52 protein-coding genes (2 of these 52 cut by a window edge) are annotated in these 57,671 nt (G+C 47.2%); 18 read left to right on the forward strand and 34 right to left on the reverse strand.

Annotated features, from left to right (window positions below):
* Positions 1 to 422 carry the 5' portion of an XTP/dITP diphosphatase gene (locus ACE3MZ_RS18310; RefSeq protein WP_411343547.1) on the reverse strand. Its footprint begins 211 nt before the window's first position, so only the first 422 of its 633 coding nucleotides appear in the window; the start codon lies at positions 420 to 422; its stop codon lies beyond the left edge, outside the window.
* Entirely contained in the window at positions 419 to 1,177 is a 759-nt protein-coding gene (gene rph, locus ACE3MZ_RS18315) for a ribonuclease PH (protein ID WP_411343548.1), read from the reverse strand. The genes ACE3MZ_RS18310 and rph overlap by 4 nt, the downstream gene beginning before the upstream one ends.
* Before the next feature lie 487 nt (positions 1,178 to 1,664).
* On the opposite strand from rph, the gene ACE3MZ_RS18320 reads away from it, so the two are divergent.
* Positions 1,665 to 2,264 (forward strand): phosphatidylglycerophosphatase A, encoded by a 600-nt coding sequence (locus ACE3MZ_RS18320; protein ID WP_411346844.1) that lies wholly within the window; start codon positions 1,665 to 1,667, stop codon positions 2,262 to 2,264.
* Between the two features lie 192 nt (positions 2,265 to 2,456).
* Here ACE3MZ_RS18320 and ACE3MZ_RS18325 read toward each other — a convergent pair whose 3' ends face one another.
* Positions 2,457 to 3,119 (reverse strand): hypothetical protein, encoded by a 663-nt coding sequence (locus ACE3MZ_RS18325; protein ID WP_411343549.1) that lies wholly within the window; start codon positions 3,117 to 3,119, stop codon positions 2,457 to 2,459.
* Between the two features lie 274 nt (positions 3,120 to 3,393).
* On the opposite strand from ACE3MZ_RS18325, the gene ACE3MZ_RS18330 reads away from it, so the two are divergent.
* Together ACE3MZ_RS18330 and ACE3MZ_RS18335 are read left to right on the forward strand one after the other, a co-directional pair.
* Positions 3,394 to 3,822: a hypothetical protein gene (locus ACE3MZ_RS18330; protein WP_411343550.1), complete on the forward strand. Its 429-nt coding sequence runs from the start codon at positions 3,394 to 3,396 to the stop codon at positions 3,820 to 3,822.
* Between the two features lie 2 nt (positions 3,823 to 3,824).
* Positions 3,825 to 4,517: a DUF2306 domain-containing protein gene (locus ACE3MZ_RS18335; RefSeq protein ID WP_411346845.1), complete on the forward strand. Its 693-nt coding sequence runs from the start codon at positions 3,825 to 3,827 to the stop codon at positions 4,515 to 4,517.
* 87 nt (positions 4,518 to 4,604) lie between these two features.
* Here the strand turns inward: ACE3MZ_RS18335 and ACE3MZ_RS18340 are convergent, their stop codons facing one another.
* Both ACE3MZ_RS18340 and ACE3MZ_RS18345 read right to left on the reverse strand, forming a co-directional pair.
* Positions 4,605 to 5,630, reverse strand: a complete 1,026-nt coding sequence (locus ACE3MZ_RS18340; protein ID WP_411343551.1) for an MBL fold metallo-hydrolase — start codon at positions 5,628 to 5,630, stop codon at positions 4,605 to 4,607.
* A gap of 198 nt (positions 5,631 to 5,828) precedes the next feature.
* Positions 5,829 to 6,260 (reverse strand): hypothetical protein, encoded by a 432-nt coding sequence (locus ACE3MZ_RS18345; protein ID WP_411343552.1) that lies wholly within the window; start codon positions 6,258 to 6,260, stop codon positions 5,829 to 5,831.
* An 810-nt stretch (positions 6,261 to 7,070) separates the two neighbouring features.
* On the opposite strand from ACE3MZ_RS18345, the gene ACE3MZ_RS18350 reads away from it, so the two are divergent.
* Entirely contained in the window at positions 7,071 to 7,823 is a 753-nt protein-coding gene (locus ACE3MZ_RS18350) for a DeoR/GlpR family DNA-binding transcription regulator (RefSeq protein ID WP_411343553.1), read from the forward strand.
* Positions 7,824 to 8,231: 408 nt separating this feature from the next.
* On the opposite strand, the gene fba is transcribed toward ACE3MZ_RS18350, so the two are convergent.
* The 6 genes from fba to iolA all read right to left on the reverse strand — a co-directional run bounded on the left by fba (position 8,232) and on the right by iolA (position 15,506).
* Positions 8,232 to 9,101 carry a class II fructose-1,6-bisphosphate aldolase gene (fba, locus tag ACE3MZ_RS18355; protein ID WP_411343554.1) on the reverse strand — a complete coding sequence of 290 codons (870 nt, stop codon included), beginning with the start codon at positions 9,099 to 9,101 and terminating at the stop codon, positions 8,232 to 8,234.
* Between the two features lie 33 nt (positions 9,102 to 9,134).
* A complete protein-coding gene (locus tag ACE3MZ_RS18360; protein ID WP_411343555.1) occupies positions 9,135 to 10,001 on the reverse strand; it encodes a sugar phosphate isomerase/epimerase family protein in 867 nt (288 codons plus the stop codon).
* 54 nt (positions 10,002 to 10,055) lie between these two features.
* Complete coding sequence (gene iolD / locus ACE3MZ_RS18365; RefSeq protein WP_411343556.1) at positions 10,056 to 11,969, reverse strand: 3D-(3,5/4)-trihydroxycyclohexane-1,2-dione acylhydrolase (decyclizing); 1,914 nt, start codon at positions 11,967 to 11,969, stop codon at positions 10,056 to 10,058.
* A 37-nt stretch (positions 11,970 to 12,006) separates the two neighbouring features.
* On the reverse strand, positions 12,007 to 12,987 hold the full coding sequence (gene iolC / locus ACE3MZ_RS18370) for a 5-dehydro-2-deoxygluconokinase (RefSeq protein WP_411343557.1): 981 nt from the start codon (positions 12,985 to 12,987) through the stop codon (positions 12,007 to 12,009).
* A gap of 19 nt (positions 12,988 to 13,006) precedes the next feature.
* Positions 13,007 to 13,828, reverse strand: a complete 822-nt coding sequence (gene iolB / locus ACE3MZ_RS18375) for a 5-deoxy-glucuronate isomerase (RefSeq protein WP_411343558.1) — start codon at positions 13,826 to 13,828, stop codon at positions 13,007 to 13,009.
* Positions 13,829 to 14,030: 202 nt separating this feature from the next.
* Positions 14,031 to 15,506, reverse strand: a complete 1,476-nt coding sequence (gene iolA, locus ACE3MZ_RS18380; RefSeq protein WP_411346846.1) for a methylmalonate-semialdehyde dehydrogenase — start codon at positions 15,504 to 15,506, stop codon at positions 14,031 to 14,033.
* A gap of 336 nt (positions 15,507 to 15,842) precedes the next feature.
* Between iolA and ACE3MZ_RS18385 the strand changes: the two genes are divergently transcribed.
* On the forward strand, positions 15,843 to 16,595 hold the full coding sequence (locus ACE3MZ_RS18385) for a DeoR/GlpR family DNA-binding transcription regulator (protein WP_411343559.1): 753 nt from the start codon (positions 15,843 to 15,845) through the stop codon (positions 16,593 to 16,595).
* Between the two features lie 48 nt (positions 16,596 to 16,643).
* Positions 16,644 to 17,033 carry a tautomerase family protein gene (locus ACE3MZ_RS18390; protein ID WP_411343560.1) on the forward strand — a complete coding sequence of 130 codons (390 nt, stop codon included), beginning with the start codon at positions 16,644 to 16,646 and terminating at the stop codon, positions 17,031 to 17,033.
* 307 nt (positions 17,034 to 17,340) lie between these two features.
* Here the strand turns inward: ACE3MZ_RS18390 and iolI are convergent, their stop codons facing one another.
* The 7 genes from iolI to ACE3MZ_RS18425 form a co-directional block, all read right to left on the reverse strand.
* Entirely contained in the window at positions 17,341 to 18,192 is an 852-nt protein-coding gene (gene iolI, locus ACE3MZ_RS18395; RefSeq protein ID WP_411343561.1) for a 2-keto-myo-inositol isomerase, read from the reverse strand.
* Between the two features lie 126 nt (positions 18,193 to 18,318).
* Positions 18,319 to 19,356: a Gfo/Idh/MocA family protein gene (locus tag ACE3MZ_RS18400; RefSeq protein WP_411343562.1), complete on the reverse strand. Its 1,038-nt coding sequence runs from the start codon at positions 19,354 to 19,356 to the stop codon at positions 18,319 to 18,321.
* Between the two features lie 60 nt (positions 19,357 to 19,416).
* Entirely contained in the window at positions 19,417 to 20,853 is a 1,437-nt protein-coding gene (locus ACE3MZ_RS18405; protein ID WP_411343563.1) for a sugar porter family MFS transporter, read from the reverse strand.
* Positions 20,843 to 21,769 (reverse strand): myo-inosose-2 dehydratase, encoded by a 927-nt coding sequence (gene iolE / locus ACE3MZ_RS18410; RefSeq protein WP_411343564.1) that lies wholly within the window; start codon positions 21,767 to 21,769, stop codon positions 20,843 to 20,845. Before iolE ends, ACE3MZ_RS18405 begins: the two co-directional genes overlap by 11 nt.
* A 345-nt stretch (positions 21,770 to 22,114) precedes the next feature.
* Positions 22,115 to 23,392, reverse strand: coding sequence for an MFS transporter (locus ACE3MZ_RS18415; RefSeq protein WP_411343565.1), 1,278 nt, complete (start codon positions 23,390 to 23,392; stop codon positions 22,115 to 22,117).
* A gap of 311 nt (positions 23,393 to 23,703) precedes the next feature.
* Entirely contained in the window at positions 23,704 to 25,074 is a 1,371-nt protein-coding gene (locus ACE3MZ_RS18420) for an Nramp family divalent metal transporter (RefSeq protein WP_411343566.1), read from the reverse strand.
* A 539-nt stretch (positions 25,075 to 25,613) separates the two neighbouring features.
* On the reverse strand, positions 25,614 to 26,738 hold the full coding sequence (locus tag ACE3MZ_RS18425; protein ID WP_411343567.1) for an NAD(P)/FAD-dependent oxidoreductase: 1,125 nt from the start codon (positions 26,736 to 26,738) through the stop codon (positions 25,614 to 25,616).
* 183 nt (positions 26,739 to 26,921) lie between these two features.
* Here ACE3MZ_RS18425 and psiE point away from each other — a divergent pair, with 183 nt between their 5' ends.
* Positions 26,922 to 27,350, forward strand: coding sequence for a phosphate-starvation-inducible protein PsiE (gene psiE, locus ACE3MZ_RS18430; protein ID WP_411343568.1), 429 nt, complete (start codon positions 26,922 to 26,924; stop codon positions 27,348 to 27,350).
* 79 nt (positions 27,351 to 27,429) lie between these two features.
* On the opposite strand, the gene ACE3MZ_RS18435 is transcribed toward psiE, so the two are convergent.
* Complete coding sequence (locus tag ACE3MZ_RS18435) at positions 27,430 to 28,317, reverse strand: fumarylacetoacetate hydrolase family protein (protein ID WP_411343569.1); 888 nt, start codon at positions 28,315 to 28,317, stop codon at positions 27,430 to 27,432.
* 294 nt (positions 28,318 to 28,611) lie between these two features.
* Here ACE3MZ_RS18435 and ACE3MZ_RS18440 point away from each other — a divergent pair, with 294 nt between their 5' ends.
* Together ACE3MZ_RS18440 and ACE3MZ_RS18445 are read left to right on the forward strand one after the other, a co-directional pair.
* Positions 28,612 to 29,250 (forward strand): stalk domain-containing protein, encoded by a 639-nt coding sequence (locus ACE3MZ_RS18440; protein WP_411343570.1) that lies wholly within the window; start codon positions 28,612 to 28,614, stop codon positions 29,248 to 29,250.
* Positions 29,251 to 29,450: 200 nt separating this feature from the next.
* Complete coding sequence (locus tag ACE3MZ_RS18445) at positions 29,451 to 30,809, forward strand: dipeptidase (RefSeq protein ID WP_411343571.1); 1,359 nt, start codon at positions 29,451 to 29,453, stop codon at positions 30,807 to 30,809.
* 95 nt (positions 30,810 to 30,904) lie between these two features.
* Here ACE3MZ_RS18445 and ACE3MZ_RS18450 read toward each other — a convergent pair whose 3' ends face one another.
* The 4 genes from ACE3MZ_RS18450 to ACE3MZ_RS18465 all read right to left on the reverse strand — a co-directional run bounded on the left by ACE3MZ_RS18450 (position 30,905) and on the right by ACE3MZ_RS18465 (position 36,712).
* A complete protein-coding gene (locus tag ACE3MZ_RS18450) occupies positions 30,905 to 32,677 on the reverse strand; it encodes an oleate hydratase (RefSeq protein WP_411343572.1) in 1,773 nt (590 codons plus the stop codon).
* A 246-nt stretch (positions 32,678 to 32,923) separates the two neighbouring features.
* The gene (locus ACE3MZ_RS18455) at positions 32,924 to 34,156 is read right to left on the reverse strand and encodes a MalY/PatB family protein (protein WP_411343573.1); all 1,233 of its coding nucleotides are present in this window, start codon (positions 34,154 to 34,156) and stop codon (positions 32,924 to 32,926) included.
* 749 nt (positions 34,157 to 34,905) lie between these two features.
* Positions 34,906 to 35,544 (reverse strand): beta-phosphoglucomutase, encoded by a 639-nt coding sequence (pgmB, locus tag ACE3MZ_RS18460; RefSeq protein WP_411343574.1) that lies wholly within the window; start codon positions 35,542 to 35,544, stop codon positions 34,906 to 34,908.
* A 256-nt stretch (positions 35,545 to 35,800) separates the two neighbouring features.
* On the reverse strand, positions 35,801 to 36,712 hold the full coding sequence (locus ACE3MZ_RS18465) for an IucA/IucC family C-terminal-domain containing protein (RefSeq protein WP_411343575.1): 912 nt from the start codon (positions 36,710 to 36,712) through the stop codon (positions 35,801 to 35,803).
* Positions 36,713 to 36,932: 220 nt separating this feature from the next.
* On the opposite strand from ACE3MZ_RS18465, the gene efeO reads away from it, so the two are divergent.
* The 3 genes from efeO (at position 36,933) to ACE3MZ_RS18480 (ending at position 41,398) form a co-directional block, all read left to right on the forward strand.
* Positions 36,933 to 37,844: an iron uptake system protein EfeO gene (gene efeO / locus ACE3MZ_RS18470; RefSeq protein WP_411343576.1), complete on the forward strand. Its 912-nt coding sequence runs from the start codon at positions 36,933 to 36,935 to the stop codon at positions 37,842 to 37,844.
* A 2-nt stretch (positions 37,845 to 37,846) separates the two neighbouring features.
* Complete coding sequence (gene efeB, locus ACE3MZ_RS18475) at positions 37,847 to 39,253, forward strand: iron uptake transporter deferrochelatase/peroxidase subunit (protein WP_411343577.1); 1,407 nt, start codon at positions 37,847 to 37,849, stop codon at positions 39,251 to 39,253.
* Between the two features lie 249 nt (positions 39,254 to 39,502).
* A complete protein-coding gene (locus ACE3MZ_RS18480) occupies positions 39,503 to 41,398 on the forward strand; it encodes an FTR1 family protein (RefSeq protein ID WP_411343578.1) in 1,896 nt (631 codons plus the stop codon).
* 377 nt (positions 41,399 to 41,775) lie between these two features.
* On the opposite strand, the gene ACE3MZ_RS18485 is transcribed toward ACE3MZ_RS18480, so the two are convergent.
* Complete coding sequence (locus tag ACE3MZ_RS18485) at positions 41,776 to 42,486, reverse strand: SDR family NAD(P)-dependent oxidoreductase (RefSeq protein ID WP_411343579.1); 711 nt, start codon at positions 42,484 to 42,486, stop codon at positions 41,776 to 41,778.
* A 103-nt stretch (positions 42,487 to 42,589) separates the two neighbouring features.
* On the opposite strand from ACE3MZ_RS18485, the gene ACE3MZ_RS18490 reads away from it, so the two are divergent.
* Positions 42,590 to 42,949 carry a MerR family transcriptional regulator gene (locus ACE3MZ_RS18490; RefSeq protein WP_411343580.1) on the forward strand — a complete coding sequence of 120 codons (360 nt, stop codon included), beginning with the start codon at positions 42,590 to 42,592 and terminating at the stop codon, positions 42,947 to 42,949.
* Between the two features lie 185 nt (positions 42,950 to 43,134).
* On the opposite strand, the gene eis is transcribed toward ACE3MZ_RS18490, so the two are convergent.
* Complete coding sequence (gene eis / locus ACE3MZ_RS18495; RefSeq protein ID WP_411343581.1) at positions 43,135 to 44,346, reverse strand: enhanced intracellular survival protein Eis; 1,212 nt, start codon at positions 44,344 to 44,346, stop codon at positions 43,135 to 43,137.
* Between the two features lie 344 nt (positions 44,347 to 44,690).
* On the opposite strand from eis, the gene ACE3MZ_RS18500 reads away from it, so the two are divergent.
* From ACE3MZ_RS18500 to nagA, 3 genes are read left to right on the forward strand one after another with little or no spacing between them, the layout of a single operon-like run.
* Entirely contained in the window at positions 44,691 to 45,548 is an 858-nt protein-coding gene (locus ACE3MZ_RS18500; RefSeq protein WP_411343582.1) for a MurR/RpiR family transcriptional regulator, read from the forward strand.
* Positions 45,549 to 45,553: 5 nt separating this feature from the next.
* Positions 45,554 to 46,285, forward strand: coding sequence for a glucosamine-6-phosphate deaminase (nagB, locus tag ACE3MZ_RS18505; protein ID WP_411343583.1), 732 nt, complete (start codon positions 45,554 to 45,556; stop codon positions 46,283 to 46,285).
* On the forward strand, positions 46,282 to 47,538 hold the full coding sequence (nagA, locus tag ACE3MZ_RS18510; RefSeq protein ID WP_411343584.1) for an N-acetylglucosamine-6-phosphate deacetylase: 1,257 nt from the start codon (positions 46,282 to 46,284) through the stop codon (positions 47,536 to 47,538). Before nagB ends, nagA begins: the two co-directional genes overlap by 4 nt.
* Before the next feature lie 59 nt (positions 47,539 to 47,597).
* On the opposite strand, the gene ACE3MZ_RS18515 is transcribed toward nagA, so the two are convergent.
* Positions 47,598 to 47,771 (reverse strand): Arc family DNA-binding protein, encoded by a 174-nt coding sequence (locus ACE3MZ_RS18515; protein ID WP_411343585.1) that lies wholly within the window; start codon positions 47,769 to 47,771, stop codon positions 47,598 to 47,600.
* Between the two features lie 138 nt (positions 47,772 to 47,909).
* On the opposite strand from ACE3MZ_RS18515, the gene ACE3MZ_RS18520 reads away from it, so the two are divergent.
* A complete protein-coding gene (locus ACE3MZ_RS18520) occupies positions 47,910 to 48,188 on the forward strand; it encodes a hypothetical protein (protein WP_411343586.1) in 279 nt (92 codons plus the stop codon).
* A gap of 6 nt (positions 48,189 to 48,194) precedes the next feature.
* Here ACE3MZ_RS18520 and ACE3MZ_RS18525 read toward each other — a convergent pair whose 3' ends face one another.
* From ACE3MZ_RS18525 to ACE3MZ_RS18560, 8 genes are all read right to left on the reverse strand, one after another.
* Positions 48,195 to 49,889, reverse strand: coding sequence for an ATP-dependent nuclease (locus tag ACE3MZ_RS18525; RefSeq protein ID WP_411343587.1), 1,695 nt, complete (start codon positions 49,887 to 49,889; stop codon positions 48,195 to 48,197).
* Between the two features lie 164 nt (positions 49,890 to 50,053).
* A complete protein-coding gene (locus ACE3MZ_RS18530; protein WP_411343588.1) occupies positions 50,054 to 50,341 on the reverse strand; it encodes a hypothetical protein in 288 nt (95 codons plus the stop codon).
* A 205-nt stretch (positions 50,342 to 50,546) separates the two neighbouring features.
* A complete protein-coding gene (locus ACE3MZ_RS18535) occupies positions 50,547 to 51,677 on the reverse strand; it encodes a DUF4340 domain-containing protein (RefSeq protein WP_411343589.1) in 1,131 nt (376 codons plus the stop codon).
* Positions 51,678 to 51,695: 18 nt separating this feature from the next.
* Positions 51,696 to 53,105, reverse strand: a complete 1,410-nt coding sequence (locus ACE3MZ_RS18540) for a GldG family protein (RefSeq protein ID WP_411343590.1) — start codon at positions 53,103 to 53,105, stop codon at positions 51,696 to 51,698.
* 5 nt (positions 53,106 to 53,110) lie between these two features.
* On the reverse strand, positions 53,111 to 53,830 hold the full coding sequence (locus ACE3MZ_RS18545; RefSeq protein WP_411343591.1) for an ABC transporter permease: 720 nt from the start codon (positions 53,828 to 53,830) through the stop codon (positions 53,111 to 53,113).
* On the reverse strand, positions 53,827 to 55,071 hold the full coding sequence (locus ACE3MZ_RS18550) for an ABC transporter ATP-binding protein (protein ID WP_411343592.1): 1,245 nt from the start codon (positions 55,069 to 55,071) through the stop codon (positions 53,827 to 53,829). The genes ACE3MZ_RS18545 and ACE3MZ_RS18550 overlap by 4 nt, the downstream gene beginning before the upstream one ends.
* A gap of 321 nt (positions 55,072 to 55,392) precedes the next feature.
* The gene (locus ACE3MZ_RS18555; RefSeq protein ID WP_411343593.1) at positions 55,393 to 55,686 is read right to left on the reverse strand and encodes a hypothetical protein; all 294 of its coding nucleotides are present in this window, start codon (positions 55,684 to 55,686) and stop codon (positions 55,393 to 55,395) included.
* A gap of 491 nt (positions 55,687 to 56,177) precedes the next feature.
* A complete protein-coding gene (locus ACE3MZ_RS18560; RefSeq protein WP_411343594.1) occupies positions 56,178 to 57,323 on the reverse strand; it encodes a DMT family transporter in 1,146 nt (381 codons plus the stop codon).
* 107 nt (positions 57,324 to 57,430) lie between these two features.
* Between ACE3MZ_RS18560 and ACE3MZ_RS18565 the strand changes: the two genes are divergently transcribed.
* Positions 57,431 to 57,671 carry the 5' end (the start) of a LysR family transcriptional regulator gene (locus tag ACE3MZ_RS18565; RefSeq protein WP_411343595.1) on the forward strand. Its footprint extends 638 nt past the window's final position, so only the first 241 of its 879 coding nucleotides appear in the window; the start codon lies at positions 57,431 to 57,433; the stop codon falls past the right edge of the window.

The raw sequence follows: 57,671 nt of genomic DNA on the forward strand, positions 1-57,671 counted from the left end.
GACGGATCATACAGTGCCAGGCTGCATACAAACCGTGCAGGACTGAGCAATGGTTGCTCGGTATCTTCACCCAGTTGTAATTGCTCCAGTGCATTCAGCAGCTTGGCATTGTTATCAGCATCAGTTGCCTGCTCACCCGCATAACGGGCAGAGTAGACACCCGGTTCGCCATCCAGACGATCCACACACAGACCGGAATCGTCCGCCAGCACAGGCACGCCAAGTGCATCGGCAACGATTTTGGCTTTTTTGAAGGCATTTTGGGAAAAGGTTGTCCCGTCTTCCACAATCTCCGGCAAATCAGGATAATCGAACATGCTGCGTACCTCAAAGCCGAGCGTGGCAAACGCATGCGCGAATTCCTTCACCTTGCCTTTATTTTTGGTTGCTACAATGACGATTTTGCCGGAAAGGACACTCATACCTGTGCGCCCGCCTGACCGGTGTTGATCTTCAATGCAATCGGCCCCAAAATTTCTTTTTGTGCTTCGATCATAGTCAATACGCCTTGCTCACCAAGCTCTAGCATCTGATCCAGTTCCTTGCGGGTGAACGGACGCTCTTCGCCAGTGCCTTGCAGCTCGACGAATTCGCCTTTGCCCGTCATTACGATATTCATATCAACTTTGGCTTTGGAATCTTCTTCATAGTTCAAATCCAGTACGGCACGATCGCCGACTACACCTACGCTGACCGAAGCCAGATAATCAGTGATCGGGAAACGAGCCAGCTTGTGCTGAACCGCCAGTTTGTCGATTGCCATCGCCAGCGCGACAAACGAACCGGTGATGGAAGTCGTGCGTGTACCGCCATCCGCCTGAATGACGTCACAGTCAACCGTAATCGTACGCTCGCCCAGTGCCTGCAAATCAACAATCGAGCGCAGCGCGCGACCAATCAAGCGCTGAATTTCCATCGTGCGTCCGCCCAGCTTGCCTTTGGCAGCTTCACGCTGATTACGGGTTTGCGTGGCGCGTGGCAGCATGGAATATTCTGCGGTCACCCAGCCTCTGCCCTGTCCTTTCATAAAATGGGGAACCCGTTCTTCGACCGATGCGGTACACAGTACTTTGGTGTCGCCGACTTCGATATACACGGAACCTTCCGCGTATTTGTTCACATTGGGAGTTATTTTCAAAGGGCGCAATTCATTTTGCTGCCGTCCGTTGATTCTCATTGTTGTATGCCTCCTGCTTCTTATTCGCTTTTCCATTTTAACAAACATGGGGGGTAAAAGCACTCTAATAAAGTGTGGGGGTGCTGGAGAGTGTGCCGGGGGACGCTGCGGGAAGGAATAAGGGGCGTCCTCCGGTGGAGCCGCGGGAATCTTCGGATTAGCTAGAAAATGAAGATTCCCGCACTCCAAAGTCGTCCTTTCCCCTTATTTCCTTCCCTCCGCTCCGTGCAACTTGCGCCAGTATGGTGGTTGTGGAAGCAGATAAGATCTTTTAAAACTTTGGTGCGGTGAATTTGGGGCTTTTGTTGGTGGGATGTACTGGTGCAATGTACTGGTGGGATGTATTGGAAAGTATTTGTAGGGTGGGTTAGGGATTAATAGCTTTGACGTTCGGGGGTTCGGGGGTTTGGTGACTGATGGGGGAGTTGGTGGGTTGGTTGGGGATGTGAGGTTTAAATATGGTATAGGTACGGAGAGGTAGGAATTGATGCGGAAAGAGGCGATGATGATGGATAGCAATTCTTCGGGGAAAGTGCCTTATCATTTGAGTAGTTTGAATGTGGAGCAGGCGACGTTGGAGTGGTTGGAGAAGCGTGGGGTGAGTATTCGGGAGATTGGGGAGCTGGTGTTGTTTTTGCAGCAGGGGTATTTTCCGGATTTGACGATTGAGGAATGTGAGCAGAGTGTGAAGAAGGTATTGATGAAGCGTGAGGTGCAGAATGCGTTATTGACCGGGGTGCAGCTGGATATTCTGGCGGAGCAACGGCAATTGATCTCGCCGCTTCAGGAGATGATTGAGAATGATGAAGGATTGTATGGCGTGGACGAGATTTTGGCGTTTGCGATTGTGAATGTATATGGTAGCATCGGATTTACGAATTACGGGTATATCGATAAGCTGAAGCCGGGTGTACTCGGACGGCTGAATGATAAAAGTCTGGGACCGATCCATACGTTTTTTGATGATATTGTTGGCGCGATTGCGGCGGCAGCCAGTAGTCGGATTGCACATGGACGGCGAATGGAGCAGGAGCTGCATCAGGATACAGGCAGTATGGAACTGCCAGAGGATGATGAAACGAAATAAGGCAAGCGATGACGATCATGCTTATTTGGAAAACGGATGGCACGTATCCTATCTCTGTTTCTTCGAAATTTGTTCAAAAAAACGCCAGTTTCTTTGCCGTTGTATGCTAGCTGCGTTCACCAGAAGTGAGCATAGCGGTACATATCGGGTGCAAAGAAGCGGGCGTTTTTACTGTAAAGCATGCACATACGCTTAGCGCATGATCGTATGCGATTCTTCTTCGTGCTGGTCATGCGAATCGCCTTTGCGGTTGCTCAGCTTGATATCCGGGCTGCGCAGGTTGAATTTGCGGCGCTGGCGTGCCTTATGCTCGGCTTCGCTATCGCTGGCAAGCGAGCGCAGTACAATGAGCCAGACGAGGCACAGAGCGGTAAATACATATACAAGCAATAAGGACAATAATCCTTCATAGTTACGAGTAGACAATCCGGACAGCATCAGTAGTCCAAGTACCGGAAACAACAATGCCGACAAAAAGCGTGGTGGCAAATGGGAGCCATTGCGGCGTGAAGCTAGCAGTGACGGTACGATATAAGCAAGCGTTGTATAAAAAGCGATCAGAGCAAATCCGTTACTGAGCCTGCCAGCGTACGTAGTAAACGGAATCAGCGCGGCGGACCAGCCCTGATAGACGGCGATATTAATCACACTGACGATTCCTTGCACAATAGTGAACGATAGTCCCAGATATACAAGAACCGAACGGATTCGATACCAGTTCGCCCCTTTACGCTCGGCGAGAATAGCCAGACTGCCAAACAGTCCGATCATGGCACTGACCAGTAATGATAAATAAGCGACCAAACGTAGTCCCTGTACTGCAATATCGATCCATGTGCTGTCTGCATTGTTCATGGTGAGGCCCCTTTCATCTCCGGGCTGAAATCAAACATACGGCGTTGAAGCGTTACAGTTAGTTTACGTTCGATAGCTTAATCCCTGATGAAATTGTACTTAATTCCAGTTAAATCCCGACGATAATGTCAAAGATTCTATGATATAATCGAACGAGAATACGACCGGAACGGAATATAATAAGGAAGAACCTGCACATGAATCTGCGCCTGTTGGATGAGACGATCAGGCGGCAGCAGCAGGAACAGATAATAACTATTGGGGGCTTGGCTGTATGTCGGACGAAGTAAACCGAATTCACCGGATTCCATTCCGAAAAATAAGCAGCATGCTGCATATCAAACAAAAAATTGTGAATGTGTATCCTGATCATGCTAGTAAAATGGTAGTCGTCGAAACGGAAAAGTTATCCCGCAAAATGGACACGGTTGTCATTGAAGTCAAAAACAATTATCTCGATATCGTGACCTTGACTGCTGCCGAGTATAATCAGCGTCCATCAGAGCTGTATGTTGCCGATAAACTAAAATCATTGCTCGATGAAGCAGAGCGCGATGCTTTATTGCATAGTTTGCAGTCTACCATTCGTCATACCGAAATTCAACTTGACCGCCAAACGTCATCACCGGATGAGCATGAGCAGGCAGAACAGTTTTTGACTCATGCCCGGCGCGCACTATCAAAGCTGACTGAGCGGCTTTGAGCATGATTTTCACGGTATTAAGCAAGTACAATCTATCCAACATGTTTCAGCGTATTCTACTGCCGCTGCTCATCATCCTGACGATGGCATACAGCGTTCATACGTTGTACGCGAATCTTATCGCTGATCCTCATGCCAGCGATTTTTTAAGCGTAAAAAAGGAATCCAATCAACCTACCAATCTGCCATTATGGCTCAATATTATGTATGTGCATGTGCTATTTGCCTGTCTGGCGCTAGTGTGCGGCGCTTTTAACTTTTCATCGTATCTGTTGCGTCGTTATCGTCGCTTGCACCGGGCAAACGGCTATCTGTATGTGATCGCGATTTTGCTAGTCGATCTGACTTCCGGTTATCTCGCGCCCTACGCAACCGGTGGCAAAATAACGAGTATTCCATTCAATCTCGTTAATATCGCATGGATCTGGATTACGATCATAGCGCTGGTGCAGATCAAAAAAGGGAATATTCAACGCCACCGCCGCTGGATGGTGCGCAGTTATCTGTTTTGTTTTACAAATATGTTTATTCATAGTATCGAATGGCTATGCCAGCATGTGGTAGGCATGAGTCTGCTGACCAGTTATGTAGTGGGTGTGTACGGAGCGATTGTATTGAATGTTCTCATTGCAGAAAGCATCAATACAATCTGGTTGCGTGGATCGATCCATCCAGATCATGTGTACCAAAGATGAAATCAGCAAAAAGAGCGGCATCTCCACTACACTATCATGATGGTATCGCGTCATGATGTGCAGCGGGATTGCCGCTCTTTTGGTATTCTATGTTGCGTAGATGATGTGACCATTCTGCTCTTCATGCCGGATTCTGCCGCAACGCTCCAGCTCTGCCAAATGCGCCAGTGTCTCTGACATCGCAAATCGCAGTTGATGCAAAGACAGCTTGCTGTTGAACAGACCGATGCAAATGTCATACCCGCTGGACGGTTGCTGACGGAGCATATGCTCCATTTTGTCCAATCGTTCACTATGATGCTCCAGCAGCTTGATCGTGCGTTCTTGAAATGCGGTAAAGGGACGACGATGTCCGGGGTATGCCTGCTCTACTTCATACTTGCCTAGCTCATGCAATCCTTGCAAATATAAATGCAGCGGATGTGGATCGCTGCCCGGAATCAAGCTAATATTCGGCGAAATCTGCGGCAGCACGGCATCTCCGCAAAAGATCATTTTCTGTTCCGGCTCATAAAAGGAAATATGACCAGCCGCATGACCGGACGTCTCAATCGTTTCCCATGTGCGTCCGCCCATTTGCAGCGGCTGTCCGGGTACGATAATGGATAGGTGCGGCTGCGGCGTCACCTGTGAAATGAAGCTATGCAGATGATCCGGCAACTGTGAAGTAATCTCGTCTGGCATCCCGTTACGATTAAACTGCAACACCAGATCATGCGCTGCTGTACTGTCCAATCCCCATGAACGAATCGCTTCCGCTTGCGCCTTTTCCGACAACCATACAGGAATACCCGTCTGCTGCTGAAACCAGCCAGACATGCCGTAATGATCCGGGTGATGATGCGTTAGGACAATCGATTGTAGCGCTGACCACGGAATATCCAATTGTTGCAGTACATCATGCCATGCCTGCTCATTGTCGGCTGTACGCGGTCCCGGATCAATAATGCTCCATCCATCTGCTCCGCCGACCAGATAGCTGTTAACCCAGCGTAATGGATAAGACATGGCAATTTTGACCTGAATAATCTCGTGTTCCCAATATGTAATCTCCGGCAGTTGCATACTTCCAAGCCCTCCACTTCTCAAATGCCAAGACTTCTTCGCGATCATAACTCGTTCCTCATCATGACAACTACGTTCTTCATACTGACGCTAATTGGTAACGCTCTCCCAAATAAGGACAGCATATCATGATCCTTATCAAAATCAAATGCAATCCCAACACAAAAACCCTTCTCATCCTACCGTCTGCCCTTCAGCAGCAGGTATAGATTCGAAGGGTTTGTATCGTAGTCGTACGTTCATCAATCAATAACTTTCTTCCCACGGATTGAACATTTCGTGCTTGAAGTAAGCAGCATCAGCGGATTTTTCTTCCCAGCTCCATGTTTTCTGGCTTGCTTTTTCCATTTCTTCACTTTTGATTTCGCGGATTTGATCCAGAATTGTGTAATCTTTGCCCATCTCTTTTTGATGTTCCCAGATCACGAACATGATGCTATCCAAGTTATCGCCGTATCCTACAACATGTACACGACCAGCAGGATCATTCAGACCAACATTCAGAAAGTCATTGGTGACGATGTATTTATCGTTTTCCATATGATAGATAGCTGCCCATTGCTCCAGCTCGTTTTGGTTTTTGGAAGTCTCCGTGCTTTCTACAAAGCGGAACCAACCGCCGGAAACAGGTTTTGCTTTCTCCATGATTTTAACGTCTGTCAGTTGATTGTAATTCATTAGGTTAGCCCCCTCGATTTGCTTTAAAAGTAGTTTAACTTAAAATTAGGTTTTTTACAATTAATTTGTTTAAAATATTTTAGGTTGCAACGTTTAATATGATATTCTATTTATCGGAAGATTTTTGAAGAAGTTTATAGTTTCTTCCTCTTTTTCGTGTTATTCCGACAAATTATTTGACGAATATTGTTTTTGTTTGTGACTTAAGTATGCCTCTGGAACCAGTAGTTCCACAATAGGAAATGGTTCTTAATACTTAATAGTAATGAAGTGTGTACTTCCTACTCCTTGCTAACAGGTGCGCGATTACGCTATTACTATATTTATAACCACAGCCCGCTAGCTCAATCCCTTAAAGGGAATTTAATCAAATTTGAAGGAATTTTATAGGTGTTTTGACTGCTATTATGCCGTTTTAGCCACCATCATAATGGTTGGATACATATTATTCGTGTGCAAACTCATTTTGGTTTACAGATCAGAAGATTTTGTCGAAATAATTATGTGTCTATTGCTTACTTCCTACCTTCCTATTCCCAGATTCCCGGTAGGAACCTTTCATAGTAAATCCGCTGCAAAATAACGTAAATACGCTTAGTATTTTCTGTACACTTCAAGGATTTTGTACTTGTTTTTAGCAATTGTGCAAGTAAAAAACACGCTTTTGCTTTTACAATTGGCTAGCTCGGTTTAAAATAGGTGTATGTTGGACATATTGAGGACAACTACGCTGTCTTACTATAGATATTGTTTTCCTGTTGGATAGGAACCTCAGTGAAATCGGAAAATTCAATTTAGGAGACTCAACAAATGATCAAAACGCAACGAATCAATCAGATTAAGGAATATGTATTTGAACACGAATCCGTCTCACTGGAAGAATTGGTCGACCATTTTGGTGTCTCCAAAAATACGATTCGCCGTGATATTCGCTCGCTGGTGGATTCTGGTATTTTGAAAAAGGTGTATGGCGGGGTATCGGTCAATCATTCTACACTCGTCGTCTTTAATGAAAGGAAAGATCAGAACCTCACCAAAAAGCAAGAGATTGGACGGCTCGCTGCACGGTATGTGGAAGATGGCGATGTGATCTTCGTCGATTCTGGTACGACGACACTAGAACTGCTGCCGTACATTCAGGATCGCCAGTTGACAGTGGTGACGAACAATTTTGATTTTATTCATGGAGCTAAAGGGTATCCGAATCTGACCATCTTCTCGACAGGCGGTATGTTTGAGCGCAAAACCGATTCGTTTGTCGGCTTTCAGAGTGTCGAGCTGCTAGGCAAATACAATATTAACAAGGCATTTGTGGCGTCGACCGGCATTTCGATTGTGAATGGCGTGACGAATTCGTCGCCGCTGGAGACGGATTTGAAAAGCACGGTCGTGAAAAAGAGTTCGAATGTGCTGTTGATGATTGATGACAGCAAGTTTGATAAATATGCGCTAACGACGTATTGTGCGTTGAGTGAGATTGATTATTTGATCACGAATAGTGTGCCTGGGGATGAGTATGTGCAGTATGCGGGGCAGCATAGTATCGAGATTGTCACGCCCTGAATCAGGTCGTTGCTCCGTAGCGTGGTAGCAAGTACGCTTTGGAAAGCGATAAGGGAACGGACTCGGGTGGAGCCGCGGGAATCTTTTGGAATTTGGAGTAAATGAAGATTCCCGCACCTCCAAAGTCGTCCTTTTCCCTTATTCCCTTTCCTTCGCTCCACACGTACAGCTAATTGGGTGCTGGAAGGGCGGGAGCCAATACCCGCTTTAAGCATTCATGAGGTATGGCAGAATAAAAGGTACACAAGGAAAAGCAGCGGTCTATATCGCTTGGAATAAAAGGTCGAAGTTGGTGGCGACGTTTTATCCCGAAGGGATGGATATGGACGGCTGCTTTTTTATATGATCTGTATCGGGCAGATCACTCATGGTTTACTTTTTGCTTTTTTACTTCTATTCATCCGCGAGTTAGGTGGAGACCGTAGCGGCTTTACCGCTGGAGCGGAATTCGCGGATTTTGGAACGGACGCTGTCCTCGATCGCTTGGCGGGCGGGAGTGAGGATGGTGCGCGGTTCGGTTGTGTCGGGATCTTGTTCTAGGGTGCGTCGCAGCTGGAGTGACCAGGCAGTGACGCTTTCAGTGTTGATGTTCACTTTGGCATGACCGAGTTCGATTGCACGGGTTAGCTGGTTCAAAGGGATACCGGATGCGCCGTGCAGGACGAGCGGGATGCCAATCGCCTGCGAGATGGCTTCCATTTCGGTAAAGCCGAGTTTCGGTTCGCCGATGTATTTGCCATGGACGGAGCCGAGTGCGGCGGCGAGTGCATCGATGCCCGTTTCGTCGACAATACGGACGCATTCATGCAGATCGGCATACTGAATACCACCGATCAAGCCGTCCTCGATCCCGCCGACGGTGCCGACTTCGGCTTCGACAGATACTCCATGTGGAGCGGCGTATTCCACAACTTGGCGGGTTTGCTGGATATTGAGGTCAATTGGGCCATGCGAACCGTCGAACATAACGGATGTAAAGCCTGCGTCGATCGCCTGCAAGCAGCTATCCACTGATTTGCCGTGGTCGAGATGTAGAGCAACCGGCACGGTAATGCCCTTTTCTTCCACCAATACACGAACCAGTGTGGCGATGGTACGGTAGCCGCCGAGAAAATCGATCAGCCGATCGGACGCGGCAACGATGACTGGCGCTTGTTCCGCCTGTGCAGCGTCCAGGATACCATGCACCCACGACAGTCCATTTACATTAAACTGTCCGACCGCATATTGCTCACGCTTCGCCTGTTGCAGCATTTCTTTCATGGATACCAGAGTCATGCTATGCCCCTCCCCATCCGGGTTTGGCCGACATTACACCAGACCAAGCCCTTCCTTCATCTTTTTCAGCATAATAGCACTTGATTCTTCGGCACGATCACTATAGGCAAAGACGGAATTGGTCGCAATGCCGTCAAATTTCATGTCCCGCAGCTTGCGGAATAATGTATCAAAATCGACATCGCCTTCGCCGATATTCAGATGCTGATGTACGGTTACTTGTGCATCTGGCGGATTGACGATATAACGCAGTCCGTAGGCGGCTTTGTGGTTAAATGTATCTGCGAACAGCACATGATCCAGCAGATCGCCCGCATCGTCGAGCATTTTGGCAATATCGCCGATTCCATCATCGTAGAAGAACGTATGCGCGACAGAATAGACCAGCTTGATCCAATCCCGATCCAGTGCGCGGATCATATCGAGCGCTCCGGTATTCGTTTCAATAAAGTCATACGGATGCGCCTGCAAATTCAAACGTACCTTTTCCTTTTCAAATACTGGAATCAGCTCATCCAGCGATTTGATGAATTTCTCCTCCGATGCCTGTGCTTCGTACTTGGAACCGGTGAATTCGCTGTTAACCAGATCAACATCCAGCTCTACCGCAATCTCAATCGCACGTTTCCAGTTGCGTACCGCAGCTTGACGACGGTCTTCATCTGGACCCGCCCAATGCTGCATCGGCAAAATGGATGACAGCTTCAAGCCCGCTTCGCTAAGCCACTTTTTCAATTGCTTGATCTTGTACTTGTCTACACGCGGATATTTGTAAAAGGGCAAGAAATCTTCGCGCGGTGACAGCTCGATATATTCGTATCCCATATCAGCTACTTTGAAAATCGTTTCCTCTAGGGAGTGGGAATCTCTGAAATGGGTCGGATCGTAGGCAAGTTTCATGAATCGTTCCTCCTGCAATATGGAATGGATTAGGTATGCGTTGCAATGAAATGATCAGTACGGTTTGGAGTTTTCCAGCATGTTTTCCTTATGTGCGTATGCTTTGCGGATACTTTCCTTGTCGGACACTTCCGCTACGCCCACATGCCACCAGCTGTCATAGCCATCGGTCATCGTTTTGGGCAATACTTTCATTTCGATCAAGGTACAGCCATCATGTTGCTTGGCATCTTCAACAGCGGCTTTGATCTCTTCAACCGTGTTCGCACGATATACTTTGGCGCCGTACGCTTCGGCTACTTTGGCATAATCAATATTCAGAATTTGATTGTCCGCAGTACGGAATTCACAGAAGAACGTATCGCTGCCGTGATCCATTTGCAGATTGTTGATGCAGCCAAAGCCGGAATTGTCGAATAGCATAATGTTGATCTTCTGCTTGTACTGGATCGCTGTGATCAGCTCAGAATGCAGCATCAGGAAACTGCCGTCGCCAACCATCGAATACACTTCGCGCTCTGGATGTGCCAGCTTGATACCAAGCGCACCGGACACTTCGTAGCCCATACAGGAATAGCCATATTCCAAATGGTACGTATTCGGTGCTTCTGGATTCCAGAGACGTTGCAGATCACCCGGCAATGAGCCAGCAGACGAAATAACGATGCTGTCCTTGTCCACCGTATCATTGATCGCAATCAGCGCATTTGTCTGCGGCAATTCGGTTTGTAGCGCATCCGCATATTCATTCAAAGTCTGCTGGTCAAAATGGTTTTTGATCTCTGGCACGAAGTTGTCGCGGTTGAATTTCACATCAGCCAGACGAGCACGCTCAGCGTTCCATTCCTGCTTGAGCGTCGGAATACTACTGCCAAATTCACTACGATATCCTGCCAGACGTTCATGCAGCGCAATCAATGCACGTTTGGCATCCGCCACCACACTGACTGCATCCAGCTTGTACGTCTGCATCCGGCTCACATTAATATTAAGGAAACGCGTGCGATCAAAGTCGAACGCCGTCTTCGATGATGTAGCAAAGTCTGTATACCGCGTACCAATCCCGATGATCAGATCAGCTTCGCGTGCTGCTTTGTTCGCTGCCAGTGTACCGGTAATCCCCATACCGCCCAGATTGTTGGCAAATGTATATTCAACTGTCGATTTACCCGCCTGCGTCTCCACGAGCGGAATATCGTACGCTTCGGAAAAGGCGATCAATTCTTCACGTGCTTCCGAATACTTGGCACCGCCACCGACGAGAATCAATGGCTTTTTGCTGCTGCGAATCAGTTCGGCAGCCGCATCCAGCTCCCGTGTACTCGGTTCACGGCGATCTACATAATGTACACGTTTCTGGAAAAATACTTCATCATAATCGTACGCTTCACCTTCGGTATCCTGACAAATACACACTGTTGCTGGACCACCTTGTGCCGGATCGGTCAACACTTCAAAGGCACGGATCAAACTGCTCATCAGCTGCTCTGGGCGTGTGACCCGATCCCAATAACGAGATACTGGCTTCAGCGCATCATTCGTGGTGACAGCAGCACTATATTCCTGCTCTACCTGCTGCAATACGGGATCGGGCTGACGAGTAGCAAAGGTGTCTGCCGGTAGCAGCAGCACCGGAATATTGTTTGCCAGCGCGGTTCCGGCTGCGGTTACCAGATTGGCAGAGCCGGGACCGGAGGAGGAGGATACGGCATAGATTTTCTGGCGCAGCTTTTCTTTGCTATAGGCGATGGCAGCGTGTGCCATGCCCTGTTCGTTTTTGCCTTGAAAGATTTTCAAATGACCCGCGTCCTGCTCTAGCGCCTGACCGATGCCCAGTACATTACCATGACCGAAAACAGTGAAAATACCCTCAACAAACGGCGTTTCCTTGCCATCGACAGAGATGTACTGCTGGTTCAAAAACTTGATCAGCGCCTGTGCGGTCGTAAGTCGGATTTTGTTTCCCATAAAAGTCTCCACCTTCGGTTAAAATGATGAGTCTGAATCAGGGTTGGATGACCGGTTGCTGTGAGATCAGCGCTTCAATCTCCTCCACGGTTGGCATCGCATCAGACGAGCTATGCTTGCTGACAACGATGGATGCGGAAGCACTGCCGTATTTGAGCGCGGTTTCGATGTCTTTGCCGCGAATGATTGCGTACAGGAATGCGGACGCATACGAATCACCAGCGCCGAATGTTTTTAGCACTTTGGTTTTGTAAGCGTGACCACGATAGGTTTCACCAGTGCTTGTATATGCGTATGAACCGTCGACGCCATGCTTGATCACGACCAGTCCAACGCCTTGTGCGAACAGCGTCTGCGTCGTTTGTTCATTGGAGCCGTTCTGCGTATGCTCCATTGCATCGTATTCGTCGCGCGTACCGATCACAATATCGCTTTGCGCAGCAACAAGTGAATAATACACTGCTGTTTCCGCTTTGGATGCCCAAGTGTATGGACGATAATCAAGTTCAAAAGCAATTTTGACACCGTTGCGGCGTGCATAATGAATCGCCTGCAATGTCGCTTCACGAGAAGGGCTTTTCGCTAGTGCTGTACCGGAGATGAGTAGCAAGCCTGCCTGTGTAATGTACGATTCATTGATCTCTTCAGGACGCAGATACAAGTCGGCAACATCGTCACGGTACATCAGAATGCTGCACTCATCCGGGCTTTTGATTTCGGTAAATGCAAGCCCGGTCTTATGCCCTTCCTCATCGACGACAAAATGAGAAGCGTCGACGCCAGCCTGCTCCATATAATTGCGGATAAAACGTCCATGCTGATCATCAGCGATCTTGCCAATAAATCCAGTAGTCAATCCAAGGCGAGCGGCACCGATAGCGATATTCGCCGGTGAACCGCCTACATATTTGGAAAAGGTCATCGTCTCTTCCATAGGACGGTTGTATTCGACAGCGTTCAGGTCGATACATGCCCGTCCGAGCGTTACAAGCTCAAAACGCGGGGTCTTGTCAGTCATTATGTTCAGCGCTCCTTTATCAATCGCGATTCAGAATCCATTCATGATCCGGGTCATTATAGAACTTCCAGATACGCTTTGGACCAGCCATAACATTTAAATAGTAGGAAGTGTAGCCGTCCGGCACACCGACTGGGTGATATCCTGCTGGAACGATCACTACATCGCGGTTCTCTACCGCCATCGTCTCGTCCAGACTACGGTCATCTGTGTACACACGCTGGAACAGAAATCCTTGCGGTGGGTCCAGCTCATGATAATACGTTTCTTCCAAAAACGACTCATCCGGTAGCTGGTCACGGTCATGCTTGTGCGGCGGATAGCTAGAGAAGTTACCGCCTTCGGTATATACTTCCACAACGAGCAGACTGCTGGCGGATGGATCATTGTCCGGCAAAATGTCATGCACGGTGCGCTGGTTGTTGTATTTGCCACGTTGGACGATACCGACATCCGATGCGGGCAGCAGCTTCGTGGGCAGAGCTTCCAGCGACGGCGAGTAGCACAGAGCTACCGTCGCACCGGACACGGCTTCCACTGCAAATGTTTTGCAACCGGCGATAAAGACACTATCTGTCGGTTTGCGTTCAAATACGCTGTCACGCGTACCAATCTCGGCAAAACGATTGTCGCCTTCCGTCACGGTAATCTTGCCGGTTACGGCGACGATGCAGCATTCTTCCTTATCTAACGTTTCTTCATACACCGCTCCATCGCTCAGATCCAGCAACTTGAAGCCTACATAGGCAAGCGGTGAATTCGACGTAAGTACTTCCTGTACAACGGTAACGCCTGTTTGCGGCGATGATGATTGCGGTTTGCGTAACAGATGACTGGTCACTTGGAACCCTCCTGTTGGCTTGAAACTGGTTTATATTTCAGTACTTCCGTATGTCAGGTCGCTGCAAGAAGCGTCATGCGTGAGATGTACGACGCTTCCGCGTGGCGACGATGTGTCGATCTGGTATGAGGACTATTGCATTCGTTTTATCATATTACGTCTGGCATGCCGAGCAGCAGCAACGAGCGATGATGTCATGCAATCATTCGAAATCTGGCTGCGGATACCGAGCGGTTACGACCTTTTTACGAGTGTAAAAGTCTACGCTGTCTTTGCCGTTGGCATGCAGTGTACCGTAGAATGATGATTTCCAGCCTGAGAATGGGAAGAATGCCATCGGTGCAGGCACGCCCAGATTGATGCCCAGCATACCGGCGTCGATATTTTCACGGAAATAACGAATCGCGTTGGCATTGGAGCTGAACAGACACGCGCCGTTTGCAAATTCGGAACGGTTGGCGATGTCGATTGCTTCTTTCAAGTTTTTGACGCGGATAACGGACAACACTGGTGCGAAGATCTCGTCTTTCCAGATCGTCATATCTGGTGTTACATTTTCAAAAATCGTCGGACCGATAAAGTAACCATCGTCGGACATACGCTCACGACCATCGGTGAGCAAGGTTGCGCCTTCCTCAATGCCTTTTTCGATATATTGAATGGTGCGCGTTTTGTTCTCTTCACGGATAACGGGACCGAGGAACACGCCGTCATCCAGACCGTTACCGATCTGTACGTTGATCGCACGCTCTTTGAGTTGCGCGATAAACTCGTCAGCGATGCCATCTTCTACAGTGACTACCGCACACGCCATGCAGCGTTCGCCTGCGGAACCAAAAGCGGCGGAGATGACGTTGGTCAGCGTATCATCCAGATTCGCATCGTTCAGAACGATGGTATGGTTTTTGGCACCTGTCAGCGCTTGTACGCGTTTCAGGTTTTCGCTGCCTTTTTTGTATACATATTCGCCGACTGGTTTGGAGCCGACAAAGGAGATCGCTTTGATCTCTGGATGCTCCAGCACGCCGTTTACGACATCATGCGCTCCATATACGATGTTGAATACGCCATCCGGCAAGCCTGCTTCGGTAAACAGCTCTGCCAGCTTCTCCGTCAGCAGCGGTGTACGCTCAGACGGCTTCAGGATGAATGTATTGCCAAGTGCAATCGCCATCGGGAACATCCAGCATGGCACCATCATCGGGAAGTTGAACGGTGCAATTCCGCCTACAACGCCGATCGGATAACGATAGTTGGCTGCTTCTACATCCGTAGCAATCGATGCAAGCGAATCGCCCATCATTAGCGTTGGTGCACCGGCAGCGAATTCTACGTTCTCGATCCCGCGTCCAACTTCACCCAATGCTTCGCTCAGGTTTTTACCGTTCTCCAATGTAATAAGACGTGCCAGCTCTTCTTTGTTCTGGCTGAGCAATTGTTGGAAGTTGAACAGAATACGTGCGCGTCTTGGTACAGCGACCTGTTTCCACTTTTCAAATGCTTTGCTAGCAACCTGTACGGCGTGCTCCACATCTTCTTTGGTCGAGATAGGAACCTGACAAATCAGTTCTTTGGTCGCCGGATTGTAAACGTCTTCATATACGGTCGTATTGCTCTCCACCCATTTGCCACCAACGTAGTTTTTCAACTTGCGGGCTGTGCCTGTCAATGTAGTCATCATGGAACTCCTCTCAACATTACGGAATGTAAATGAATAGGTACGGATTTCGCATTTGGTTATATCTTGGTTATATTTGTATGATATACAACAAACAAATCATCGTCAACCCTATTCCGTCACCAAACTTGATCATTTTGTTGAAACATTTCCGTTATTCTATTAAAAAACCTTATATATCAAGACTTTACGATCTCTTTTAGCGACAAAAAATATATAAAATCTGTATTTCATCATCCTATCCATTGGTATATGATAATAAATTAATAATCATATATTGATTATATTTTGGTTATATTTTATATTAGTATCATCAAAGTTTATAGGAGAATGTCTATGAAAGCGAGACGTCTACAGGATATCGAGGAATATATCCGCACACAGAAGAGCGTCACACTAGATGAACTGTGCGTACGCTTTGATGTATCCAAAAACACCATTCGCCGTGATATTAACCAAATTGTACAAAAAGGCTCTATCGAAAAAGTATACGGTGGCGTCACTTCCGCCAGCGAACTCGTTCCATTCGAGAATCGCAATATTCGCAACCAATCCAAAAAGAATGAAATCGGACGGTTGGCGGCTGCCTGTATTGAAGCTCATGATCTGATCTATATCGATTCCGGCACGACCACCCGCAACATTATCGATCATCTTGATCCCGCCCTACCGTTGACGATTCTGACCAACAGCTTGGACGTGATCAACGGTGTAGCCGATATGCAGCATGTAACTTTGCTCGTCATTGGCAATACGTACAAGCCCAAGACGCGCTCGTTTGTCGGGATGGACAATCCGCTATCGCTGCAAAAGTACAATGTGAACAAAGCCTTTATGGCAGCAACTGGTGTCAGTATGACACACGGTCTGACCAATTCCGATCTGCTGGAATACGAGATCAAAAAGGTCATTGCCGAGAAAGCGCAAAAGCTGATTCTGCTGGCGGACAATAGCAAATTTGGCAAATCCACATTGCTCACTTATGCCCCGCTAAAAGATGTGGACATCTTGATCTCATCCGAACCGCTGGATGACGATTATCGCAGCTTTTGCGAACAGCATCATATTCAACTGCAATCCCCATCATAAGAACCAAGTGATCATTTCTATATCCCAATTACTTAGGAGGAACAAAGTATGCCATTACTACGTTTTGATGTGATTGAAGGACGCACTGCCGAGCAATTACAATCGTTATTAGACACTGCGCATGATGCTATGGTGGAAGCGTTTACCGTTCCAGCTTCCGACCGTTACCAGATCGTCAGTCAACACCCGGCGCATGAATTGGTAATTGAAGATACAGGACTCGGTTTCCCGCGTACCAAGGATGTGGTCATCTTGACGATCACTAGCAAACAGCGTACATCAGAGCAAAAGCAAAAACTGTACGCCCTGCTCGCAGAACGTCTGGAACAACATTGCGGCATCGCCCCTACCGATCTGATGGTATCGATTGTCGAAAATGGTGACGCTGATTGGAGCTTTGGACAAGGACGTGCTCAATTTTTGACTGGCGAGCTTTAGACTGTTTATCCGCGCTACTGATGATCTGCTTTACGCATACCAATTGAATCGTACGATAAAACGCTTGATCCATTGCCGCATGCTGGCGATGTATCAGGCGTTTTCTGTTGATATGCGGGAATGATGATCATCATGTCATAGATGTCTCGTGTATACAGCATGTGCAGTTATATGCCAGATGTGAAATATCAATTACCTATACAATGCCAATAACCCAGATGCAGGTACACATCTGGGCAATGGCTCCGTCAACAGCTGGCGGAATATCCTATTCATAATATGGAAGTTGATGATGGATACAGCAGACTTAGCCGACAGGCTGACTGCTATTGTAATGACGGGAAATGACCGACAGTGTCGTTTCCTTCGCAGTACGGATATTGTCCTCTGCACTGAGCTTGTAGTATTCCGGGCGGAACAGTTCAACCGATACGGCGCCGTCATAGCCTTTTCTTTTCAGGGTAGACAGAATAAAGTCCAGATCAATCACTCCCTGTCCCGGCCATACGCGATCTTCATCTGTGAGGAAGCCAATCGGATAATCTTCGGTATCGTCGATATGCAAAATAAAGATTTTCGACGCATCCGCCTGCTCCAGATCTTCGCGCTTGGAACCCATCGCATGAAAATGGAAGCAATCCAGCACCAGACCGACATTATCGCGGTCGACCGCTTGAATAATGTCATATGCCTGACCGAATGTATTCACGGTACATTGCGGATGTCCTACATATTCGAGCGCAATGCCGATGCCGTAAGGCTTCGCCAGATCAGATAACTCACGCAGCACCTGTACACTACTTTCGTGGATATCTTTTTTGAGAAACTTCTGCTCAGTCACCAGTGGTACGGCAACGATATATTGCACGCCTAGCTTGCTGCCTTTTTCCAGCATATCGATAAACTCGTTGCGAATCTCATCATATTCCGCTTCCGAACGGTTGTTGAAGAACACCAACGCATTGAATGCAAGTGGCTTAATATGATGGGTATCAAAATAGTGGATCAGATCGTCGAGCGAATGATCCTGTAAGTATTCCGGCAGTTTGTCCATCGTGCGAATCTCGATATAGTCATATCCATGCTGTTCACAAAGTTCCAGATCAGTGACCAGATTGGAGTTCTCCAGTGTCGTTGCCTGATTAAAGCAAAGTTTCATGATTACGCTCCTCCCGCTATCTCTCCTATTGGTATACGATCGTGCTTGCATCATATCGTAAAAGAATGCAAGGCGACACGGCACATCCGACGATCTACCGTGTCCCTACAGTGATCTGAATCGAAATCAAACGCTATACAATGGAGCGGCACCACCATAAAACTCTGGAGTCGGTCCCAAATCAATCGTTTCTTCCTGTCCGGATTCTTGCGCGCGTACACAAGCATCTGCTGTTACGGAAGCAATGTAACCATCCCACGAAGTGGGACCTTGCGGCTCGCCGCCTTTGCTCACATGATCGATAAAGTCTTGCAATTCACGATCATATGCATCGATAAAGCGATCTTTCCAATCGGTCAGCAAGTCTACGCCCAATTGTGCATTTTTGCGATATGTGATACCAGCCACTTCCGGCAAGCGCACGATGCCTTCTTCGCCGATAATCTCGCATTGAATATCGTAGCCGTATTTGCAATTGACAAAGACTTCGGTCGTAATCAAAATGCCACCTTTGGTTTCCAGTGTAATCACTTGTGGATCACGCAGATGACTGGAGGCGTGACGTGTTTTTTTCGGGAACGATACACGCACGGAAGTATAATCATCGTTGACCAGCCAATGCAATACATCAATCTCGTGTACCAATGTATCGGTTACTGCCATATCGGTTGTATAGGCTTCGTTCACTTCCGGGTTGCGGTGCGCACAGCGAATCATCAGCGGCTCGCCGATAAAGCGTTCGTCGACTGCGCGTTTCAATTGTTGGTAACCGCTATCATAACGGCGCATAAAGCCGACTTGTACTAGGCGTTTGCCATGCGCGATCTCAGCATCCACAATTTGACGGCAACCTTCCGCAGTCGTAGCTAATGGTTTCTCGCAAAATACATATTTGCCTGCGGCGATGCCTGCTAGTACACTCTGTTGATGCGCAGGTCCCCAGCTTGTTACGAGAATTGCATCTACATCGTCCGCTGCAATCAGAGAGACGTCGTCTGGATAGACTTTCGCGTTTAGATTGTAATTTTCCACAGCTGCTTTGGCTGCATCTGCATTCACGTCCGTTACGGCGACGATCTCGCCACCGCTCAAATTGTTCGTAATCCGGCGAATATGCTCACGTCCGATTGCTCCTGTACCGATAACTCCAATGCGTAATGTCATATCAATGGCCTCCTGAATGTGGGTTAATTTGAAATGATGTTACTCCGATTGCTGTTGGACTTACTGTTTGGTGGTCACAGGCTTCACTACATATGCCTGCTCTTCGGATGTTTCTTTGTCATAATGGTTGCGGAAGCTTTGTTCCAGTTGTTCCAGCGACAGATCTTTCGTTTCGGGAAGGAATACTTTGACAAATGTGATCGCCAGCAGTCCAAGCCCTGCGAAAATGTAGAACGTTGCCGACAGTCCAATGCCGCTGAGCAGAACTGGGAACAACAGCCCAATCGTAAAGTTAACGAGCCACAATACCAATACCGTAAAGCCCATACCAAGTCCACGCAAACGTTGCGGGAAAATCTCCGACAACATCAGCCATGTTACCGGTGAAATGGCTCCTTGCTGGAATGCAAGGAACAGAACGGTTAATGTCAGAACCGCATAGGGCAATGCAGGACTTCCTGCCAATAAAGCGGATACAATGGCAATGAGAAGTAAAGAAGTCGTCGTGCCGATCAAGCCTGTAATCAGCATCGGTCGACGACCAACACGACCGAGCAACCAGATACCAACAATCGTCGCAATAACGGAAATCGCACCATTGGCGATATTTCCGATCAGCGCTGCTTTGGTCTCAAAACCGGCATCTTTTAGAATCTCCGTACCGTAGTACATGATGGAGTTGACACCGGTAATTTGCTGAACAATCGCAATCCCGATACCAATCCAGACGATCCGGCGAATCCATGGTGTTGCCAGGTCTTTGAAACTGGCTTTATCCATATGAGCTTCCTTCTGTACATTTTCCTGAATTTCCTGCAATTCCTTATGCGCATCTTCTTGGCTACGAATCTTTTGCAACACCTTCAGCGCTTCATCATTACGGTTGCGACTAATGAGCCAGCGCGGACTTTCCGGTTGACGCAGCATGCCGAAGAACAGCAGCAATGCAGGCAGAGCAGCGATAATCAGCATATATCTCCATACATGTGCAATTTCGCCTAACATCGTACCTAGAATGGCATTGATAACAAATGCAGCCAATTGACCGCTAACGATCATCAACTCATTCTGGGTAACGATCCGCCCCCGCCGATCTGCTGGTGCCATTTCTGCCAGAAACGAAGGTACCGTTACCGAAGCACCACCGACTGCAATCCCAAGCAGGAAGCGAGCAGCTACCATGATTGTGACATTCGGTGCCAGTGTACAACCGACAGTAGCAAAGAAAAACAAAATCGACAAGTACAAAATATTTTGACGACGTCCGGCATAATCGGATAATCTACCGCCAAACACAGCACCCAGCGCTGCGCCTAACAGCAGTGAGCTTGCCACGACCCCTTCTGTAAACGGTGTCAAATTCAGCTGATCAGCAGCCGACATATACGGCAATGCGCCGTTGATTACGCCGGTATCATAACCGAATAACAAACCGCCCAGCGTCGAGATAATGATGATTTTGCCAAGAGCCGCTTTATGTGCTGTTTCACTTTGCATAGGATTCATCTCCTTTTGGCTGCTGCTGCCTTGCGAGCAATGCTTCATCAATATACTTGCGCGCAATCAGTGCATATTCCAACGGATGTGCCACATCCGGGTCCTGCTCCGCCTCTACGACAATCCAGCCGCTGTAATGATGCTGAATTAGAAAATCATACACCTCGCGGAAATCGATACAGCCATCTCCCGGTACGGTGAACATGCCTCCAAGGAAGCAATCGCGGAACGATTTCCCTTGATCCCGGCAATTGGTTAAAACGTCAATCCGAGCATCCTTGAAATGGACATGCCGGATACGATCCATATGCTTGCGCAGCACATTCATATACTCCCCGTCCGATACATAGATATGACCGGTATCATATAGCAAATGTACATATGCTGGATCTGTATCGTTCATCAGGCGATCAATCTCGTCTGCTGTCTGAACACCAGTGCCCAGATGATGATGGAATACTAGCAGTAATCCATACTCCTCAGCCACTTTCCCAAGATGATTCAATCCGTTACTTAGAATCTGCCATTCTGGATCATTGAAGTATGGCTTGTCTGCAAATACGTTGCGATCCAATCCTTGCACACTATACGTCTGCTCCGATACGACAATGACATTTGCCTGCACCTGCTGCAAATAGCTGCATTGAAGACGGAAGGCTTGCTCCACCTGCTCCAAACCGTCGCGAATCAAGAAGCTGCTAAACCATTGTCCAGCAATGCGCAACTTGCGCAATTTCAGTTCCCGATTCAAAATATCTGGCTCCGGGAAAAATCCCCCTACCTCTGTACCTTGAAAACCCGCGACAACAATGTCGCTTAACAGATGTTGCAATGTGTTGCCTGCACCGATTTCCGGCATATCATCGTTACGCCAACCGATAGGTGCAATCCCCCAATGGATAATCTTCGCTGTCATACATGTCCTCCTCATCTATACCGATGGTGAAATAATGATCAACTTTTGATTACTATATGATTAGATATTATTATTAAAAGCGCTTTCAGTCAATCTTATTTTAAAAAATTTGTTCTATATTCAATAAAACACTCATTTAGAACTATTTTTTCAACCACCAGCAGGTTGATCATGACTATACGCTTATTATTTTGAGTATGTTTTGATTAACTTATCATTTTAAGATGCAACAACAGATACAAATATAGCATGAAATAATAAAAAACCGTTTTGCATGATAGTATGCAAAACGGTAGATTGAAATAGATGGCGTACGATGATGCAATACGCGGCAATGTTTGGTTGTTAGTGATGCGATACGACTGCCGCCGAAGCTTCAGACGTACCGACGTTCTTTTCTTTTACATACAACACATACAGTACTAGACTACATAGCGCGATGCTCACCATTAGCCATTGCACGTATGCCGGTGCAAAGGTATCCAGCATATGACCGGCTGTAACCGAGAATAATCCGCCACCGACAGCCGAACCCGCCATCAGAATGCTCGTATTGCGCGCGATGTTGCGCGGCATAAGCTTTTTGGCATATACCAGTGTCACGACGAACAATCCAGACAGTGTCAGACCGAGCAGTACAATCAATACATACGATAGCGTAACACTGCGATTCACAGCAAACAATGCCAATAATACGATCATTCCTGTCCAATGGATAAACAGATATTTGCGGTAACCGAGCTTCTCTGCTTCATATCCAGCAAACATACGCCCAATCACCATCGCCGCCCAGAAGACGGTTACGCTGAATGGTGCAGTGCTATCATCCGCCAATCCGTTCACCAGCATTAAGGAAGGCAAATAATGCACTAGACCAATATCGGTGGAGCCGTACAAGAAAAATAATAGAACAAAAGCTGGCAGCAACAGACTGCCGCGTATCATCAGACGTCCGCGTGATGTAAGCGGCTGATTCGTCGCCGCTGCTGCAACCGCCGCACTGAGTGGGCCTGAAGAAGCGGCACCCATCGTCACCCCAGCTGATACATGTTGTTTGTGGGCGGGTAGAAATAACGGCTCTACTTCGTGGAACTTCATCACTCGCAGGAAGATCGACAACAGGATCGCATAAACTGCAATCCCGAATAAGGCGTAATTCCACATGCCCGATGTGATCAGAATCCCAATCGCCAGCGGCAATAGCAGACTGCCGATTCCGAAGGCAATTTCCAGACGACTCATAGCAATCGCGGCATTCGATCGTAAGCCTTCTAGAATAACTGCACCAATGACTGTATCAATAATACCGCCGAGGAATCCAACCAGACCAATCGCTAACAGCAGGATCGGCCAAGCAGGCAGAAATGCAACAATCGTGTAACAGATCGCAATTCCCCATGCGCCAATATGCAGCATCGTCTTTTTGGAGATTTGGTTGGATAACCATGGTTGAATCAGCATCCCGCCAATGGATGCGCCAAATTCTACAAAAATGAGCGTTCCCGCGTCTGTATACGCTTTGCCATACATGGGCAATAGCACCGTCAAAATCGATGCGACCGTTACTTTGACAAAACCCATCATGAGATAAAATAAACTGCCCATTAATACAAGCCTTTTCAACACGCTCACTTCCCTTCTATATGCAAGAGCATCTTAGATGTATATTGTATTCTTCCCCTAATTCTCAGCTCATCGAAACGATTATACTGGTTTTTTACTGAAAATAAAGAGTTTTTTCAATAATTTTTATATTTTCATTTTCTTATGCTTTTGGAACGTAGAATCGTATCGTTCAATGCTTGTAACAACGGCATTTGTTTTCAATCATGAAAAGCAAGACGTATCAGAAAACAAAGCAGACTATCCAGCGATAGAGCGTATCGCGGATAGCCTGCGGATCAGATCATTTCAGATACAATCATCAACTTAGATTAGCCGAGTTGTTGCCCGGTCAGGAACAGATAACCAATCAAGAACAGATTCAGCGCGACGATAATGCCAGTCGCAATCCAAGCAATGAGTTTCGTCGTCGACGAGTTGGCAAAGCTGCCCATTTTGTGCTTATCACTAGTAAACAGTACCAGTGGAATAATCGCAAATGGCAGCTGCAAACTGAGCACTACTTGACTCCACAACAGCAGATCGCCCGTACCGCGCGAACCATACAACCACGTAACGATAAAGGCAGGCACTACCGCCAGCAAGCGCGTAATGATCCGGCGTAACACTGGCGAGATACGCAGACGCACAAAGCCTTCCATCACGATCTGCCCAGCCAATGTACCCGTAATGGTCGAGTTCTGACCAGAAGCAAGCAATGCGACTGCGAACAGCGTACTTGCAATACCGACACCAACGGTCGGACTGAGTAGCTCATATGCCGCTTCGATCTCAGTTACCTGCAAGCCGTTCCCATGAAACGCTGCCGCACCGAGAATCAGAATCGCTGAGTTGATCAAAAAGGCAACCGTCAGCGACATAACCGAATCCAGACGGGCAAATTTCACCGCTTCCCGTTTCCCTTCCTGATCGCGCTTATATTGACGCGATTGGATAATAGAGGAATGCAGATACAGATTATGCGGCATAACGGTTGCGCCGAGAATACCCAGCGCGACGAATAACATTTGCGAATTGGTCACCACTTCCAGCTTCGGCACATAACCGCCGAACAAGGCAGCTACATCTGGATGAGCGGCAATCATTTCAAAACCAAATATGACAAAGATCGTCGCCATCAGTACGATGACGATAGACTCGATAATACGAAATCCTTTTTTCTGTAATAACAACAGCAGCAATACGTCAAAGGTAGTGATCAGAATGCCCCATAGCAGCGGAATACCGAACAACAGATTCAGCGCAATTGCTGAACCGATAACTTCCGCTAGATCGGTAGCGATAATCGCCAGCTCGGTTAATATCCAGAGCACGACAGCTGTCTTCTTGCCAGTAGCGTCACGGGTTGCCTGCGCCAGATCCTTGCCGGTAACGATGCCCAGCTTGGCAGCGAGACTTTGCAGCAGCATGGCGACCAGACTTGATATGAGCACGACCGATAGCAGCGTATAACCGAATCGCGAACCACCCGCAATCGAAGTTGCCCAGTTGCCCGGATCGACGTAACCGACTGCAACCAACGCACCTGGTCCCGCAAACGCAAAAAATTTACGCCAGAATCCCGCATTATGCGGGATTTTCACCGTATTGTTGACTTCTTCGAGGCTGATCGACGACGTGCTACGCAGCCAGCCATTCTTTTTCACCCCGGATGAAGGTTCCAGTTCCACTTCAGTATCCATCTACTCTCCCTCTTTTCTCTATGTCTCTCTTTAGGACAATCGTAATATGATGATCTTGCTATGATTGTGATGTGAATCTATACGTATGTTCATGGATGAACATACTATGGATCAAAATAGACATACCGTTTGCTTCTGACCATATTTTGCATCAGGGAAACTTATTTGTCAACGGGTAATTTTTATGGCTATTGGCAATTTAAAGACAGGTACAAGGTGAAGGAATATGCACTCTCTATCTCATTTAACCGATTATGACAGCATGTATAGATAAGAATGGAAATAATTATGTAGCAGCTGGAAAGCAGTTGGTACAGGTCGTATGTTTGCATGGCTGCTATCCTCTTTGTGCATGAAGGAATCACGCTATGCAAAAGCGCTCCAAACCGCGTGCTGCCATAGATGAGCAGCCTGCTGTTTGGAGCGCTTGTTTTGCTATTATTTTCTGCATAGTAGACGTGATATAAATGATGGTGCATACAAATGGATTGCCGATACTACGCATGTTCTCAAAGCATCACTCTTCGTTAGTGATCATATCATCCTAACGCCTTTGCCACGGTATAATCCTCTACTGGAATATCTGGCTCAGCGTCCATTACGAGCTGAGAGAGCAAATATCCGACATACGGTCCCATCGTCAAGCCAGATGCACCAAGACCATTAGCAGCGAACAATCCTTGCCAGCCCGGAACTCTGCCGAATACCGGTAAAAAGTCAGCGGTAAACGGGCGGAAGCCCACGCGCATTTCGACAAAGGTACTGTCCACCAGCTTCGGTGCCAGCTCCAGCCCTTTGTTCAACACTTCCTGCATGCCACCCGGCGTCACGCGTGTATCGTAGCCCTGCACATCATTCTCATGCGTTGCCCCGATCACGATGCGCTGCTGTTCAAAAGCAAGCAAATACTGATCATTCGGCGGAATGACAACCGGCCAACTGCCAGTATCGTCATCCCCCGAATCATCCACATGCATAATCTGCGCCTTCTGGTAGTGCATATGAAATGTGATTCCGCAATTAGCGAACAGCTGCGACGCCCATGCTCCTGCACAGACGACTACCTCGTCTGCCGAATAGGTCTGACCGTTCGCCTCTACACCGGTTACGACATGCTCGCCATACACCAATTCCGCATCCCCATGTATCACTTGCGCACCATTGTTCTGCGCCGCACGCAGCAGTGCATCCCGTAGCAAACGACCGTCGATACGCGCCGCGCCGCTCACATGTACCGCTTCATATCCGTGATCCAGCAGTGGAAATTGCTGCCGTACCTCTTCTTCATTTAGCAGCGTAATCTCGCCGATCTCCGGCGCATCATCCAGACGCTTCTGTGCACGCTTCTGCATGGCAAGGATTTTGTCATGATCACGATGCAAACTGAGTGCACCGACACGAGCATATCCCGTCTGATGCTCTCCATGTTGTGCCAGTTCAGCAATCAGCGTGGGATAAAATCGTGCGCCGCCACTTGCCAGTCGATACCATGACTGATTGCGTCGCTGCGATAACCACGGGCAAATGATTCCGGCTGCTGCATCCGTTGCCTGCCCAATATCTTGCCGATCAATTAACGTTACATGGGCATTGCTTTTGCTTAATTGATACGCCGTCGACGCGCCAAGAATACCGCCGCCGACCACAATAATCGTTTTCGTCATCTTTGATTCCTCTCTGTCTTGCCTGTTACTCAGGAAATGTCCCGTACCCGAAGCTTCAGATCGCGATCTTCTTTCCATTATACACAAACATAACCCTGCACATGGACACACCAAAGACAAATGCATGCGCTACACTGTTGCTTATGAAGAGGGGAACCATACTGAATATAAAGAGGGATAAGCATGAATGTAAAAACTAAATATACCAAACTGAATATGAGCCACGTACCGATGATTTTGCAGATGATCTTGAATGTGTGTCTGGTCGGCATAGCAGCTGTACTGAGCGCGCTATTGATCTACGAAACGTGGACGATCTTTTCCTTGTTCTTTTTGAATACGGATAGTGATGTTAGTTATTATCAGTTTACAGACGAGCTGCTGGTGTTCTTTTTGTACTTTGAGTTTCTCGCGCTGATCATTAAGTACTTTGAGGCGCATTTTCATTTTCCACTGCGGTACTTTATTTATATCGGAATTACCGCCATTATTCGTCTGATCATTGTCGATCATGACGATGCGATGCACACGTTCTGGTGGTCGCTAGCGATTATTGCGCTGACTGGTGCACTGTTTCTGTCCAATGCAAGAAAGTCCCACGGCGATCACTGATCACTGGGGACTTTTGGCTGTATGGATCATTGTATGTGGCTAGGCGAATCATGATTGCGTGCAAGCTCTGCTACCTTGTCTACTTGCCGTCGATCACACCATTGCGCAGATGTTCTAACAGCAATTGTCCGTTGTGATCCAGAATGGAGCAACCCACCGTATCACCGTCGCGCAGCACGACCGCACCTGGCGTACCGGTCATAATCACATCTCCCGGCAATAACGTCATCACCTGTGATAAAAACGATACGATATACCACGGTTGAAATTTCATATGATCCGTCTTATTTTCATGCACCAGCTCACCATTATGATGCGTCTGCACCGTCAACGACAGAACATCCTCCACCTCATCCGGTGTGATCAATTGCGAACCAAATCCAAAAAACGTATCAAAACTCTTGGCACGCGCCAGAAAACGTGGATGGCGGGCATGGATATCGGCTGCGGTCACATCAATCGCGGTACAGAAGCCAGCAACATAATGAGGCGCTTCCTCTTCCGTTACATGACGACAGACTTTGCCGATAATAAGCGCCAATTCCGCCTCCGCAGTCACCTTCTCCGATTGCGAGGGCAGTTCGATCTCATTCTCCGGTCCAATAATCGTCGTATCTGGCTTCATAAAGCTAACCGGCTCCTCATCTAGATCACCTTGCTTCAGCTCCGCAATATCCTGCACGTAATTCATCCCGATGCCCCAGATTTTGCGTGGATGGCGATACAGTGGTGCATGTACAACTTCGTCACTGGCTAAAGCAGGGAGCTGCGCGAGACGCTGTCGCTGTTCGTCATTGGTGAGCAGTTGTGTCAGCTGCTCCCATTGCCCACTAGTGATCAGTTCAAACATTTCTGTTTCCCACTGCTGATCCCATGCCTTGTTTACATCTTCTAGCAATATGTACTTCTCTTCATGAACCCACGCCGCCTGTTCCTTCCCATTCACCTGAATCGTTGCCAGTTTCATATTCCGTCCTCCTGTTGCTGTATACATGAATAAATTGTTCTCATTATAGTACAGTCATGTTGGACAAATATAGAGACAATCTCGATTCCATCTATACGGCATGATGGTGGGGGACTTTTTCGTGCACGATAACAGTCTACAAAAAGCAACTACATTTGCTAATTCACAGTACAATTTGATTATCATGTGTATAGAATGCAGCTATTCATTTTTTTTGCCAAATAACCGTATTAATATATAGTCTCCTAATTATTTATAAAAGAGACATACTATATACATACGGAGGATCGTTTAATGAAAAAAGTAATGATTGGTATGATGACAGCCTCGATTTTAATTAGTGGAAGCTCTATTGCAGCAGCAAGTTCTACGGATTTGTATAAACTAAGTGAAGCCACCTATCCGGTAGTAGTAAATAGCAAAGAGTATGTTGATCCTTCTCGTCCTATTTTAAGTTATAAAGGAAGCACCTATATTCCTTTGGCACGTATTGCAGATTTAACTGGTGTAACTTATAAATGGAATGGATCATTAAAGCAACTTGAAATCACCAGTTCACCAACTACTGCTTTGCTAGATCAAAACTATTCCTATGCAGCACCTCACCTCGGTGCAATGAGTTTTTACACCGAAACGCAACCGATTCCTCCTTCCTCACCTCCTACAACATATAATAATTGGGTATCACTGGAAGCAGCTAAACAAAATGCACTAGAATCCGTTGTAGATTCTATAGAAAATCCGGACTATTACAAACTTACCAAGGTTAGCTATCCTGTTTTGGTGAATGGCACAGCATACAGCGATATCAAGTCTCCTATTCTCAGTTATGATGGAAGTACTTATATTCCTCTTGCCAAAATTGGTGAGTTGACTGGTGTAAATTACAAATGGAATAGTTCTTCCAAACAAGTTGAAATTACTACTAAATAGAATAGCACCTTGCTCGTAGACTTTTTCTGATATCTTGCCAAAAAAGTGACTTACCCTAATTATGGATAAGTCACTTTTTTGTATTCGTGTTTTCGTCCAGTGGTTAAAAGTAGTACAATGGAATCCATAACGTTCAAAACGATTGTTATCGTATTTGTATGGATCATTATGGATATGATCATTTGAGGAGGAAGTACAACATGACCAATTATGCTACATATTTTCAGGAAAACCGCGAGCAGCATTTGGCGGAGCTGAAGGAATGGTTGTCCATTCCGAGTATCTCTGCGCTGTCCGAACACAAACCGGACATGCAGCAGGCAGCACAATGGCTGGCGGATAAATTGACCGCTGCCGGTCTGGAAAACGTCAAAATCAATACCACTGCCGGACACCCGATCGTGACGGCGGATCATCTGCATGCTCCGGGCAAACCAACGATTCTCGTCTACGGTCATTACGACGTGCAACCGGTCGATCCGCTGAATCTGTGGGAGACGCCTCCATTCGAGCCAACGATTCGCGGCGAGAAGCTGTTCGCTCGCGGTGCAACGGATGACAAAGGTCAAGTCTTCCTGCATGTCAAAGCAGTAGAAGCGATCTTGAAGCAAGACGGTCAGCTGCCCGTTAACATCAAATTCTGCATTGAGGGCGAAGAGGAAATTTCTAGCGCTCATCTGCCCGCATTCTTGGAAGAAAACCGCGAATACTTGGCAGCAGATGCTGTTCTCGTATCCGATACATCGCTGCTGGAACCGGGCAAACCGGCGATCAGCACTGGTCTGCGCGGTCTGTGCAGTCTGGAAGTATCGATCCAAACCGCGAACACCGATCTGCACTCCGGTTCATTTGGCGGCGGCGTTCCGAATGCACTGCACGCGATGGTCGAACTGCTGGCAACCCTGCATGACCGTGATGGCAAAGTACTGGTGGAAGGCTTCTACGACGACGTTATTCCATTGTCTGACGAGATGCACGCCGAATTTGAGAAACAAGGCTTTAACGAGCAAAAACTGCAAACCGATCTCGAACTGACAGCACTGCACGGTGAGGAAGGCTATTCCTTTGTTGAGCGTATCGGTGCACGTCCAACGCTGGAACTGAACGGCGTATACGGCGGCTTCCAAGGCGAAGGCAGCAAGACGGTAATTCCCAAAGAAGCCCATGCCAAAATCACCTGCCGCCTTGTAGCTGACCAGAATCCGCAGGATGTACTGGATAAAATCATCACCCATCTGGAAGCAGTGAAGCCAAACGGTGCCAAGCTGATCATCCATCCGGGTGAAAAAGCACGCGCCTTCAACATCGATCCATCTGGCGAATTGCTGCAAAAAGCAGCCGATGCGTATGCGACCGTGTACGGTACACGCGCCCTGTTTACCAAAGACGGCGGTTCGATTCCTATCGTGGAAGAGTTCTCGCGCGTGATCGCTCCTACCGTCGTTCTGATGGGCTTCGGTCTGCCGGACGAAAACCTGCACGCGCCGAACGAGCACTTCAATCTGGAAAACTTCGACAAAGGTCTACTGACCATCGTAGAATTCCTGAACCGCGTGTAAATAAGATCTGCACCAACGAATATAGCAAACAAAACTGCCCTCATCTATCCGGCAAATAACGGATGAATGAGGGCAGTTTGTATATACTGACTTTTTTAGATGAGATGCGCATCTTCCAAAATCTCACTCAGATACGTATGCTGTGTTTTGGAAATGAAATGCTGCAATATTTTCCGTTCGATAAAGGGTAATTCCATCTCGGATAGCTCTTTCTGATCTGATAAATAGTAGATCGCTTTTGCTAATACTCGCAGATCGTAGGCAGAAGCGAATACCTCTGGCACACCGCGCTCTACCCCGAGCAGCCGATATACCGCCTCCATCGCTGTACGTACCGAGTATTCCGTCGTAAATACCGTATCCCGCTCCGTCTCCGCAAAATTACCGATAAACGCCAAATTACGTGAACCTTGCGGCATAACCAGCGGGCGATCTCCCGCCTGACGCAGCATGAAATACGACGTAATAAACGGCATATACACAGGTACAACTTGGCAAGACTGCCCGGCAATCGCAGCAATACGATCGTCCGGCACACCAAGATGATATAGCAGCTCCTGCGCAATCTCTTCGCCGGTACATTGCTCAATCGGCTTCTGTACATAGTTACCCGGTGTGTTGGACAATAGACCATACACCCAAGTAATCACCTGATGATCCTGCTGCTCCTTGAAATGAGGCTGACGATGCGTCGCAAAGCTCAATAGCCAATTGGAATCCTTGACAGTCACGATACCACCGCTGACAATATTGCCGGTATGCAGCTTGCGCCCAGTGATCGTTTCCAAATAGGGATCAATCTCATCGTTCTCCCATGTGATTGTTGCCGACACATACCAACTCTCGTCCGGCAAATTGGCACAGAAGGCGTCTGGATTACCAAATTCCGCTGATTGCTTGGCAAGGTTTTTCCATAGATTCCAGCTGCCGCCAAGATCGTGCGTAATCGGTGCTGGTGTATGATGATTGCCTTCGGTTGTACTCTCTGTAATAGAACCGTTCGTGACGAATACCAGATCGTCGGCGCGAAGTTCCCATTCTTCCGCCTGTCCATCGCGGGTAAGCAGTAGCTTGCGAGCGGTTTTGACATCTTCTTCAATTTCAACGAGCACATTGCTCACCTGAATGCCGTATTGCACATCCACATGATGCTGTTCCAGATACGCCAGCATCGGCTTCACTAGCGATTCATACTGGTTGTAGCGAGTGAATTTTAACGATGTAAAATCCGGTAACCCTTCAATATGATGAATAAAGCGCAGGACATACCGCCGCATCTCAATCGCCGAATGCCATGTCTCAAACGCAAACATCGAACACCAATACAACCAGAAATTCGAAGCAAAAAACTCCTCGCCAAACACATCCTCAATTCGCTTACCTTCCAGCTGATCCTCAGACATCATAAACAGCGAGATCAGTTCCTTTTGCGCCGCTGGAGACAATGTGAATTGTCCATCATCATCGGTACGTTCGCCACGATTATGAATCAGCCGACAGTTCGAGGAGTTCGGATCATCATGATTCAGCCAGTAAAATTCATCCAGCACCGAAGCGCCTTCCACTTCCAGCGATGGAATCGAACGGAACAGATCCCACAAACATTCAAAATGCGATTCCATCTCCCGCCCACCACGCGTTACAAAGCCATTATGCGGTAGCAGCGTACCATCCAACGAACCACCGGAAACATGACGTTCTTCCAAAATATGAATCTGGTCACCATTCATATGACCATCCCGAATCAAAAAGACCGCTGCTGCTAAACCTGCAAGTCCGCCGCCGATAATATAAGCGGATTTGTTCTCTACACCCTCTGGTTTTCTGCTACGTACAAAAGCTTCATAATTACCATTTGTATAGCGCATCCTATTTCACTTCTTTCTATATGAATGAACTTGCATCCAACACTAGCTACATATAACTACCCTGCGTGAACTTCGGCTGACCCAGATCAACGCATGAACGAATATGACGATTATTCCACATGTATGAACTATCAGTTCAGTATGCACGATAAGCTGAATACACCCGCGGTATATCAACACTTTGGCAAGGGTATACAACAAAAATGCCGCATGATACCTATCGCATCATGCGGCATTTCAAGTACATTATCGTATTTCCAATTCCACTTTGGTTCCATTGTTGCCTTCACGAACAGCATGTAAATCAACCATTGCACGATGCAACCGCTCCATCGCTTCCTGTAACAAACTGCGCGAACATGCCAGATTCATCCGCATGAACCCTTCCCCATTTACCCCGAACGCACGACCGTCATTCAAAGCGATACGAGCGTCATGCAATAGGAAAGAAACGAGATCCTTTTGCTCCATCTGTAACTCGCGAAAATCTACCCATAGCAGATATGTCGCTTCTGGCAGATTCACGGATAGCTCTGGCAAATGCTCGGCAAGGTACTGCTGCACATATTGCATATTGCACCGAATGTACGCCATACATTGCTCCAACCACTCTTGTCCGCCGCGATATGCCGCTTCCGTCGCGACCGCGCCAAACTGGCTGATGCTGCCAACACCGAAATTGTTTATTTTCAGCGCAAATGCATCACGCAATTCCTTGTTCGGAATGATGATGTTGGACGTATTCAGTCCGGCAATGTTAAATGTTTTGCTTGGCGCCGTGCATACAATGCTACGATTGCGCGCCGATTCGGACAGCATCGCATAGGGAATATGACAATTCGGCTCATGCACGAGATCGCCGTGAATCTCGTCGGATACGACGATAATACCGTACTTACTACACAGTGCATCCAGACGCTCCAGCTCATCCCGCGTCCATACTCTGCCGACCGGATTATGCGGACTACACAGGATAAACAGCTTCACACTCTCGTCCAACGTACGCTCCAAATGGTCAAAATCCATCTCGTACTGCCCATTGTCCAATCGTGTAAGTGGACTTTCTACCAATTGTCGCCCATGACCTTTGACAACATTGTAAAAAGGCGGATAGACCGGCGTTTGAATGACGACTTTGTCTCCACGTTCGGTAAACGTCTGCACAGCAAAGTTCAATGCGGCGACGACGCCAGGTGTGAACACAACCCAGTCGTCTTCGATCTGCCAGCCGTGCTTGTGCTGCATCCAGTTTTTCAGCGCTTCATGATAGCCTGCGGATTTGAACGAATAGCCGACAACAGCGTGTTCGGCACTTTTTTGCAATGCGTTTTGTACAGGTTGCGCAATGGCATAATCCATGTCCGCGACCCACAATGGCAATACATCTTCCGTTCCAAATATATTCTGTAACAAGTCCCATTTCTCCGAATTTGTGCCTTGTCGTTGCGGCGGGTGGTCAAAATGCGAGGTGTAATCCATACGTGTAGCCTCCACTTCGGCGGCAGCGCTATCTGTATGTATGCGCTGGTACGCCCTGTATTTGGTGTGACTCATTTTGGGAGTGGGTGCCGGGTGATTGGTGTGTGAATCGTGAGGAAAATCCGGGTCTTTATGCCAAAATGAAATCAAGATTATGTTTATCATAACATGTTTGGTGGGGAGGGCAAGCCTGATTAAACCGACTGATTTACTTGTTGTCTTTTAGCAGAAGGGCTGGGATTGCTTCATTCACTCCGGGAAGGAATAAGGGAACGTCCTCAAGTGGAGCCGCGGGAATCTTCGGATTAAGGAGAGAATGAAGATTCCCGCCCCTCCAAAATAGTAAGATATTTTGCTTCGCAAAAATCACTTTCTATTGAACCCCGTGTTTGAAAATCACAAACACTGTAAGTCGTCCTTATCCCTTATTTCCTTCCCTTCGTTCCGTGCAACTCGCATACTTACTGGAAAAGACATTGGATGGTGCGGCAGATTGAAGCGTGCTTGAGTAGATTTGGGAGTGGTTGCTCAAAAGGCTCTTTTCATGTAGTAATCTATACGTTCTATTTGATGTAGTTTGATATAGATATGTAGATAGTTGTAAGAGTTGAAAGATAGGAAGATTTCTGAATGGATGCAACATAGATAAAATAAGGTGAGGCGAATACAAACGAAAAGACAGCCATTTCACACAATAAGGGCATTGTGGAAAGTGGGCTGTCTTTTGTTGAAACGTATTTGTTATTACATCAGATCAGGTCGAGAATTTCGTCGACGCGTTCTAGGCGGTAGTCGGCGTCTTGGGAGTGGAGTCCGGCGTCGCCTACGGCGGCTACGTTCATGCCTCCGGCGATGGCAGCTTGGACGCCCGCTTCAGCATCTTCGACGACAAGACATTCTTCCGGTGCGATGTCCAGACGTTCGGCTGCCAGAAGGAACACCTCGGGATCGGGCTTGCTGCGCGTGATGTCATTGCCGTCGGCAACAGCGTCAAAGGCTTTAGACAGACCGATTTGTTCCAGAATGGTCGGCGTATTTTTGCTGGATGAGCCGATGGCAATTTTGACTTTGCGCTTTTTCAGCTCGTCGATCGTCTCGCGGGCACCCGGCAGCAGGTCGTTTGGACTCAGTTCGTGCAGTGACTCGCGGTATGATTCGTTTTTGCGTTCCGCCAGCTTCTGCTTTTCTTCTGGTGTATAGGTACGTGTTGCCTGTTCGAGAATGATATCCAGACTTTCCATACGGCTGACGCCGCGCAGACGGTTGTTGATCGTCTCGTTAAATGGAATGCCTTCTTCGTCGCTAATCTTTTTCCAAGCTTTGTAGTGGAACTGGTCGGTGGATACGATAACTCCATCCAAGTCAAAAATAACGGCTTTGATCGTCATGATTGTTTCCTCCTCTATGGCTGGCAAGTATGCGTCTTCTCTACATTCATGGTGCCCAAATCGGCAACGAAGCGGGCAACCGTCCATGCCGCGCAGTCCATGATGTTCTCAGCTATTTATAAACACAAACGGCTTGCCTGTATCTAATTAGCCGAAAAAACTTTGACGATTCCCACCATATGGATTTGTTATTCCACGAGTTATCGCACCCTTTTTCTACTGATATTGATAAGATTTAGTGAATATAACGATAGTGTTATGCTTCGCGTTTCGGGCATACCGAGCAGTAAGCCGCATCGTCGGCAGATTGATAATACAGACAGCAGGTTTGACGCACTCGGCGCGGCGTATCGGAACCGGGTAAAGGACGTTTCGGTGTATTGAAGCGGGATACCGGATTCCAGCGTTCGCCGAACAGCGATGCAGCAGCTGAGCCTTTTAAATAAGCAAAGTCTTCCTCAATGCGCTGCCGATTGTAATCGTATGATGGATCGGACAGCATCGTTTCATATACATAATAGACATAGATAGCGGTATTTTCCCACAAAATCGCTCGTGAGACACCTGCCGCTTTGGACAGACTGTTCCATATAGGCTGTAAATGTTCCGCGAATATCGTATGCAGATACGCGTCACGCTGCGCCTCATTCACTGGCGCTTGTTGCGCATGTTCGGGAGCGTGTTGCTGCTGAGATTCATCCGCTGAGCATGGATTCGTTATCTCGTACGTATTCGTTATGTCGCACGTATTCGTTATGTCGCACGTAACAGAAGTACTGTCAGCGTTGTGCAACAATAGAGCATCTTTCTGCTGCACACGCAGATGTGGCAACCAGATGTCGCCTTTGAATATAGATTCAACGCGGCAATTGTCCGGTGTAATCCGCAATCCTTTGCCAAACATCGTCATCGCGTACAGTGACGGCGCGACGATCATATAACTGTAACGCTTGGCAAACATCGATGCGATCAGCGGCAGAGAATCGCTCTCGTAAATATCTTGCAATGTATGCAGATAAGCCGCAGCCTTGTCCGGTATGAGTAACTCGGTAACATCGATACTATGAGCAACATCATCGGCTGGCTGGTCGGTCATACGCAAATCTTGTATAAGCGTCGTCCACTCCGCTTCACTCCAGACGGTGGATGACAATGGTAGATCGTTCATGAAGTCCCTCCTTTTGCAAACGGATACTTGCCAGAAAGTATACCTGTTACGACCGTGACTGTCCAATTCCAAGCTGCTGTTTACAAGTGATGTAATCGTCATATGTAGGTCATGCTACAGTCTTTTTTGACATAAATAATGATTGACGTTATGGGCGTTCCCCAGTATTATAAATACATTATTGAGAACGATTATCATTATTAAGGAGTGTTAACTTTCCATGAAAGCACGCTATACTCTGCCAGCAACACTGCTGTTATCCTCCGTGCTGTTCGCAGCCTGCGGTAACCAGCAAGCCGCCACCACAACGTCAAACAACGAAGCAGCCAGCTCTGCTTCTACAGAGTCTGCACCTGCAACGAACGAAGCCTCTTCCACAGCAGCAGGAACAGAAGCTGCCAAAACTGATTTCTCCAGCGAGGTGGAACAGTACCGCACATATGCGATTTCGGAGATTGACGCCTTTGTCACTCAAACCGAAGGATTCACCGATGCCGTCAAAGCAGGCAAATTGGACGAAGCCAAAACGCTGTATGCACCTGCACGTATGCACTATGAGCGTATTGAGCCAATCGCCGAAGCACTGGGCAATCTCGACCCGGACATCGACGCTCGTCAAGGCGATGTAGATGATAAAGACTGGCGCGGATTCCACAAGATCGAACAGATTCTGTGGGAAAACAAAACAACCGACGGTGCTAGCGAATATGCAGATCGCTTGTTGCAAGACGCCAAGCTGCTGCGCGCTAAAGTTGAAACAGTAGATATCGATGCCAGCCTGCTCGTAACTGGTGCAGTTGAGCTGCTGAACGAAGTCTCCTCTTCCAAAGTAACTGGTGAAGAAGAGCGTTATTCCCGCACTGACCTGTACGACTTTGTCGCTAACGTGGAAGGCGCACAGAAAATCTATGAAATTCTCAAACCAAGTCTGGCTGCCAAAGACCCAGATCTGGAAAAACAAATCGGCGAGAAATTCGATGCGCTGAATAAGGAACTCGCTCCATTTGCTACGAAGGACGGCGGTTATGTGAGCTACGACAAGCTGACCAAAGAAGACATCCGTACCCTGAGTCAGAATCTGGATGCACTGGCTGAACCGTTGTCGCAGATGGGAACCATTCTGGGAGTGTAACGATGAGCAATAATCATTCCTCTACACCACCATCTGACGGACAGCAGGATAATCAGCAGCAACCGGCAGTACAGCCGGAATCTGCATCATCAACCATCAACAATGAATCCCAACCCAAGTCCGTTTTTAGCAAGCCTGTAAGCCGCCGCGATATGCTGCGGCTTGCTGGCGCTTCTGGCGTTGGCTTATTGTTGGGTAGCACAGGCGCATTCGGTCTGATGGCAGCAACTGGCGGCAGTCTGCAACCTGCCTACGATCAGCCCGGTAGCACGGAAAATGTAACGACTGGTACAGAAGGCGGTAGCGACCGCTATGACTTTTACGGCAATCAGCAAGCGGGCATTGTGACACCGAGCCAGAATGTTATGTGCTTCGCTTCGTTTGATGTAACAGCAAGCGATGTTGCCAGTCTGAAACGAATGCTACAAAACTGGACCGTTGCTTCCGCATCGCTAATGACCGGACAACTGCTGAACGGACAAAATGAAAATGAACATCTCCCGCCCGCGGACACGGGCGAAGCGGCAGGCTTGTCGCCATCCCGACTCACGATTACATTTGGTGCTGGACCGAGTTTGTTTGACAGTCGGTTCGGATTAGCAGGTAAAAAGCCTGCTGGTTTCGCCGATCTGCCTGCTTTTAACGGCGACAATCTGCAACCAGAATGGTGCGGCGGCGATCTGGCAGTTCAAGTGTGCGCGGACGATATGCAGGTCGCTTTTCATGCGATGCGCAATCTGATTCGAATCGCTCGTGGTACGGCGGTATTGCGCTGGAGTCAGGAAGGATTTCAACGTAGTACCGCAGCGGACCCGAACAATGCCACCCCGCGTAATCTGATGGGCTTCAAGGACGGTACCGCTAATCCGAATATCAAGGATGCTGCGATGATGAACGAGGTCGTCTGGGTACAGCCGCAGGACAACGCAGGCTGGATGACTGGCGGCAGTTATATGGCAGTGCGGCGTATCCGTATGCGCATCGAGGTATGGGATCGCTCCAGTCTGGGTGATCAGGAGCAGACCTTTGGACGATATCGTGTTAGCGGCGCTCCGCTCGGATCGCAGCACGAAGCAGATCGCGGCGATGTGAATGCCAAGGACGCGTCCGGGCAGCCAGTCATTCCGATGAATGCGCATATGCGGGTCGCGCGCGGAGACGGTAACATGCAGATTTTGCGGCGTCCGTATTCGTATTCTAGCGGGATGGACAAAGTGACTGGTCAGCTGGATGCGGGACTCTTTTTCATCAGCTATCAGCGCAGTCTGGACAAGCAATTCATCCCGATGCAAAAGCGTTTGTCCGAGATTGATGCACTCAACGAATATACCCAGCATATCGGCAGTGCGACCTTCGCCTGCTTCCCGGGTGTTCGTCAAGGTGGATATATCGGCGATACACTGTTGTGAGAATGTAGGCATATTTGGGGCATATACCAGCTCGAACAGTACGTATCATGTAACGAGTTGATCGATACACGGTATCGCCTAATTCTCTATGTTCAGTAGCAGGATCGGGTCTACTATGATGAGATACCTGCGCATATCGCATCAGAGAATATTCTGTTTGTCCATGAATAACGTTTGCAGGATCGACGCGGTTGATACGGCTATCACTGGTATCAGCCGCTTACTTTTTAGCGAAAAGAGGAACACAGCATGCGCAAACCTATGCTGAATCGTTATCAACCTTACCGGATCGCTTTGCTGACAGTGCTATTGGCATTGCTCATGCTGACGCTATCCAATCTCATTCCAGCGAACACGGTATACACAAGTCAACTATCGGTATCGTACTCTTCGCTGTTGTATCCTTCTGCTGCTTACGCAGCGGACAGTACGCCAACCGCCGACGATCTGTTACCACTCGTCGGCAGCGCACTCGTCGATGCTGGTCAGCAAAAATGGAGCGATGCCAACAATGAGCTAAAGCAGTTCGCCGATGGCTGGGCAAAGCTAAACACTTCGGCGGCATCTCAGCAGGCGAATGATGTGAACACTGCCCTGCAAGCGGCGCAGCAGGCGTTAGCACAGGCAGATAGCAAGCCGGATGCCGTCACAACCGCACTCGGCAAGCTTGCCCGCGCAGTCAACAGCTATGCTGAAGCGGCAAACGGCACAGCTTCGGGTAACGGTGCTGCGCCAGCCAATGGCCCGTCCGAAGCCGGTAAACAAGCGGTACAGGAAATTTTGCCGCTGACCAATACAACGCTGCAACATATCAACGCAGCCGACTGGCAGGCAGCGCAAGCCAGCTACAAGCAAATTGTCGATGCGTGGCCCAATGTAGAAAATGCGATTCGTGCCGATAACTTTACCGTGTACAGTCAATTGGAAACGACGATGAGCATGATCCGGGTTGCACTGCAAGCCGAACCGCCGCGTGCTGATCAAGCCAAAGAACAAACGCAAAAGCTGATCGATCTGTTCAATCAGTACACTGCTGGCAATATCGCCGATAGCGCACCGGCAAGCGGCAGTATGCATCTGAGTGATGCGGTTACGCTGTTGCAACAGGTGCAAACGTCCATCCAGCAGCAGGATGCAGCGCAGGCAACGACGCAGATGCAGCAATTCATTACGATGTGGCCGCTGGTAGAAGGCGAAGTACAGATTTCTTCTTCGTCCACCTATACATCAGTTGAAAATGAAATGGCAGAAGCACAAGGGTATCTCGTTTCGACGCCGCCCAACTGGAATCAAGCGACAACTGTCGTCAACAATATGCTAGACGAATTAACGCCGATCACGTCCAAAACATCGTACACGTTCTGGGATGCGGCAGTCATTCTGCTACGTGAAGGTCTGGAAGCCATTCTTGTACTCGCTGCACTGCTCGCTTATGCGAAACGCAGTGGCAGCAAACAGGCAGGGGCATGGATCTGGAGCGGTGCATTATCTGGTCTCATCCTGAGTGGTGCCATTGCTGCGCTGTTCGTATATGCCTTTTCCCAGATGGCTTCCAGCGGCAGTACGCGCGAACTGATCGAAGGTATTACTGGTCTCGTAGCCGTCGTACTGATGATCAGCGTCGGTAACTGGCTGCACCAGAAAGCCAATTTGAAAAACTGGAACAGCTATATCGAGAATCAGGTCAGCGGCGCGATTGCACGCGGCAGCCTGTGGTCGCTAGCAGCAGTATCCGGGCTTGCGATTTTGCGGGAAGGTGCGGAGACAGCGATCTTCTACATCGGCATGGCGCCAGCAATTGCATTATCCCAATTGCTGCTCGGGATCGGGCTGGCACTGGTCATTCTGATCGTAATTGCGGTGCTCATTATCCGCTTCAGTGTGAAGCTGCCGATTCGTCCATTCTTCCTGACTGCAACCGTGCTAATCTACTATCTCGTCTTCCGCTTCCTCGGCGAAAGTATTCATGCTCTGCAAGTAGCAGGCAAATTGTCGGCACATACGATATCAAGTATGCCGTCAATCAGCTGGCTGGGCGTATATCCGACATGGGAAACGCTTATTCCGCAGCTGATTGTGCTAGTATTTCTCGTTTGGAGATTTGTGCTGCCGGAGATTCGCGGCGGGCGCAAACAAGCGGCTTAAATATGAACGTTTAGGCTTTACGACATTCTGTAGTATAGTAGAATGGTTTATTTGTGCAGGATAGAATAAGCAATGATGGAAGTAAATAACCATTTGCTGCCTTCGACTTTACAGATACAGTTGCATCTATGTATCTTGTGATTTCCAACTATATTCATCAGCTTTTGTACCATTTACATCATTGCTCACATGTATATATTAGTCTTTATCAAAAAGAGCCAGTACGCTGATCTGAGATCAAGCGGTGTACTGGCTCTTTGGGATTTACATATTTGTTAGTCTGTATCTTTACTTATGCATATGTTAATTTCCATGTATCTGAGTCTGTTTTTCACCCGTGCTTAGCCTTGTTTTCGCCATTTAAGAGGATCTTCACTTTACCATGCCATCACGCCGTCGGCGTTTAGAAACTCGCCGTTGTGCCGGGTGCCATCGATAGCATAACGTACGATAATGGCGGCACCTTCTGCTTTCGTTTTACCGCCCAGTGCATTTCCATTCAAATCGGTCGTTGTGAAGCCCGGTGTTACAGCGAATACCTGCGCACTACTGTCTCGCAATTCGTATGCCATCGATGTGGTCATGGCGTTGTTCGCCGTTTTTGACGCGTTATAATCAAACGCATTCAACGTTGCTGGTGCCTGTTGAATATGTGTCAGCGATGCCATATCTGTCGTCACATTGACGATCGTGCCACCGTTGCTCTTGATCAGCGGTAGCAGATGTTGATTTAACCGGAATGTACCGAAGAAATTAACTTCAAACGCATTGCGCAGATTCTCTTCTTGCGTCGCTGTAAACGAACTTGCAAATGCGCCCGGCATACCGGCATTGTTGATCAGTAATGATAGCTCTGGATATTCCTTCCTAATACGCGTCGCCGCCTGCGAGATGCTGTCCGCATCCGTCATATCGATAGCGACAAATGCAGCATCTACGCCTTGAGCAGTCAATTCAGCAGTCGCTGCTTTGCCGCGTTCCACATGGCGCGCGCCGACAATCACTTTCCAGCCTGCTTCACCAAGCTGCTTGGCAATCTCGAATCCAATTCCTTTGTTGGCACCTGTTACAAAAGCAATTTGAGTCATTGTCGTTCCTCTTTTCATATTGGATTTGTGTATCAACGACTTTAGATTACTCTGCTACACTTAGTGTAGGTCAACCCTATTTTGCAAAAGAAATGAGGAGCTTATGTTTACGATTGGACAAGTTGCCAGAGAAGTCGGCGTCAACATCGGCGCGATTCGCTTTTATGAACGAAAAGGTCTGCTGGAGCCTGCTATACGCAGTGAGCAGAATAATCGACTGTACAGCGAGCTAGATTTGAAATGGCTGAACTTTATCAAATGTCTGCGCGAAACAGGCATGAGTGTCGACGATATTAAGGATTATCACGATCTCGTAAAGGTCGGCACAGACACATTGCCGGAGCGTATCCGTTTGATTCAGGAGCAGAAGCAGAAACTGCTGGACGATATTGCATATAAACAATCACAGCTGGTGCATCTGGAAGAAAAGTTGGTGCGATATTATAACGGAGAAAATTACTAAACGATCGCCACTCTTATCTCAAAATACCAAAGCCCCGATCCTACAGAGCATTCGTTAGAATGTCTGGATAGAGGATCGGGGCTTTACATCATTAAAATGGTGGTGTATCTAGGATTGTTTGCACAGGTGTATTCCTAATGATGATCGATTTCAACACAGAAATATCCTACAGGCAAACTCCAAACTCAAAAGTAATCCGAGAAATACGGAATCTGCTGCTCAATTGCATCTTCCAGCATGTCCAGCGTATCCGCACCGCAGGTGATTCTGCCGATTTTGCGTAAATAATCCGGGCGCTTGTAGCCGAGTAGCATCGTCGTCATCGTCTGAATGTCGATACGGGAATCGGTCGATTCGCTCACACGCTCTACGCTCCCCCGTCCTTCCGGCGAAATATGCAGCCGGAATACACCTTGATTCCACGATAGCAGCGGGTCCTCCATCGTGAATGTCCACACCCGCTCCTTCGTATCCGGCTTAAACGGATATGCAGCGATAAACTGCTCCAGATCGACGATCCGTGCCATATAATACGGCGAAATGGACTCGTGAATATCCGCATCCTCCAGCAGAAATGCCAGCGGCTCGCTTGTATGAATATTGCCCTGCACCTTCGTAATCATCGAGAAATGCGCACTGACAAAGTTCCACAACCCAATCCGCGCCTCTTCATTCAGGAAAATCATATCCTTAATATGAAACACTTCATCTGCGATCCAGTACAGTACATATCCTTCTGGCTCGCGCTTTTCATTGTAATAAATAGCGGCAACGAGATCGTCCAGATCCCACATAAAGTACTCCCGCCATGCCAGCTCATTACGCACCAATGCTCCATGCGTCTGCATTGCAAAATGCTGGTACGCCTGCTTCACCTCATCGCTCTCTGCCATGAAGCGCTCGACCTCGCCCGGCACCTGCTTCATCTTGGGTAGCTGGTAATCGTTCACTTCAAACACGATCTTGTCTGAAATGATCTCCCATCCTTTGCGCCGATAATATGGAATCGAATACGGGAACAGATACGAGATGCTCTGCCCTTTTAGCCGCATATTTTCTAGCGCCTTATTGAGCAGCTTGTTCATCAAGCCCTGCCCAGAATATTCGGGGAATGTACCGACACTCGTCAATCCACCCATTTCATACGTTGTATTGAAGATTCGCACCTGAAACGGATACACCGCCACCTGCGAGATCAATTTGTCCTCATTAAACCAGCCCCATACATCTGCCTGATGCAGAGTCGACGCGAATACTTCCAGAATCTCGGCTTCTTCCCAACCGATATTGTTCAAATCCTGATGTGTCACCTGAAATACATAGCGCAATAATTGCACATACTGCTCCAGATGCTGATCTCCGACCTTATTCATTTTCAGCTGTTTCTTTTTTCCCATAACGGCTTCCTTTCGCATGTTTGAAATGAATAGCTGATCCTTTGCTTGCCAGTTTCATTATATCGCACCTAACATAGACTTGCGAAGACGAGAAATTTGTTAATCTTCTTTACAAATATAACGATCTCGGCGGAAAAGCTATTGCATTCCCCCATATCATGAATTACTATAAACTCAAGAAAATAATTTTCCTCTATATTTCTATAAAAGATTTGGTTCTTTTCATAAATGTTGTGATTTTATTTCATATTGTCTTTATATAACTATAGTAACAGCACTGTTGTCGAATGAAATTTATTTTCATCAAGATTGCCCATTTTGTAAAATATGAGGAGGAATGACCGGTGTCCCCGATACTTCATGTGCTGGAACAGGGATTGGATAAGCTGTCACCGCAGGAACGCAGACTTGCGCATTATATTTTGCAGCAGCCGTCATCCATTATCCGGCTGGGCATTACGCAGCTGGCAACGCAGTGCGGGATTAGCCCGGCGACGGTGACGCGTTTTTGTAAGACGTTTCATTTTGAAGGCTTTCCCGATTTTAAAATGAAGCTGGCTGCCGAGCTGGCGCAGCAATCCATTCCCGGTTCGTATCAGGACATCATCGCCGGGAATCCGCTGTCCGAGATCGTCAAAGCGATTGAATCCAATCATGTGACTTCTATCAACGATACGACACGATTGCTTAGTCTGCCGCGTCTGGAGCAAGCGGTCGGTTATCTGATCCGTGCACGGCGGATCGACCTGTATGGTATCGCTACATCGTCGATTGTGGCGCAGGACTTGTACCAGAAGCTGATTCGGATCGGCAAAAACTGCACAGCCTTCGCTGATTCGCACATGCAGATTACATCCGCCTCCACTCTCACATCCGAGGATGTGGCGCTGGCAATCTCTTACTCCGGCGAGACGAAGGAGACGATCGACGCGCTCACCTGTGCGAAGGAAAACGGAGCAACCACGCTGTCGATTACCCAGTACAGCTCCAATCCGTTATCCTCAATCGCGGACATCTCGCTCTTCTCCTCCTCGCTGGAAAAAGGCATTCGACGTGGCGATATGGCATCCCGCATCGCCCAGCTTCATATCATCGATATTTTGTTCACCGGTATGATCAGCGCCCAGTTTAACGATTCCGTCAACAAGCTGGAGCTGTCCTATAAAAATGTGCGGCGTTACCGCAAAGACTCAGGAGGTTGAGATTCATGGTAAATTTGGTCAAGGTAGGCAACGAACAGGATTTTGGCAAAGTAGCAGCGTATATCGTATCCAGTCTGGTGCAAACATCGCCGCGTGCAGTACTTGGTCTGGCAACAGGCGGCACACCGGTCGGATTATATAAAGAACTGATCGCCATTTACAATCAGGGCGTAATCAGCTTTGAGAAAGTGAAAACATACAATCTGGACGAATATGTTGGGCTGCCAACCGATCATCCAGCTTCGTATCGCACCTTCATGAACGAGCATCTGTTTAACCATATCGATATTTTGCCAGAAAATACGCAGGTGCCTAACGGTCAGGCTGCCGATCCGGCTCAAGAATGCCGTCGTTATGATGAAATGCTGTCCGAAGCATCCATCGATCTGCAAGTGCTCGGCATTGGACATAACGGACATATTGGCTTCAACGAGCCGGGCAATGAACTCGTGCCAAGCACGCATGTCGTCGATCTGCTACCGGAAACGCGTGAAGCGAATGCCCGTTATTTTAACTCCATCGACGAGGTGCCGACACAGGCGATTACGATGGGCGTCGGTACGATTATGAAGTCGCGCCAGATTCTGCTAATGGTACGCGGTGCGGACAAAGCGGAGATTATCCACCGCGCACTGACTGGTCCAATCACCACCCTGTGCCCGGCGTCGCTGCTGCAATTGCACCCGAACGTAACCGTACTGATGGACGCGGAGGCTGGGAGGTTGTTTCAGCAATGACCTATACCGATGATTCCAATGGAACACCATTCCCGACTTCCTTTCGCATCGTCAACGGCAAGATTGTAACGCCAGAGCAGATCATCGAGAACGGAACACTGATTGTGGAAAATGGTGTGATTACGTATGTAGGACCGGCAGCGGAGCAGAGTACTCATACGATCTCTACTCCAAGTGCTGATACAAGCGATGTATCCTCATCTGCTACAGATACCATCCCTGTGTACGATGCCAACGGTGGCTTGGTACTGCCGGGCTTTGTGGATATTCATGTGCATGGCGGCATGGGACAGGATTTTATGGATTCCAATCCTGAGGTGCTGGATATTATCACTACGTTCCATGCCGGACAGGGTACGACATCCATTCTAGCGACAACAATGACCGCACCGCGCGCAGATATTGACCATGTGTTGGAGCAGGTGCAAGCCTATGTGCAACAGGGCGATATGCCGGGCGCGCAGGTCGTAGGTGTTCATCTGGAAGGGCCGTTTATTAATCCAAAATGGCCCGGCGCGCAAAATCCGGGTCATATCGTACTACCGAATGTGCAGTGGCTGGAAGAATGGCATGCCGCCTATCCGGGTCTGATCAAGCAATTGACGCTAGCACCGGAGAGAGAAGGCGCGCTGGAAGTGATCTCATGGCTGCGTGCGCACAACATTACTGCTGCCGCAGGTCATACGGATGCGACGTATGAGCAGATCATGGATGCGGTAGCTGCTGGACTCAATCATGCCGTGCATACCTTTAATGCGATGACACCACTACATCACCGCAAACCGGGAACTGCTGGTGCTGTACTTGGTACGCCAGCCATTCATGCCGAGATCATCGCCGATGGCATTCACGTCCATCCGGCGGCTGTGTCGCTGCTGGCACAGCTCAAACAGCAAAACAATCTGATCCTGATCACCGATGCAATGTCCGCCGCTGGTCTGGGCGATGGCGATTATATGCTGGGCGATCAGCCAGTCAAAGTCATCAACGGCGTAGCGACATTGCCAGAAGATAGCGGCACACTCGCAGGTAGCCGATTGACGATGATCGAAGGCTTTCGTTTTCTGGTGGAACAAGCGGGATTGTCGATCTTACAGGCTTCGCAAGCGGCGAGTGGCAATCCGGCACGTCAGTTGAATCTGTACGAGCAGTTTGGCAGCTTGGAAGTTGGCAAGCAGGGCGATGTGCTGGTGCTGGATGAGCAGATGGAATTGCAGCATGTGTTTATTAAAGGTCGGCAGTTAGGTAGTTAATTAACAAAAATGACGTATAGATCATTACGCTGAATCAGGCGTAAGCTCTATACGTCATTTTATTTATCTGGCGAAATCGTTCCTTTTTCTTGCTCATATTGTTCGATATGTTGCTCAATCAAATACTCAATTTGCATTGCAATCGAGCGTTTATTCTTCTCGGCAATCACTTTAATTTTCTCGAAGTTCTCTTCTTTCAATCTCAGAGTAAAGACTCTTTTATCCGTAGCCATGAATGAAATCTCCTCAAAAGTGATGTCATTATTGTATCATTGTGAATGAATCGCATATACGATCACCTTGACATCTAAGTGATGTCACTATAAACTAAAACAAACACTAAAAGTGACATCACCTTTGGAGGTAATCAGATGGATGAGTTTGACAAAGCGTTTGATCAATTCAAATCGATACGTATGGAAAGTATCGCAAATCTATGTATTTATAATTCTAAAGATTATAAAAAGTTAATGATAGACAGTGATCGTTTATTTACTGAGTTGTGTACATATGTGAAACCGCAGGGAATGAAGTTATTAATGGATTATTGTAATGCAATGACTCTGCTACAAGGAATAGCAGAGTCGATGATGTATGAGCAAGGATTAAAAGATGGGATTAATTTTTTGAATACAATTAAAATCAAATGATTTTTATTACTTCTTATTAACCATAGCCTCAAGCTCATCAAGGTCCTTCCATTCCAAGCACATTTCAGGTACTTCACAACTATGATTAACAAGAGAATCCAATAATGATAAAACTTTTATACTATGCGCCTCAGAATTTTTAATATTCTCAATAGCATTATATGGTTTATCACTTTTTACATCTAAACTAAAGAAAGCTTGTTCAAAATTAGGGATTAACGCAATGAGTCTTACCTTCTCATTATTTACATGCATCTTTTTGCTGTCCATAATATTTTGATTTACTGTCCAAGCAGAATTTCTAGTTTGATTTGAATTAAAAGGTTTATCGCTATCATGTAAAATAGAATATTGACTCTCAAATTGATTTAAAATCTTAACGAGTGAACAAATTATAGCTTTTCCTCGTGCTCTAATAATATGAATATCTTTGTACTTTTCTGGATTTTCACTTATTAAATATTTAAAGGCAGAGTATTCTGTATCCCCTTCAACAATTACAGATTTCCCTCCAAAGAAGAACTCTGCAACATAGGGATCACAAGCATTTAATAATTTTAGATTACTACGATCATTTTCATCTAGTTTAGCTGTTTTCGGTCTAAATAATGTTGTTCCTTGTATGTTTCCAGAATTATTTTTTTCTACTCTTACAATAGTTGTATTATCCCTAGAGAGATCTATAAAGGCAGGTGAATGTGTCGTCACCATAACTTGCCAATTACCAGAAGAAGGAAGTTCATACAATACATTGCAAGCTTCTCTGATAGCATTAGGATGTAAGCAAAGTTCAGGTTCATCTAGGAGTAACACATGCGGTCTCTCAGATTGTACGACTTTTTTTGAAATTCCTGATTCTGAAATATATTTTAATGCCGTCCATAATAATGTCCTTCTAGCACCACTACCCTGTCTTTCTATGTTGCTAAGGTACCCACCCTCTGGTCCCATTAACAATTGAGAACCTGCTTTGAAGAGATTTACAGCCTTATCTAAATCTTCCTCTGGTCTAGCATCAAACTTCACTCTGTATCCAGTGAAAACCTTACTAACTAAACTCGAAATTTCAGTTTCTATACGATTAATTTCTGTACTAGCGTCTTTAATAATTTTATTTTGAATTTCTTTAATATTTGATAATAACTTTTCATACTCCGATTGTTCTTCTGAAGATTCTTCAATTTTACTTATTTGAAATTGCTTCACTCTATCTTTTAATACACTTTCTAAAATTTTCACTATCTCATCTGCTTGTACTTTAGGATCAGCAAAAGCATCAACTTTATGTGGTTGAGGACGTTTAGAATTGGCTACATTAGGTGCTCCCCAAGGAACATTTTCTGACCAACTAGATGATGTCGCATCATAACCTTGTCTTTTAGGATCGCCCGGTGCTGTCCATACCCATTTTTCTTTAACTATTTTTTCTCCTTCTATTTCGTTAATCCATTGTGCGCCTACAGTTTCATCATAAATGACAGTATGTAATTCAATTTCTGGACATTCCCTAGTATTAAGAATACCACTAGGAAAATCATCAATTGTGATTTTCCCTAAATTAGAACCTTGATTCATTGCTAATTCGTAAGCTCTTAAAATCGTACTTTTCCCAGCATTATTTGGACCTACTAATACAACAATATCATCTAAATCTATTTCTACAGGTACAGAGCCAATACACCTAAAGTTTTTTACAAACAATTTTAATTAATTAATCTTGGTTTAGCAATAGAGGGATTTTGCGATTCCAACGTAACTTCATTAACTTCTTTTTTTGCTCTCGCCATTTTTATTCCTCCTAAGTTTTATGAAAATTATATTTATTAACTCAAATTTCAAAATTAGGACTAGCAAATTTTATTTAATTAAATTTCGTTAAAAATATTTGGGATTTGCTTATCACCTTTTTTATAGTCAGGACGATTTGCTTCAAATGAACCTTCAGTTTCAATAGAACTCATGTCTGCTACTTTGAATAGTCTCCAACCTAGCTTTCCAGATGAACTGTATCCATCGATTTGATATCCTCTAAGTAATTCGTGTCCTTTCGTACCAATACCATAACAATATGGTTCGACCGTCCTCGCACCACCATCATAAAAAAAGGTCAATAAATTCTTTTGATCAATTGCATCACTTATAGTTGAATTCATTTTGGCACCCCTTGTTTTCAATTTTATATATAAATTTGCTAGTCCACATATTCAAAATGTTATTATAATACTTTTAAATATATATTTATATTTAATGGATAATAATTACTATAATTATATTTATTGATGTAGCTACTGTAAAGTATTTTTTAAAATCACAAAGAGGTAGCTCCTGCTAGTTACAGGAACTACCTCTTTGTAATTTTCACTTCTCTGCCGTAGTGGAACTCGCAGTATCAGCCGATTGCGCAGCGGTGGAGATATTATTCACCATCAGCTGATACGCCCATTTCCCACTTGGATCAACGATCCATACATGATCCTGATCCTGCGGCGATTGCCAGCCGGTGTAATGCTCTACTGTTGTCTTCTCTCCATGCAACAGCTGCACATCCAGCGTCAATATTTGCTTGTATGACTGAACCTGTGCCGCTGGTACAGGTAACTCCGTAGTTGGCATGTTCTTGATGGCATCTGTCATATTACTCGCCAGATCGCTTGCCAGCGCTTTGCCATTTAGCATCCATTCATCTTGCGATGGGTCGGCGCTGTTGGCTTTGTGCGTGAGTGTCCAGTTGGCAGATGGAGCACTGCTTTTCCAGACGACTTTGCTCAGTTGTTCGTCATCCCAGCCAATCGGCGTCGTGTCGATAAACTGGAAGGCGGTGCCGGACAGGTCATTGATATTTTGCTGAGATAATTCGATGACTGGGCCATCGTTCAAGCGAGCGTAATAATACCCTTTGGTTGGTACTTCGTCACCTAGCAGCAACGTGTACATTTGTCCGCTACTGGTGGTGAGTACGATGTTCGGCTTGTCTGCATGCAATCCGTATTTGGATAGATCGGACGGCTGCTCCTCAACGGTGCTGTGTACTGTCGCCGCCTTGAGCGTGCTCAGCCAGTCGTTGATCATGTACGTATTGATTGGATACGCAGCGGGAGATGTCATACTCCACTGCCCTTCGGTTTGCTCCAGTTGGATCATATCGGCAGACATCTGGGTAGATTGCTCCGCAGCTGCACCATTCTTCTGTGTACTGTCATCATTCTCACTGCTAGACGTGGTAGATGTGGCTTCATCTGTACTTTTCGTAGCCGTACTCTTGCCTGCTGCATTTGCAGCGGTTGTATCGCTGGCGGTATCATTTCCGCCTGCTGCGTTAGAGCGGATGACAATACTCTGTACCTCGCTATCCTCTAGCGTCAATAGCTTGCTCTCTGCCGTAGTTGCCGCAGTGTCTTCCTTTTTGAAAAAGTTCTGGCAATACGCGTAGCCGACTCCTGCTGCCAAAATAAGCAGCAGGATGATCGAGGGTAGCAGTTTTTTCACCATATCTAATATGCCCCCTTCTTACGCTCTGCGGCGTCTCCACCACAGGAATATACCTACCGCTACGAACAGCAGCGGGAATACGATCACGGTGGAGATCAGGATGATTCGTGCCTGCGGCAGTGTCAGTGTTGCAGTCTGGTACTGGTCTTCCACCTTCGGACGAATCGTTACCTGACTGTCATTGCCGATCAGGTAATTGATGCTGTTCACGACAAAGTCCAGATTCCCCTGCTGCTGAATCGACTGATCCATCATAAAGGTAGAGCCGCCCAGCACAATCGCCTTCGGCTTGCTATCCGAACCGCCTACGGCAAAGCCGAGGTCAAACGGTCCAGTCAGATCATTGGCATCCTTCTGTGTGGACGATTCCAGCAGCCCGGACAGATTCGTCTCGCCATAGCTCTCAGATGAAGTGGACAGCAGCGGTGTAACGGTCAGACCGTCTTTGGCTTCCTGCTTGAGCGCAATCGACAGCGACATAATGGTATATAGATTGCTATTCGCTAATTTGGTCGTAATCTCATGGTTGCCGTATTCCGGCACAATGGTCAGTGGATCGTACAGCGATTGTCCTTTTGGCTCGACCGCTACCGCATGCGTGTCGGTAATGCCGTACGTGCTCATCAGGGAATCGATGTTCGTCCAATCGGTTTTGGCTTTTTCATTGAAGCCGAGTGACAGGAACAGCTTGCCGCCCTTGTCGACATACTGGCGAATGACTTTCGTTTCCGCAGCGCTCAGATCGGTTTGCGGGGCAACGATCATCAGCACACTGGCGTCATCGGGAATACTGCCTTCCTGTGCCAGTGATAATTCGGATACGTCGATATTTTCTTCTTTTAACTGTCCCGCCAGCACGCTCAATGTGGACGTATTAAATTCGTTATGCCCGTTAAGCAGGTACGCTTTGTACGTTTTGTCTGACGACAGCGACAACAGACCAGATGTAAGCTGCTGCTCGCCCGTAAATTGGTACGAGGTCGAAGCTGCTGCTTCACTATCGCTACTGTCGGCGTCACTGCTGCTGAACATGTTGTAGACAAGGATCGATTTGGTTCGTTCGCCCTGTTTTAATACGACTGTGCTCTCGGTTACGCCATACTGGCGCGCCAGTTCAGGATTTTGCAGCAGGTCGTATTGCTTCACTTCCAGCTTGCTATTCAGCTTATGGTATTCATCCAGCAAGTCCGTCACTTCGCGTGTATACACCTGCGCATCCTGCGAATTCATGAACACCATAGCCTCAACCGGCTCGTTGATACTTTTCACTGTATTGATCGTCTGGTCGGACAAGGTGTTTTGTTTATTTTGCGTCAAATCCGTCTGGAAATTGCCTAGCGAGTTCAAAAACAACGTCAATACGATAAAAATACCAATCGCCGCCACCGAGACGACAATTGCATTCGTGCGTGTAATCCATTTGCTCATCTTCATTACCTCCACCGCTTCCGCTCTACGACTTGAATACTCAGCACGAGGAATAGTGCCGACAAGGTAATGTAGAACAAAATATCCGGTCCGTGCAGTATCCCCTTAATCAGGTTATTGATACGCGCAGACAGGGAAAATGGAGTTAACCACTCCTGCAAACTAGAATTGGTAGCACCGGACATGAATGAATCCATCAGCCACAACGTTAACAAAATGACAAAGGCAATCACTGCCGCCACCATCTGGTGTTGTGACAAACTGGAAGCAAACAATCCAATCGCCATCATCGCTGCGCCAAGCAAAAAGACTGCCAGCACCGACAATCCGAGCAGCGTCAGATCGAGTGTACCAAAAAAGGACATAGTCAATGGATAGACCAGATTGCATACAATCAGTACGATGAGTAGTCCTAGCGAAGCGAGATACTTGCCGATCACAATCTCGGTTGCACTGGCAGGCGAGGTTAACAATAGCTCATCCGTACCCTGCCGGAATTCCTCCGACATGAGCCGCATCGTCAATAGCGGAACGACGATCAGCAGCATGAATATCGTATCCCCAAGTACAAGCCGGTAGTCGATAATGCTTGGCTGGTATACGACAAAGCTAACGTAGAACATCAGACTCGACAGCAGTACATAGACGGCAATGGCGAAGTATGAGGTCGGGTTCAAAAAGTACATCTGTAGTTCCTTGGAGCACACCGCCCACATTCGTCTCATTGAGCGTTGCCCCCTTTGTTGTCTTGTGGTTTGTGTGTATAGTTGACATGTTCTGACGATGGTTCATTAGGCAAAGATGACGTTTCATTGTCTTGCGTTTCGTCATCATCGGTAGTAGGTGCTGCTTGTTCCACCATAATATTCTTTTGAGATACACGTTCATCTAATACTGTAGATGTTTCCAATACCGACATCGGTTGAGTATTGGTTCTCTCCGCTACTTCTGGTGCTAAAACGGGCTGTGTATCCGTTTGTTCCACTGTTTCCGACACTGAGGTAGGCTGTGCATCCGTTTGTGCCGCCGCTTCTGTCGTCAGCTTCACGAATACTTCTTCCAGACTCATGCGCTCTTTGCGCAGTTCCAGAATGGGAATACGTGCAGCGCCGAGTGCCAATGACAGCTTTTCGCGAAAATCGGTATCGTCCGTTCCTTGTAGACGTACTTGAATCGTCTGCTCCTGCTGGTTATCCTGCGATAAGGTATAATCTGCCTGCGCCCATTTCCACGGATCAAGCAGCTTGCGTAGCGCCGCAGGGCGTGCCTTCACTTCTAGCGCGACTTGGAAAGTGTTGTTCAGCGAGCTATCGAGTTGGTTGGATGCGCCATCGGCAACTAGTTTGCCGTTATTAATGATCAGCACCCGATTGCATAGCGTGCTAACTTCCTGCAAAATATGCGTACTCAGCAGCACCGTATGCTGTTCACCCAGTTCGCGAATCAACTGGCGAATCTCTACGATTTGATTCGGATCAAGTCCCGACGTCGGTTCATCCAAAATGAGCAAATCCGGTTGGTGGATAATCGCCTGTGCCAAGCCGAGCCGCTGCTTGTAGCCTTTGGACAGTGAACGAATCAATTGCCGTTCACGACCTTGCAGACCGAGCCGGGTGATCATCTCGCTGATGCGTAGCTTTTGCTGGCGTGCTGGTACATCACGTAGATCGGCGACAAACCGTAGATACGATTGCACCGTCATATCGGGATACAGCGGTGGCGTTTCCGGTAAATAACCGATACGTGCCCGTGCCTTGCGCGATTGTTCATGCATGGGCATACCGTCGATCCAGATTTGCCCGGACGTAGGCGTGAGATAGCCGGTAATCATACGCATCGTAGTCGTCTTACCTGCGCCATTGGGACCGAGAAACCCGACAATCTCCCCACGCTCCATCTCAAAATCAATCCCGTCCACACTCCGCCGCTGGTCAAAATATTTGCTAACTTGCTGGACTTGAAGCATTGTTGTCATCTCCCCCTATCTGCACACATCCCGAACATACTCTCTTTCCGTTCGTGTCCGGTGATGTGGATGTATTTACAAAACACATTTTACTATACCGGATAAAGTATAAATTCAGCTTAAAAAACGATAAGGGGAAGCTTAAAAGGGCTGGAAGTGAAGGTTGATATGCAATTGGGTGGTGATTATTGGGGCATAGGGTGAAGAATGTAGGTGGTTAGAATGTAGGTAGATAGCAAAAACCAGCCGGGCAGGTGGAGAGAGCCTGCTAAGCTGGTTTTCTTTTTATATGTAAGATGGCTGTAGCTTTTGAATTCATCTTCAATGCGATAGTCTCCAAAATAATACAAATGTATAAAAAACAGCGATCAGATACAGCTGGATCCGATATTGCGAGCGTTGTTCTGCATCTGCTTGAATGTACATCATAATGCAAACAAGTAAATTAGGTAGGAAAATAAGAGCTGTCAAAACAATTGCTGTATGAAAATTTACTAACTTTAAGTTGCCTGCGATATAACTAAGGATAAATAGACCTACTATAAAAAAAATAAGCGTGATATTCTGCCATCGATCCATTGTTTTTTTGCTGATATGTTTGATGGCTTTGATCATATTCTTCACCTCATCTATCGGATCAGTTGAGCGGCTATACTTGGAATTGTTGCAGGAATTGGGGTTAAGATGAACTGATTCTAGAATAAGTTTTATACTTTTATTTTGTCCGAAAGATTAGATTCGGTAAATAGAGCCATCTTCCTAGAAGCTCCAACTGAAAATATCTACTTCGTTATGAATACAAAATTCACATCCTTTTTTACTAGCTTAATAAAACATATTGTTGTTGTTCTGAACAATCATATAGCAGTTTCGACAAAAGTGTAGATCTACTATAAGTTTCCTAAGTCTAAAGTTTAACATCAAAAAGGTTCTATTCGCCTGGGTAAAAAGGATGTATATTGTCGCATACCCCTCCATATTTGCTACAATTTATCGCTAGATAAAGCGATATACCAAAGAAGTCTATCTTATGCTATCGTAAGCACAAAATAGACCCCCTTTAAATAAAAATCACATATCCAAATTAGCCATCCATGTACAACCAATCAACCCTGCTTGCAATCCGACCGCATACTGAGTACATCCGACGTTCCCTGCTGTTGCAGATCCTCTAGCTCAACTTGTACCCGCGGCTTCCGATTCACCAAGCCAATCCCAGCAGCAATCAGCAGTAGCCCGGCGAATAGTGTCATCGTCACCATCTCATCCAGCAGGAATATACTAAATACATTCGACAGCACCGGAATCGCGAACGTATACGATCCAACTGTACTCGCTTCGCCACTGTTCAGCAGCTTGAAGTAGACCAACCAGCCACCTGCAATCACGAAGACCGAGATGAACAGCAGAATACTCGTAAACTGCGGCGTCCAGTGAATCTCTTGCCAGCTCTCCGTACCCGTTCCCAGCGCCAGCAGCACAACACCGCCTATCAACAATTGCATCGTGAGCGCCCACAAGGAATCAATGCGGTTACTCTGTTTCTTCATATAAATAGTACCAATCGCCCAACTCAATGCGGAAGCAATCGCCATGATGATACCGAATGGCGACAATTCACCTTCCAGACCGCCAGAGCTGATTACTGCTACACCAGCGAAGCCGCACAGCAGACCGATTGCTTTTAACATATACATCCGTTCGCCTAGCCACATCCAAGAGAATAATCCCAGCAGCACAGGTTGTAAGAACACGATGGTTGAGAACAATCCAGCAGGCAGATAACCGATGCCGATTGTTTGTAAGCCGTAGTATCCGATAATATTAAAAATCGCTAGCACCGCATAGATATGCCAATTGCGTTTCCATTGTAATGCCGAACGATTGCGCAATGCCAGCACCAGCAACAAGATACCGCCAATCATCGTACGCAAACCGGAAAATAGCAGCGGCGGTACATCTGGCAGCACCATTTTGGTCAGTGGCCAGTTGATGCCCCATATGCTCACAAGGAACAGAACGAGCAGCAATGTCGTTTTACGCGATAGCCCTTTATGCTCGTTGCCAGATGGCCGGGATTCGTCGCGTTTGAACGATCTTCTGCTCTCATCAATGAACTGGTTCTTGTATTGGTTTTGCGATGACAAGTCAGTTACGATGTCGCCGCTAGCCTGATGTTGTATAGAATGTACTGGTTCACCATGCCCGGAAGAAGCCGGATGGCTGACTGCATGTGTGGAATGTTGCTTCATACCGTTTCTCTCCTATCTATATGTTCATTTGTTTATATGCTTATGTTAACTTCTTTGATATGATAAATAAAATGAATCTTTTTCATAAAGGAGATAACTATTTTGTTATGACCATTACACAGATTATGATTTTCGTACGAGTTGCTGAAACGTTGAATTTTACGCAAGCTGCGCAGGAGCTGCATATGACTCAGCCCGCTGTCAGTCATGCAATCGCCAGTATTGAGAACGAGCTAGATGTACAATTACTGCTGCGTGACCGGAAAAAGGGTGTATTACTCACGGATGTCGGTCAGCGTGTTGTGCGCGAATTTCGGTCGATTTTGCAAAGTATGAATCGGGTCGAAC

The sequence above is a fragment of the Paenibacillus sp. WLX1005 genome (genome assembly GCF_046603685.1).
Lineage (GTDB): Bacteria > Bacillota > Bacilli > Paenibacillales > Paenibacillaceae > Saccharibacillus.

Bases quoted from the DNA above. Each gene is read 5' to 3' on its own strand.
- rph (WP_411343548.1), bottom strand. From the start codon at position 1,177: ATGAGAATCAACGGACGGCAGCAAAATGAATTGCGCCCTTTGAAAATA.
- ACE3MZ_RS18320 (WP_411346844.1), top strand. From the start codon at position 1,665: ATGCGGAAAGAGGCGATGATGATGGATAGCAATTCTTCGGGGAAAGTG.
- ACE3MZ_RS18325 (WP_411343549.1), bottom strand. From the start codon at position 3,119: ATGAACAATGCAGACAGCACATGGATCGATATTGCAGTACAGGGACTA.
- ACE3MZ_RS18330 (WP_411343550.1), top strand. From the start codon at position 3,394: ATGTCGGACGAAGTAAACCGAATTCACCGGATTCCATTCCGAAAAATA.
- ACE3MZ_RS18335 (WP_411346845.1), top strand. From the start codon at position 3,825: ATGATTTTCACGGTATTAAGCAAGTACAATCTATCCAACATGTTTCAG.
- ACE3MZ_RS18340 (WP_411343551.1), bottom strand. From the start codon at position 5,630: ATGATCGCGAAGAAGTCTTGGCATTTGAGAAGTGGAGGGCTTGGAAGT.
- ACE3MZ_RS18345 (WP_411343552.1), bottom strand. From the start codon at position 6,260: ATGAATTACAATCAACTGACAGACGTTAAAATCATGGAGAAAGCAAAA.
- ACE3MZ_RS18350 (WP_411343553.1), top strand. From the start codon at position 7,071: ATGATCAAAACGCAACGAATCAATCAGATTAAGGAATATGTATTTGAA.
- fba (WP_411343554.1), bottom strand. From the start codon at position 9,101: ATGACTCTGGTATCCATGAAAGAAATGCTGCAACAGGCGAAGCGTGAG.
- ACE3MZ_RS18360 (WP_411343555.1), bottom strand. From the start codon at position 10,001: ATGAAACTTGCCTACGATCCGACCCATTTCAGAGATTCCCACTCCCTA.
- iolD (WP_411343556.1), bottom strand. From the start codon at position 11,969: ATGGGAAACAAAATCCGACTTACGACCGCACAGGCGCTGATCAAGTTT.
- iolC (WP_411343557.1), bottom strand. From the start codon at position 12,987: ATGACTGACAAGACCCCGCGTTTTGAGCTTGTAACGCTCGGACGGGCA.
- iolA (WP_411346846.1), bottom strand. From the start codon at position 15,506: ATGACTACATTGACAGGCACAGCCCGCAAGTTGAAAAACTACGTTGGT.
- ACE3MZ_RS18385 (WP_411343559.1), top strand. From the start codon at position 15,843: ATGAAAGCGAGACGTCTACAGGATATCGAGGAATATATCCGCACACAG.
- ACE3MZ_RS18390 (WP_411343560.1), top strand. From the start codon at position 16,644: ATGCCATTACTACGTTTTGATGTGATTGAAGGACGCACTGCCGAGCAA.
- iolI (WP_411343561.1), bottom strand. From the start codon at position 18,192: ATGAAACTTTGCTTTAATCAGGCAACGACACTGGAGAACTCCAATCTG.
- ACE3MZ_RS18400 (WP_411343562.1), bottom strand. From the start codon at position 19,356: ATGACATTACGCATTGGAGTTATCGGTACAGGAGCAATCGGACGTGAG.
- ACE3MZ_RS18405 (WP_411343563.1), bottom strand. From the start codon at position 20,853: ATGCAAAGTGAAACAGCACATAAAGCGGCTCTTGGCAAAATCATCATT.
- iolE (WP_411343564.1), bottom strand. From the start codon at position 21,769: ATGACAGCGAAGATTATCCATTGGGGGATTGCACCTATCGGTTGGCGT.
- ACE3MZ_RS18420 (WP_411343566.1), bottom strand. From the start codon at position 25,074: ATGGATACTGAAGTGGAACTGGAACCTTCATCCGGGGTGAAAAAGAAT.
- ACE3MZ_RS18425 (WP_411343567.1), bottom strand. From the start codon at position 26,738: ATGACGAAAACGATTATTGTGGTCGGCGGCGGTATTCTTGGCGCGTCG.
- psiE (WP_411343568.1), top strand. From the start codon at position 26,922: ATGAATGTAAAAACTAAATATACCAAACTGAATATGAGCCACGTACCG.
- ACE3MZ_RS18435 (WP_411343569.1), bottom strand. From the start codon at position 28,317: ATGAAACTGGCAACGATTCAGGTGAATGGGAAGGAACAGGCGGCGTGG.
- ACE3MZ_RS18440 (WP_411343570.1), top strand. From the start codon at position 28,612: ATGAAAAAAGTAATGATTGGTATGATGACAGCCTCGATTTTAATTAGT.
- ACE3MZ_RS18445 (WP_411343571.1), top strand. From the start codon at position 29,451: ATGACCAATTATGCTACATATTTTCAGGAAAACCGCGAGCAGCATTTG.
- ACE3MZ_RS18450 (WP_411343572.1), bottom strand. From the start codon at position 32,677: ATGCGCTATACAAATGGTAATTATGAAGCTTTTGTACGTAGCAGAAAA.
- ACE3MZ_RS18455 (WP_411343573.1), bottom strand. From the start codon at position 34,156: ATGGATTACACCTCGCATTTTGACCACCCGCCGCAACGACAAGGCACA.
- pgmB (WP_411343574.1), bottom strand. From the start codon at position 35,544: ATGACGATCAAAGCCGTTATTTTTGACTTGGATGGAGTTATCGTATCC.
- ACE3MZ_RS18465 (WP_411343575.1), bottom strand. From the start codon at position 36,712: ATGAACGATCTACCATTGTCATCCACCGTCTGGAGTGAAGCGGAGTGG.
- efeO (WP_411343576.1), top strand. From the start codon at position 36,933: ATGAAAGCACGCTATACTCTGCCAGCAACACTGCTGTTATCCTCCGTG.
- efeB (WP_411343577.1), top strand. From the start codon at position 37,847: ATGAGCAATAATCATTCCTCTACACCACCATCTGACGGACAGCAGGAT.
- ACE3MZ_RS18480 (WP_411343578.1), top strand. From the start codon at position 39,503: ATGCGCAAACCTATGCTGAATCGTTATCAACCTTACCGGATCGCTTTG.
- ACE3MZ_RS18485 (WP_411343579.1), bottom strand. From the start codon at position 42,486: ATGACTCAAATTGCTTTTGTAACAGGTGCCAACAAAGGAATTGGATTC.
- ACE3MZ_RS18490 (WP_411343580.1), top strand. From the start codon at position 42,590: ATGTTTACGATTGGACAAGTTGCCAGAGAAGTCGGCGTCAACATCGGC.
- eis (WP_411343581.1), bottom strand. From the start codon at position 44,346: ATGGGAAAAAAGAAACAGCTGAAAATGAATAAGGTCGGAGATCAGCAT.
- nagB (WP_411343583.1), top strand. From the start codon at position 45,554: ATGGTAAATTTGGTCAAGGTAGGCAACGAACAGGATTTTGGCAAAGTA.
- nagA (WP_411343584.1), top strand. From the start codon at position 46,282: ATGACCTATACCGATGATTCCAATGGAACACCATTCCCGACTTCCTTT.
- ACE3MZ_RS18515 (WP_411343585.1), bottom strand. From the start codon at position 47,771: ATGGCTACGGATAAAAGAGTCTTTACTCTGAGATTGAAAGAAGAGAAC.
- ACE3MZ_RS18520 (WP_411343586.1), top strand. From the start codon at position 47,910: ATGGATGAGTTTGACAAAGCGTTTGATCAATTCAAATCGATACGTATG.
- ACE3MZ_RS18530 (WP_411343588.1), bottom strand. From the start codon at position 50,341: ATGAATTCAACTATAAGTGATGCAATTGATCAAAAGAATTTATTGACC.
- ACE3MZ_RS18535 (WP_411343589.1), bottom strand. From the start codon at position 51,677: ATGGTGAAAAAACTGCTACCCTCGATCATCCTGCTGCTTATTTTGGCA.
- ACE3MZ_RS18540 (WP_411343590.1), bottom strand. From the start codon at position 53,105: ATGAGCAAATGGATTACACGCACGAATGCAATTGTCGTCTCGGTGGCG.
- ACE3MZ_RS18545 (WP_411343591.1), bottom strand. From the start codon at position 53,830: ATGAGACGAATGTGGGCGGTGTGCTCCAAGGAACTACAGATGTACTTT.
- ACE3MZ_RS18550 (WP_411343592.1), bottom strand. From the start codon at position 55,071: ATGCTTCAAGTCCAGCAAGTTAGCAAATATTTTGACCAGCGGCGGAGT.
- ACE3MZ_RS18555 (WP_411343593.1), bottom strand. From the start codon at position 55,686: ATGATCAAAGCCATCAAACATATCAGCAAAAAAACAATGGATCGATGG.
- ACE3MZ_RS18560 (WP_411343594.1), bottom strand. From the start codon at position 57,323: ATGAAGCAACATTCCACACATGCAGTCAGCCATCCGGCTTCTTCCGGG.